At 46.9% G+C, this 57,671-nt stretch carries 50 protein-coding genes and 1 tRNA gene (1 of these 51 running past the window's edge); 15 read left to right on the top strand and 36 right to left on the bottom strand.

Going from position 1 to position 57,671, the window contains the following annotated elements; genetic code table 11:
• Nucleotides 1–142: 142 nt before the first annotated feature.
• The 7 genes from AC4BAP_RS05555 to AC4BAP_RS05585 form a co-directional block, all read right to left on the bottom strand.
• On the bottom strand, nucleotides 143–940 hold the full coding sequence (locus AC4BAP_RS05555; protein ID WP_490581628.1) for a S1/P1 nuclease: 798 nt from the start codon (nucleotides 938–940) through the stop codon (nucleotides 143–145).
• Nucleotides 941–1,920: 980 nt separating this feature from the next.
• Entirely contained in the window at nucleotides 1,921–3,534 is a 1,614-nt protein-coding gene (locus AC4BAP_RS05560; protein ID WP_490581629.1) for a M1 family metallopeptidase, read from the bottom strand.
• A gap of 50 nt (nucleotides 3,535–3,584) precedes the next feature.
• Nucleotides 3,585–4,049: a hypothetical protein gene (locus AC4BAP_RS05565; RefSeq protein WP_490581630.1), complete on the bottom strand. Its 465-nt coding sequence runs from the start codon at nucleotides 4,047–4,049 to the stop codon at nucleotides 3,585–3,587.
• Nucleotides 4,050–4,103: 54 nt separating this feature from the next.
• Nucleotides 4,104–4,547 (bottom strand): hypothetical protein, encoded by a 444-nt coding sequence (locus AC4BAP_RS05570; RefSeq protein WP_490581631.1) that lies wholly within the window; start codon nucleotides 4,545–4,547, stop codon nucleotides 4,104–4,106.
• 490 nt (nucleotides 4,548–5,037) lie between these two features.
• Nucleotides 5,038–5,475 (bottom strand): hypothetical protein, encoded by a 438-nt coding sequence (locus AC4BAP_RS05575; protein ID WP_490581632.1) that lies wholly within the window; start codon nucleotides 5,473–5,475, stop codon nucleotides 5,038–5,040.
• A gap of 128 nt (nucleotides 5,476–5,603) precedes the next feature.
• A complete protein-coding gene (locus AC4BAP_RS05580; protein ID WP_490581633.1) occupies nucleotides 5,604–6,926 on the bottom strand; it encodes an amidohydrolase family protein in 1,323 nt (440 codons plus the stop codon).
• Between the two features lie 283 nt (nucleotides 6,927–7,209).
• A complete protein-coding gene (locus tag AC4BAP_RS05585) occupies nucleotides 7,210–8,409 on the bottom strand; it encodes a phosphoglycerate kinase (protein ID WP_490581634.1) in 1,200 nt (399 codons plus the stop codon).
• A gap of 860 nt (nucleotides 8,410–9,269) precedes the next feature.
• Between AC4BAP_RS05585 and AC4BAP_RS05590 the strand changes: the two genes are divergently transcribed.
• The 4 genes from AC4BAP_RS05590 (at nucleotide 9,270) to AC4BAP_RS05605 (ending at nucleotide 15,977) form a co-directional block, all read left to right on the top strand.
• Entirely contained in the window at nucleotides 9,270–11,972 is a 2,703-nt protein-coding gene (locus AC4BAP_RS05590) for a D-alanine--D-alanine ligase family protein (protein WP_490581635.1), read from the top strand.
• Nucleotides 11,973–12,062: 90 nt separating this feature from the next.
• Nucleotides 12,063–12,839 carry a PASTA domain-containing protein gene (locus AC4BAP_RS05595; RefSeq protein WP_490581636.1) on the top strand — a complete coding sequence of 259 codons (777 nt, stop codon included), beginning with the start codon at nucleotides 12,063–12,065 and terminating at the stop codon, nucleotides 12,837–12,839.
• 1,029 nt (nucleotides 12,840–13,868) lie between these two features.
• Entirely contained in the window at nucleotides 13,869–15,668 is a 1,800-nt protein-coding gene (locus AC4BAP_RS05600) for a T9SS type A sorting domain-containing protein (RefSeq protein WP_490581637.1), read from the top strand.
• Between the two features lie 3 nt (nucleotides 15,669–15,671).
• A complete protein-coding gene (locus AC4BAP_RS05605) occupies nucleotides 15,672–15,977 on the top strand; it encodes a rhodanese-like domain-containing protein (protein WP_490581638.1) in 306 nt (101 codons plus the stop codon).
• 121 nt (nucleotides 15,978–16,098) lie between these two features.
• Here the strand turns inward: AC4BAP_RS05605 and AC4BAP_RS05610 are convergent, their stop codons facing one another.
• Together AC4BAP_RS05610 and AC4BAP_RS05615 are read right to left on the bottom strand one after the other, a co-directional pair.
• The gene (locus tag AC4BAP_RS05610; RefSeq protein ID WP_490581639.1) at nucleotides 16,099–17,391 is read right to left on the bottom strand and encodes a site-2 protease family protein; all 1,293 of its coding nucleotides are present in this window, start codon (nucleotides 17,389–17,391) and stop codon (nucleotides 16,099–16,101) included.
• On the bottom strand, nucleotides 17,378–18,013 hold the full coding sequence (locus AC4BAP_RS05615; RefSeq protein ID WP_490581640.1) for an HAD family hydrolase: 636 nt from the start codon (nucleotides 18,011–18,013) through the stop codon (nucleotides 17,378–17,380). Before AC4BAP_RS05615 ends, AC4BAP_RS05610 begins: the two co-directional genes overlap by 14 nt.
• Before the next feature lie 105 nt (nucleotides 18,014–18,118).
• Between AC4BAP_RS05615 and AC4BAP_RS05620 the strand changes: the two genes are divergently transcribed.
• Nucleotides 18,119–18,192: transfer RNA gene (locus AC4BAP_RS05620), tRNA-Ile, on the top strand.
• 231 nt (nucleotides 18,193–18,423) lie between these two features.
• Here AC4BAP_RS05620 and AC4BAP_RS05625 read toward each other — a convergent pair.
• Nucleotides 18,424–18,822, bottom strand: a complete 399-nt coding sequence (locus tag AC4BAP_RS05625) for a DUF7793 family protein (protein WP_490581641.1) — start codon at nucleotides 18,820–18,822, stop codon at nucleotides 18,424–18,426.
• A gap of 63 nt (nucleotides 18,823–18,885) precedes the next feature.
• On the opposite strand from AC4BAP_RS05625, the gene AC4BAP_RS05630 reads away from it, so the two are divergent.
• Together AC4BAP_RS05630 and AC4BAP_RS05635 are read left to right on the top strand one after the other, a co-directional pair.
• A complete protein-coding gene (locus tag AC4BAP_RS05630) occupies nucleotides 18,886–21,321 on the top strand; it encodes an aminotransferase class I/II-fold pyridoxal phosphate-dependent enzyme (protein WP_490581642.1) in 2,436 nt (811 codons plus the stop codon).
• A 25-nt stretch (nucleotides 21,322–21,346) separates the two neighbouring features.
• Nucleotides 21,347–23,041, top strand: coding sequence for a response regulator (locus AC4BAP_RS05635; RefSeq protein ID WP_490581643.1), 1,695 nt, complete (start codon nucleotides 21,347–21,349; stop codon nucleotides 23,039–23,041).
• Nucleotides 23,042–23,492: 451 nt separating this feature from the next.
• Here the strand turns inward: AC4BAP_RS05635 and AC4BAP_RS05640 are convergent, their stop codons facing one another.
• Both AC4BAP_RS05640 and AC4BAP_RS05645 read right to left on the bottom strand, forming a co-directional pair.
• Entirely contained in the window at nucleotides 23,493–26,048 is a 2,556-nt protein-coding gene (locus AC4BAP_RS05640; protein WP_490581644.1) for a TonB-dependent receptor, read from the bottom strand.
• A 495-nt stretch (nucleotides 26,049–26,543) separates the two neighbouring features.
• Nucleotides 26,544–27,263 (bottom strand): hypothetical protein, encoded by a 720-nt coding sequence (locus tag AC4BAP_RS05645; protein WP_490581645.1) that lies wholly within the window; start codon nucleotides 27,261–27,263, stop codon nucleotides 26,544–26,546.
• A 203-nt stretch (nucleotides 27,264–27,466) separates the two neighbouring features.
• On the opposite strand from AC4BAP_RS05645, the gene hpf reads away from it, so the two are divergent.
• Complete coding sequence (hpf, locus tag AC4BAP_RS05650) at nucleotides 27,467–27,775, top strand: ribosome hibernation-promoting factor, HPF/YfiA family (protein ID WP_490581646.1); 309 nt, start codon at nucleotides 27,467–27,469, stop codon at nucleotides 27,773–27,775.
• A gap of 276 nt (nucleotides 27,776–28,051) precedes the next feature.
• Here hpf and AC4BAP_RS05655 read toward each other — a convergent pair whose 3' ends face one another.
• The 6 genes from AC4BAP_RS05655 to AC4BAP_RS05680 form a co-directional block, all read right to left on the bottom strand.
• Entirely contained in the window at nucleotides 28,052–28,657 is a 606-nt protein-coding gene (locus AC4BAP_RS05655; RefSeq protein WP_490581647.1) for a DoxX family protein, read from the bottom strand.
• A 242-nt stretch (nucleotides 28,658–28,899) separates the two neighbouring features.
• Nucleotides 28,900–29,190, bottom strand: a complete 291-nt coding sequence (locus AC4BAP_RS05660) for a hypothetical protein (protein ID WP_490581648.1) — start codon at nucleotides 29,188–29,190, stop codon at nucleotides 28,900–28,902.
• An 82-nt stretch (nucleotides 29,191–29,272) separates the two neighbouring features.
• Nucleotides 29,273–30,517, bottom strand: a complete 1,245-nt coding sequence (locus AC4BAP_RS05665) for a hypothetical protein (RefSeq protein ID WP_490581649.1) — start codon at nucleotides 30,515–30,517, stop codon at nucleotides 29,273–29,275.
• A gap of 48 nt (nucleotides 30,518–30,565) precedes the next feature.
• Nucleotides 30,566–30,895, bottom strand: a complete 330-nt coding sequence (locus AC4BAP_RS05670; protein ID WP_490581650.1) for a potassium transporter KefB — start codon at nucleotides 30,893–30,895, stop codon at nucleotides 30,566–30,568.
• A gap of 72 nt (nucleotides 30,896–30,967) precedes the next feature.
• Nucleotides 30,968–31,276, bottom strand: coding sequence for a winged helix-turn-helix domain-containing protein (locus tag AC4BAP_RS05675; protein WP_490581651.1), 309 nt, complete (start codon nucleotides 31,274–31,276; stop codon nucleotides 30,968–30,970).
• A gap of 7 nt (nucleotides 31,277–31,283) precedes the next feature.
• Nucleotides 31,284–31,907 carry a hypothetical protein gene (locus AC4BAP_RS05680; protein ID WP_490581652.1) on the bottom strand — a complete coding sequence of 208 codons (624 nt, stop codon included), beginning with the start codon at nucleotides 31,905–31,907 and terminating at the stop codon, nucleotides 31,284–31,286.
• An 850-nt stretch (nucleotides 31,908–32,757) separates the two neighbouring features.
• Here AC4BAP_RS05680 and AC4BAP_RS05685 point away from each other — a divergent pair.
• Nucleotides 32,758–33,540 (top strand): SDR family NAD(P)-dependent oxidoreductase, encoded by a 783-nt coding sequence (locus AC4BAP_RS05685; RefSeq protein WP_490581653.1) that lies wholly within the window; start codon nucleotides 32,758–32,760, stop codon nucleotides 33,538–33,540.
• A 115-nt stretch (nucleotides 33,541–33,655) separates the two neighbouring features.
• On the opposite strand, the gene AC4BAP_RS05690 is transcribed toward AC4BAP_RS05685, so the two are convergent.
• The 6 genes from AC4BAP_RS05690 to AC4BAP_RS05715 form a co-directional block, all read right to left on the bottom strand.
• Nucleotides 33,656–33,838: a hypothetical protein gene (locus tag AC4BAP_RS05690; protein ID WP_490581654.1), complete on the bottom strand. Its 183-nt coding sequence runs from the start codon at nucleotides 33,836–33,838 to the stop codon at nucleotides 33,656–33,658.
• Nucleotides 33,839–33,904: 66 nt separating this feature from the next.
• Nucleotides 33,905–34,636, bottom strand: a complete 732-nt coding sequence (gene kdsB, locus AC4BAP_RS05695) for a 3-deoxy-manno-octulosonate cytidylyltransferase (RefSeq protein WP_490581655.1) — start codon at nucleotides 34,634–34,636, stop codon at nucleotides 33,905–33,907.
• 54 nt (nucleotides 34,637–34,690) lie between these two features.
• The gene (locus AC4BAP_RS05700) at nucleotides 34,691–35,398 is read right to left on the bottom strand and encodes a DNA alkylation repair protein (RefSeq protein ID WP_490581656.1); all 708 of its coding nucleotides are present in this window, start codon (nucleotides 35,396–35,398) and stop codon (nucleotides 34,691–34,693) included.
• Between the two features lie 72 nt (nucleotides 35,399–35,470).
• Nucleotides 35,471–35,812: a hypothetical protein gene (locus tag AC4BAP_RS05705; RefSeq protein WP_490581657.1), complete on the bottom strand. Its 342-nt coding sequence runs from the start codon at nucleotides 35,810–35,812 to the stop codon at nucleotides 35,471–35,473.
• A gap of 67 nt (nucleotides 35,813–35,879) precedes the next feature.
• On the bottom strand, nucleotides 35,880–36,221 hold the full coding sequence (locus tag AC4BAP_RS05710; protein ID WP_490581658.1) for a hypothetical protein: 342 nt from the start codon (nucleotides 36,219–36,221) through the stop codon (nucleotides 35,880–35,882).
• A 239-nt stretch (nucleotides 36,222–36,460) separates the two neighbouring features.
• Nucleotides 36,461–37,810, bottom strand: coding sequence for an NfeD family protein (locus AC4BAP_RS05715; RefSeq protein ID WP_490581659.1), 1,350 nt, complete (start codon nucleotides 37,808–37,810; stop codon nucleotides 36,461–36,463).
• 98 nt (nucleotides 37,811–37,908) lie between these two features.
• On the opposite strand from AC4BAP_RS05715, the gene AC4BAP_RS05720 reads away from it, so the two are divergent.
• From AC4BAP_RS05720 to AC4BAP_RS05735, 4 genes are all read left to right on the top strand, one after another.
• Nucleotides 37,909–38,679: a DUF4905 domain-containing protein gene (locus AC4BAP_RS05720; RefSeq protein ID WP_490581660.1), complete on the top strand. Its 771-nt coding sequence runs from the start codon at nucleotides 37,909–37,911 to the stop codon at nucleotides 38,677–38,679.
• A 19-nt stretch (nucleotides 38,680–38,698) separates the two neighbouring features.
• Nucleotides 38,699–39,673: a DPBB and LysM peptidoglycan-binding domain-containing protein gene (locus AC4BAP_RS05725; protein WP_490581661.1), complete on the top strand. Its 975-nt coding sequence runs from the start codon at nucleotides 38,699–38,701 to the stop codon at nucleotides 39,671–39,673.
• Nucleotides 39,674–39,940: 267 nt separating this feature from the next.
• Nucleotides 39,941–40,717, top strand: a complete 777-nt coding sequence (locus AC4BAP_RS05730) for a TIGR02757 family protein (RefSeq protein ID WP_490581662.1) — start codon at nucleotides 39,941–39,943, stop codon at nucleotides 40,715–40,717.
• A gap of 75 nt (nucleotides 40,718–40,792) precedes the next feature.
• Complete coding sequence (locus AC4BAP_RS05735) at nucleotides 40,793–41,842, top strand: serine hydrolase domain-containing protein (protein WP_490581663.1); 1,050 nt, start codon at nucleotides 40,793–40,795, stop codon at nucleotides 41,840–41,842.
• Between the two features lie 41 nt (nucleotides 41,843–41,883).
• Here AC4BAP_RS05735 and AC4BAP_RS05740 read toward each other — a convergent pair whose 3' ends face one another.
• From AC4BAP_RS05740 to AC4BAP_RS05760, 5 genes are all read right to left on the bottom strand, one after another.
• Complete coding sequence (locus AC4BAP_RS05740; RefSeq protein ID WP_490581664.1) at nucleotides 41,884–42,921, bottom strand: hypothetical protein; 1,038 nt, start codon at nucleotides 42,919–42,921, stop codon at nucleotides 41,884–41,886.
• A 330-nt stretch (nucleotides 42,922–43,251) separates the two neighbouring features.
• The gene (locus AC4BAP_RS05745) at nucleotides 43,252–43,557 is read right to left on the bottom strand and encodes a type II toxin-antitoxin system RelE/ParE family toxin (RefSeq protein WP_490581665.1); all 306 of its coding nucleotides are present in this window, start codon (nucleotides 43,555–43,557) and stop codon (nucleotides 43,252–43,254) included.
• Complete coding sequence (locus AC4BAP_RS05750) at nucleotides 43,539–43,775, bottom strand: hypothetical protein (RefSeq protein ID WP_490581666.1); 237 nt, start codon at nucleotides 43,773–43,775, stop codon at nucleotides 43,539–43,541. The genes AC4BAP_RS05745 and AC4BAP_RS05750 overlap by 19 nt, the downstream gene beginning before the upstream one ends.
• Nucleotides 43,776–43,925: 150 nt before the next feature.
• Nucleotides 43,926–44,444 (bottom strand): hypothetical protein, encoded by a 519-nt coding sequence (locus AC4BAP_RS05755; RefSeq protein WP_490581667.1) that lies wholly within the window; start codon nucleotides 44,442–44,444, stop codon nucleotides 43,926–43,928.
• A gap of 86 nt (nucleotides 44,445–44,530) precedes the next feature.
• Nucleotides 44,531–44,989 carry a NanQ anomerase/TabA/YiaL family protein gene (locus AC4BAP_RS05760; RefSeq protein ID WP_490581668.1) on the bottom strand — a complete coding sequence of 153 codons (459 nt, stop codon included), beginning with the start codon at nucleotides 44,987–44,989 and terminating at the stop codon, nucleotides 44,531–44,533.
• A 206-nt stretch (nucleotides 44,990–45,195) separates the two neighbouring features.
• Between AC4BAP_RS05760 and AC4BAP_RS05765 the strand changes: the two genes are divergently transcribed.
• On the top strand, nucleotides 45,196–47,592 hold the full coding sequence (locus tag AC4BAP_RS05765; protein ID WP_490581669.1) for an endonuclease MutS2: 2,397 nt from the start codon (nucleotides 45,196–45,198) through the stop codon (nucleotides 47,590–47,592).
• Between the two features lie 57 nt (nucleotides 47,593–47,649).
• Here the strand turns inward: AC4BAP_RS05765 and AC4BAP_RS05770 are convergent, their stop codons facing one another.
• The 7 genes from AC4BAP_RS05770 to AC4BAP_RS05800 all read right to left on the bottom strand — a co-directional run bounded on the left by AC4BAP_RS05770 (nucleotide 47,650) and on the right by AC4BAP_RS05800 (nucleotide 56,652).
• Nucleotides 47,650–48,081: a lipocalin family protein gene (locus AC4BAP_RS05770; protein WP_490581670.1), complete on the bottom strand. Its 432-nt coding sequence runs from the start codon at nucleotides 48,079–48,081 to the stop codon at nucleotides 47,650–47,652.
• Between the two features lie 32 nt (nucleotides 48,082–48,113).
• The gene (locus tag AC4BAP_RS05775) at nucleotides 48,114–48,551 is read right to left on the bottom strand and encodes a lipocalin family protein (protein WP_490581671.1); all 438 of its coding nucleotides are present in this window, start codon (nucleotides 48,549–48,551) and stop codon (nucleotides 48,114–48,116) included.
• 87 nt (nucleotides 48,552–48,638) lie between these two features.
• Nucleotides 48,639–49,655 (bottom strand): UDP-N-acetylmuramate dehydrogenase, encoded by a 1,017-nt coding sequence (murB, locus tag AC4BAP_RS05780; protein ID WP_490581672.1) that lies wholly within the window; start codon nucleotides 49,653–49,655, stop codon nucleotides 48,639–48,641.
• Nucleotides 49,656–49,885: 230 nt separating this feature from the next.
• Nucleotides 49,886–51,646 carry a sodium:solute symporter family protein gene (locus AC4BAP_RS05785; RefSeq protein WP_490581673.1) on the bottom strand — a complete coding sequence of 587 codons (1,761 nt, stop codon included), beginning with the start codon at nucleotides 51,644–51,646 and terminating at the stop codon, nucleotides 49,886–49,888.
• A 660-nt stretch (nucleotides 51,647–52,306) separates the two neighbouring features.
• Nucleotides 52,307–54,181 carry an LTA synthase family protein gene (locus AC4BAP_RS05790; RefSeq protein WP_490581674.1) on the bottom strand — a complete coding sequence of 625 codons (1,875 nt, stop codon included), beginning with the start codon at nucleotides 54,179–54,181 and terminating at the stop codon, nucleotides 52,307–52,309.
• 334 nt (nucleotides 54,182–54,515) lie between these two features.
• Nucleotides 54,516–55,628 (bottom strand): alanine dehydrogenase, encoded by a 1,113-nt coding sequence (gene ald / locus AC4BAP_RS05795; RefSeq protein ID WP_490581675.1) that lies wholly within the window; start codon nucleotides 55,626–55,628, stop codon nucleotides 54,516–54,518.
• Nucleotides 55,629–55,869: 241 nt separating this feature from the next.
• Nucleotides 55,870–56,652 (bottom strand): DUF1573 domain-containing protein, encoded by a 783-nt coding sequence (locus tag AC4BAP_RS05800; protein ID WP_490581676.1) that lies wholly within the window; start codon nucleotides 56,650–56,652, stop codon nucleotides 55,870–55,872.
• 193 nt (nucleotides 56,653–56,845) lie between these two features.
• On the opposite strand from AC4BAP_RS05800, the gene AC4BAP_RS05805 reads away from it, so the two are divergent.
• Nucleotides 56,846–57,671, top strand: the beginning of a protein-coding gene (locus AC4BAP_RS05805; RefSeq protein ID WP_490581677.1) for an alpha-ketoacid dehydrogenase subunit alpha/beta. The gene runs 1,583 nt beyond the window's last position; only the first 826 of its 2,409 coding nucleotides appear in the window; the start codon lies at nucleotides 56,846–56,848; the stop codon falls past the right edge of the window.

The raw sequence follows: 57,671 nt of genomic DNA on the forward strand, positions 1-57,671 counted from the left end.
AACAGGAAAGCGGTGCAGGAACACTCCCACGCCGCTTTACCGCATCCGATTGGCACTGGCCAACCTCTTCGACGAACTTAGCTATTACTCTAGGTTAAAAAGTTCGGGATGATTCATGTTTTCTTGTAGATCAGGTATATTCTTATCCAAAAATTTCATTCAGCAAACCAGCCAGGCGAATGCCGCCCATCAGCAGCCTTTCGTTCATTGTATCCACGTGGTCGAAATTGTAGCGGTAGCCAAGCTTATCTTCCGGCTTTACGCCAGCATACAGTTTCTCAGCGATCTGGTACGACTCGTAGATCCAGTTGCTAACCGGGGCCTGCTGCCAGGCGCGGCGCTGCGATTTGTTTGTAAAGTTAAGTGCAGTGGCGTACTCGGTGTAGCTTAGGTTTTGGTACTCGATCAGCTGCTCATCCCAAACTCTGTGCAAATTGGTTGGCGTATTAAACCAGGTAAGCCTTACACGGTTACCGCCTAAATCCTCTGGTCTGCCGGCATGCATGGGCTGGTGAATATCGCCTACCATATGGATGATCAGGCGCAGGTACATTTGCTTTTTGGCCATAGGCAGGCTCTTATTGTTTTTCAACTCAGCTGCCATCATGTTCAGCTTGGTATGCACGTTAGTAGAAGTATCCTGCATGATGCTGGCAGTAAACTCATCCAGTGTCAGGCCTTCCTTAAAGTTAATGTAGTGCCACGGCCCAAGGTAGTCGTAAGCTGGGTCAGATTTGATGAAGTCGGCCCAGTTGCTGGCGATGGCCAACGACTCGTTGCCAAGTATTTTCTTTATGTTTTTCTTTGCCTTGCAGCTAAGGTTGCGCTCCGCGATCTCGCCAACAACGCGGTGACCCAGCATGCCCCAGGCCATTGCCTGCGATGGCAAGTATAAAATGCACCCGATCAGGAAAATTCTCTTCAGGAAGTTTAAAGCCATTTTGATTTGTGTTTCTTGGTTAGTTGCCGCAAAGGTCGGGATTTTTTTATGGCTTTGAAATAGTTTGTTTTGTTGAGGAAGTATAGTTGATTGTATGTGCGGAAAAGGTTTTTGACTATAGAAGGTATTATTTCCGCCTTTCTATCTAGCTGGTTGCATTCCTCAGTTTTACTTACCTACAGTTTTATCTTGGGCTTTGGTGCCCTCAAGGCCGGGCGGCCTCGCCTTCGGGCATCGCGCTGCTTTCGCTTCCTTTGCTCCTAACGTCGCAATGCCTCGCTGAAGCTCGTCACCGGAACCTCTCGAGGCGCTCAACCCAAAGGCTGGGATTGACACTTCTTGGTAAACGTCTGTCGCAACTAGCTACCAAGTATAAATTCTGATTTGTAGGGACAGGTCGCGACCTGTCCGAGGAATACCGATAGCTATGAAACTCGCAACTCAAATATGCGACTGCAGAAACTCCCCGCCTTGGACAATCGAGAACGAGAGTTCGAAGATTGCGAGCGTAGCTCTGAGGGCAGGGATGGTATGACCCGGTAACAGCAGAGATTCCCCTCTTGAGAGGGGTGAAGGGGTGTGTTTTTTACGCTTATACATAGTAAGAGCGCTACCCATGTGCACAGCGACAATTTTTTGTCTGAGCGTTCAGCGAGTGGGGGTAGGGGCCCTCGACAAACAAAATTGTCTTGACTTTTTTGCCTACTTTTTTTGTCAAGAAAAAAAGTAGGGCCCAGCCGGCGAGGTGAAAGTCTGCTTAGAGTGAGTAGCTTTATCAAAAAAACTACCTGTTATATCAATTGATAAACTTGCCTTTACTCCCCAAGACTTTTCATAATTTAAAATAAAGATATAAACTACTATGTTCACAGGTGAATAGAGGTGCATTTTGACATTTGAAAAATGAGATTTCGGAGTCAGCGAGTATAGCTTCAAGGGCATTGGCAACTAGCCCCACTTTTAAACCCAAATCACACCTCCTAACTACTCCGCTTCTCAACCTTAACCTTTTTCAAATACCAACCCTTTTCATCTACCATAGGTGCTGTTTTAGATGTTACCGTAACTGGCTCTGCAGACAGTTCCATGCGCTGTGTGCCAGTGTCGGTTTTTACATCCATAGGCAGTGTAAAGCTGATGTTCGGGATCTGGATGGTATGCGTTTGATCTCCGGTTTGCTTCACGACAACTTCTAGTATTTCCGTGGTGCGCAGGTACATGTCAAAGACTGGCGTGATGTTGTAATCCGAGTTGGTATTAATGTAGTTCTGCAAATCAAATGTCTTTACCTGATTGGCATAAGTATATGCCGGGTCGTTAATAAAGCCTTTAATCGCCTTAAAGAAAACATCATCGCCTAAAATATACCGTACCGTGTGCATCAAGTAGGCACCTTTGGTATAGATTTCACCATGGTAAGCCTCATCCGAAGTAGCAAACTCTTTCACAATAATGGGTTGCTGGTTTCGGATGCCTCTGCCAATCTGTTGTACATGCTTCAGATAAGCCTCATGGCCACCGTGTTCTTCAATAAACAGCCAGTCGCCGTAGGTGCAAAGCCCTTCCTGGATCCAGAAATCGGCCCAATCCCGCACGCTTACTTTGTTGCCCCACCACTCGTGACCCAGCTCGTGGTGCAGCAGCCAGTCGTGGGTAGCGTCGCCTACTTTGGTAAACTTATAGTTGTTGCCATAGGCATTTATGGTCTGGTGTTCCATGCCCAGGTATGGCGTTTCTACAATTCCAATCTTGTCTTTCGGGAAAGGGTACTCGCCAAAGTATTTTTCCTGCGTTTTCACGCTGTTCTCCAGCACAGCCATCAGCTCGGGCAGCCTGGCTTCGTTCTGGCGGAGCAGGTAAATTACCATGGGTACCGTATTGCCATTAACGGTAATATAGTTTTGCCGGGCCTGCACAAAATCGCCTAGCGTAAAGTTGATGTTATAGTTGTTGATGGTATAATCGGTTTTCCAGTGGTAGGTAACCTGGTTCTTAGCTTTTTTCTCAGAAACCAACACACCATTCGCAGCTACTTTGTAGGGTACTGGAACAGAGATGAACTGGTCTACACCTTCGTCGGGCTCGTCGGATGGATGGTCTTTGCAGGGCATAAAGATTTTAGCGCCCTCGTTCTGCGACGATAGACCCACCCAATGCTTGCCATTGGCATCTTTGGCAAAAGTAAAACCACCCTGCCACGGCGGACGAACAGCCTCCGGCGTAACGCCAGCGTAACTAACCTTTACCTTTACCCGCTGCCCCGGCTCATACCTTTTCTTCAACTCTACATCCAGTCCGTCTTTGCTGCGGGTATACTTAGCTTTCTTGCCATCTACCCATACTTCGCTAACCTTATACCTGTCTATCAGGTCCAGTTTGATGTGATCTATAGGCGATACGATGGCAACCGTAGCCTCAGCCCAGCCGGCAATGGATCTGTTGTCGGGGTCAATGGCCAGGTTCAAAGTATAATGCTTTACATCGTAAGCAGCCTGTGCCGGGTCTATAGGGCCACCCCAGGTCCAGTTGTCATCCTGGGCGTTGGCGGAGAGGCTACCAATGGCCAGAAGTATAGCAAAGAGGTGTCTTTTCATAGGTAAAGTAGTTAGGTAGAATTACTGTAAAATCAATCCTGTTCGGGAGCTTAGTACTTCAGTTCAAAGTCGAGTTGCCTTCCCTCGGCCGCTGCCTTTTTATCCATACCTGCACCAACAGCCATGCCAACCGACATGCCTATCGGCAAACCAATAGAAAGAAAGGCCATGTTACTCAGGCTTGCCCCAAAGGCTACCCCCAACGGCAACCCGAAAACCGACATCCCAAGCGCCATCCATAAATTACGGTAATGGTGTTTAGGCACAATCCGGAGGTCTTTCTCGAGCATCTTAAGTATACTTTTCTGAGTGCTTTTTACCAATTTCTGTAAGGCATGGTCAGGTCCGGAAAACGAGTTCACCTGTTCGATATTTTCATTAACATGGCTTATTGCATCCGGAGTAAGTGGCCATTTCTTTAACTCATGCACCAACTTATCGAGTTCAAGCAGTCGCTTCCTAAATTTAAAGTGCCGTTCAGTGTCTGGTTTTATACATAGGTCTGTGATTTCCATGGGAACAGGTTAGGTTTTTGGGTATAAGTTTTGGCTGGTATGTTCAGCTATACTTTAAGCTGCCAGCTTTCTGTTTGCGGCTTTACCTTGTATGCTGAGGGCTAGCTTAGCTGCCAGCCAGGCCATCGGAATGTAGGCCCCGATCAGATCAACAAAAGTATACCATACCGGAGAAGGTAACATGAAAACACTGGCGATGCCCCCGGCCAGGAAAAATAGTCCTATGCCAAGCGCATACTTCATTTTATGGTTGGCAGCGATCAGGGCAGCTACAAGGGCACCCGCAAAGGTACCCAGCGCATGCGCCAGAAACGGGAAAATAAAATGCTTTGGCTCGAAGAGGTGCATGGTTGCCTTTAATCCTTCTGATGTGGTTACGTCGGCTCCGTTGGGTGGTGGTATAATGGAACCGCTAACCATAATTATTGCCATGTTAACGGCACTGCCGATCACAAGACCAGCTATAATTGCCAAAATACCTTTAAGAACAGGATTCATATGTGTTGATTTTTAAGGCGATCTATTGTCATTACTTACCTAGGGCACTGTTTGAAGTATAGTAAGTTAAGTAAATTTCCCGTTTTCAGGTAATAAATACCAGCCTATGCTTGCACGATTATGGTACTAAGAACTCATGTACGATTGACCCACCCTTGACCCCTCCCAAGAGTAGGGCCGTTTCATTCTATTTTTTGCTGGCGCGGATCTGTGATCCGTGACTTATTATACCGTTGGATTTGCAATCCAACTGGGCCAGAGGCCCAGCCATAGTCCGACACGAGCGAGGACGCACGCGCCATTACCGTGTAATTTACTAGAATGAAACGGCCCTACTCTTGGGAGGTGCCAAGGGTGGGTTTATACCTGCCTGGTTTATAGTAAATCGCAACCTGAGTTAAATATACAAATTATCTCGCGCTGTTTTTAATCTCGAAGCCGTTTGACGTTTTTTACTGAATCCTTTACAAATACCTCTTAAGGTGCAGTTTTATACTTCACGGGCTATAGTTTCCTGGCTTAAGCGGCTTTTCCGGAATATAGCGTTATAAACCACATAACTTACAAGGCCTGTTAGTATGGTTGCGGCAATATCCCAGATGTCTATTGGTTTGCCCAATAAGGGGTGTGCAAGTTCGAATAGCACCACGCTAAATGTACCCAGTTTTATTAGGTAATTGCCTTTAGCAGTACCCTTAGACAGCAATGCAGTTAAAAAGAACAGGGTTGCCAAGGTGCCCAGCGTGTTGCCCAAGGTATCGGCTACATGGAAATCGTTTATGTTGTGTTGGTAGATATAAAGGCGGTAGATGGGCCGGCCAAAAAACTCGTAAATAAGCAACGCAGACAATCCAATTGCAAAATTTATGGCTTTATACCTGGTAAACTTCCAGTTCTCCAGTTCCGCTTTAAAGTCATGTAGGTTCATGAGATAGTGAATGTATGAATTAAGGAAGTATAGAATAGTTACATCTTCTAATTAGTGGGCTAAACAAGTTACTCTCCCGAACACCCAGTATAGCCAGTTAAACATCCGACTATCAGGTTAAAATGAGCTTACTTTTTACTAACCGTACCATGTGATGGCTGGGTTTTATTAATCATGATTTCGCCATGCTTCACAACAAAGTCTGCTTTATTAAAAATGCTGTTAAAATCTTTTTCAAGGTCTCCTTTAAAGGCAACAATGTCTGCTAATGCATTCGGTTTTATAACTCCCAACTTATCTTTAACCCCTATAAACTCGGCAGCATTTACTGTCGCATACTGCAATATTTTCTCCGGAGAAATGTCTGCATCCAGGTAGGCTTTAAATACATTTTTTGAGGCATCTCCACGTGGTATTTCAAAATCAATGTAAATATCAGAGCCAAACACAACTTTTACATTATGCTTTTCAGCTGATTTTAGTCTGTTATTTAAAGTAGCTTTGAACTGGTTTGTCTGCTCATCTGTCCAACCGCCCTTTTTATGGTATTCAACACCGATGGGGGCCACATGGTAATCTGTCGGAACAAGGTACACATTGTGTTTTGCCATCAGTGCCAGCGTAGCATCGTCTATTCTGTAGCCATGCTCTATGCCGTCAACTCCAGCCAGTACAGCATTTGTGATGGATGCAGGGCTGTTTGCGTGTGCCGTTACCTTCTTGCCAAATCCATGAGCCATCTCCACAATAGCCTGCATCTCTTCACGGGTTAACGCGGTATTGTTAGGCGAATTGTCAGCACAGATTTTTATCAGATCGGCACCATAGTTAATGTGCTCCCTAACAGCAAAACGGGCATCGTCTGGGCTCTTTATAATCCGGTATTCAGTTGCTGCCAAATGGCCATACTCATGCGATAAGCCGGGAAACTGACCTCCCACAGAACTAAGTATGGGGCCGGAAGCAAACATTCTGGGTCCTTTCACAAAACCTTTGTCGATAGCTTTTCTTAAAGAGATATCCAGAAACATTCCGGAGTTACCCAAGTCTTTTACAAAGGTGAACCCAGCAGCTAAGTATGACTCCAGGAACTGAACGCTTCTGAGGGAACGATAGGCGCCATCCTGGGTTGTAATATACTCTACAGTGCCTCCAATGGTGTTGTTGTCCTGGGCCAGGTCTGTAAGTAAGTGGGTATGAGAATCAATCAGCCCGGGGATTACTGTGTAATCCGTCAGGTCAATTATTTTGACTGTACTATTCGTTTTAATGTTTTTGCCAACCTCCTTTATTGCGTTTCCTTCTACCAGGATATCCTGCGACTTCACAAATACTCCTTTCTCAGAGTCGAATAATTTGCCTGCTTTTATGAGGTAAGTCTGCGGATTCTGGGCGTTAAGTAGTAATGGAGCGATAAAGAAGATAAATAGGGGTAAAAGAAGTTTTGACATCGTGTATCAGGTTTTTGGCAAGTATGATTGAATAAAAAATAGCCTGACTTGTATAGTATAGCTTACAAATAGATTGCTTTATAGGAATAGGGAAAGCCGTTTGGCCTTAGTGTCAGAAGCTAATATACAAATTTTATGTGGACTTTTGGCATCAGTCATACCTTAAAAGCATACTTGTGAAGCTGAAGAATATTTGGAAAAGGCTTCAGGTTGGTAAAAACAAAACTCCCCTGCCACTTTGCAGCAGCAGGGGAGTTTGTTATATAATCTAAAGTATAAATTCTTAGTAATCGTCACGCTCCAGGGCAGCTACACCTGGTAAGGTGCGTCCTTCCATGTACTCCAGCAGCGCACCGCCACCCGTAGATACATACGATACACGGTCAGCGTAGCCCAACTGGTTAACGGCTGCTGCTGAGTCGCCGCCGCCAATAAGTGAGTAAGCGCCACGGCGTGTTGCCTCTACAACTGCCTCGGCCACAGCCTCGGTGCCTACCGAGAAGTTAGACATCTCGAACACACCCATCGGGCCATTCCAAAGTATGGTTTTAGAGTTCTTGATTACCTCGGCGTACTGGTCGCGAGCCTCCGGGCCAATGTCCAGACCCATCCACATTGGTTTAATGTGGTGACTCAGGCAAGTGTCTACATTGGCATCGTTGCTGAAGTCATCGGCTACCACAGAATCAACCGGGATCATCAACCTAACGCCTTTTTCGCGGGCCATTTTCATAAGGCGGGCAGCCAAGTCAAGCTTGTCCATCTCCACTAGCGACGAGCCAATATCGCCACCGTCGGCTTTAATAAAAGTATAAGACATGCCGCCACCGATTATCAGGTTGTCCACGCGGTCCATCAGCTGCTCGATGATCATGATCTTGTCCGAGATCTTGGCACCACCCATAATAGCCGTGAAAGGTCTTTCGGCATTGTCCAGCACACGGCTGGCATTATCAAGTTCAGCCTGCATTACGTAGCCCATCACTTTATCCTTCGGGAAGTAGCGCGCAATTACAGCTGTAGAGGCATGCTCGCGGTGTGCTGTACCGAAGGCATCGTTCACGTACACATCGCCAAGTTTAGCCAGTTCCTCTGCAAAGGCAGGGTCACCTTTTTCTTCTGCCTTATGGAAACGCAGGTTCTCCAGCAATAGTATTTCTCTTGGCTTCAGTTCAGCGGCCAGTTGCTGGGCTTCGGCACCAATGGCATCGTCGGCAAAGCGCACAACGGTGTCAAACTCATCGGCCAGTCTGTCGGCCAGGTGGCGCAGCGAATACTTTTCCTCAGGTCCGTTTTTAGGGCGGCCCAGGTGCGACATCAGGATAACTGCGCCGCCATCGTTCATGATCTTTCGGATAGTTGGCACAGCCGCACGGATGCGCGTATCGTCGGTGATGTTGTGTTTTTCGTCAAGAGGCACGTTAAAATCGACACGCACCAATGCCTTTTTGCCGGCAAAGTTATATTGGTCTACGGTTTTCATGAGGTGATTTGGGTTATGTTACTCGTTGTTCGTTGTTCCGACAGATTTTGTTGCCTTAAATCTTCGGAGAAACAAATATAGTGAAATGTTAATTCTTGATTGTTGATTGTTGGTTGATGATTGTTTTTCTGCTATACCGGGTCAAATCAAACCGTCCATGCCCCTCCTTGTCTAAGCAGGTAAGAGCTCCCCTCCTTGGACAAGGAGGGGCAGGGGTGGTTGGACCCGGTACTACTGAATTGTAAAAATGCACGGGGTTTTGGACAGTCTTTAACATGGGGTTTTCTACATGCGATTAAGTTTGCAGGTGTAAACACACCCCTGCACCCCTCTCAAGAGGGGAATCTTCACTGTTGCTTATTTGAGATGCAAGTTTCATTGCTTCAGCTGTTCCTCGGACAGGTCGCGACCTGTCCCTACGAATCAAATTTATACTTTGCTTGCCTGTTGCAACGTTCGTTGCCGAAGAAGTGTCAATCCCAGCCTTTGCGTTGAGCGCCTCGAGAGGTTCCGGTGACGAGCGCGAGCGAGGCATTGCGACGTTAGGAGCAAAGGAAGCGAAAGCAGCGCGATGCGAAAAGGCGAGGCCACGCGGCCTTGAGCGCACCAAAGCCAGAAGTGAAACTATAGGCAAGTAAGACTGAGGAAGAACGGTGCTAGATATTAAGGCGAGTAATGGACAGCATGGCTCATGGCAATTACTCCTGCTCGTTAGTCAGACAAAACAACCTGATCTAAACCACAATCCATACTATAAACTATAAATCCCCGCTATACTTTGATAAAACCTAAAATTGAACTAGAATAGCAGCTTAGAACTTTATAGGTAAAAAGCCCCTCTAATTATTACCTTTGCATTAATGAAAGTAGGAATAATCTTCGGCGGACCATCTCGTGAGCGTGAAATCTCCTTTGCAGGTGGCCGTACGGTATACGATAATCTGGATAAGGCCCTGTTCGAGCCTGTACCCGTGTTTGTTGACAGCCTGGGCAACTTTATACTTCTAGACTGGCAATTTATTTACAAAGGCACCATCCGCGACTTTTACCCACCGGTAGAGGCTTTGCCAGAAAGCGAGCATGGCTTGCAGATCTACCTGGAGTCTTTGGGTGAGCTGAGCATCAAGGAGCAGGACAAGATCATTGCCAAGGCTGGTAAGCGCTTGCAGCCGAACGAGTTTAAAGAACATTTTGAGTTTGCTTTCCTGGCCCTGCACGGGCCCTACGGCGAAGATGGCTCTATTCAGGGATTGCTGGAGTGGTACCACATTCCTTACTCTGGCTCAGGTATACTTCCGTCGGCCATTGGTATCGACAAGGCTGCACAGAAAGAACTGCTGAAGCAGAACGGCTTTGCCACACCAGACTACCGCACTATACAGTATGCCGACTGGGCGAAACAGGAGCAGCGCGAGCAGATATTCCATACTTTGGTGGAGGCGCTTGGATTGCCGTTGGTGTTAAAAGCACCGCATCAGGGTTCGTCCATTGGTGTATCCATCATTAAGGAAAATAATTTTGAGACTTTTGAGGCAGCCGTAGAGCGCAGTTTCTTCACCAAAACCATTTACAAGAGCCAGTGGCTGGCGATGGGGCAGGAGAAGCAGCTCGTGAGCATGAAGCAACTGGTAGACATACGAGAGGGTATCGGTATGCCGGTAATGCTTGAGGATGGCACCATTGTGTACCACCCGGAAGAACTGCTGAACAAGATCAACCATACTTTCAATACAACAGCCACCGACAGCTTAACGCTTACCAACATTGAGCACGAGCAGCAGGTGTTGGTAGAGGCCTTTATACAGGGTAAGGAGTTCTCTTGTATTGTAGTACAGGACGAAGCCGGCAACCCGATTGCCTTGCCGCCAACCGAGATCGTGAAGGGCAGCGAGGTGTTCGATTACCGTTCCAAGTACCTTCCGGGCCTGAGCCGTAAAATCACACCGATAAACCTGCCGACTGAGCAGATTCAGCAGATACGCAAGGCTACGAGCAAGCTGTTCAAAGATTTCGGCTTTAACGTATATGCCCGTCTGGATGGTTTTATCACCGACAGTGGCGAGATTTTCCTGAATGACCCGAACACAACATCAGGCATGTTGCCGTCGTCATTTTTCTTCCACCAGGCAGCTGAAATTGGCCTTAACCCGTCGCAGTTCCTGACCTATATCATCCGCACCTCCATTGCAGAGCGTCTGAAAACCGGAAAAGACACCGTGAAGCTGACGCGATTGCTGAACCAGCTGGACAAGGCTATACGTGAAGAACAGGCGCACCGCGCCGAGAAGATTCGTGTGGGTGTGATCATGGGTGGTTACTCTTCAGAGCGCCATATTTCGGTGGAGAGTGGCCGTAATATTTACGAAAAGCTTTCATCATCTACCAAGTATGAGCCACTGCCAATCTTCCTGACAGGCAGCAACGAGGAGCATCGTTTGTACACTATCCCGATCAACATCATGCTGAAGGATAACGCAGACGACATCAAAGAGAAAGTACACTACTTTGAGCAAGGCGGCAAGCCGCACCCGGTACTGGCCGAGATTGCCAAAGAAGCAGAAAGTATAACGAAAAAGTATACAGGCCGCAGCCTGCAGGAGCCGCAGCGCATTTCGTACAGCCAGCTTAAAAACCTGGTAGATGCCGTGTTCATTGCCCTGCACGGCAGACCCGGCGAGGACGGTGCCCTGCAAACCGAACTGGAGAAACTGCACATCCCATACAACGGCTCGGGTATACGCTCGTCGCGCATTACCATTAACAAGTATGAGACGAACGAGATTCTGGCCCAGCATGGGGTACCGGTGGCCAAGCATGCCATGGCCTTTAAGCAGGACTGGCTGAACGACCCGGAGGCTTTCTTCCAGGGTATAGAGCGTGAGTTTTCGTACCCGTTCATTGCCAAACCAGCCGACGATGGTTGCAGCTCTGCCGTGAAAAAGATCAAGAACCGCCAGGAACTGGAGGCCTTTACCAAGCTTATCTTCCGTGAGATGGAGGAGCTGGACATGGAATGCGCCCAGACGCTTTCGTTAGGGTTTAAAGAGGAGTTCCCGAACAAGCTGGGCTTCCTGGTAGAAACGCTTATCACGAAAAACGGCGCTAAGCACTTCCTGGAGATCACGGGCGGTTTGCTTACCAAGTATGCCCCGGATGGCACGGTAGACTACGAGGTGTTTGAGGCATCGGAAGCACTGGCAGAAGGGGAGGTGCTATCGCTTGAAGAAAAATTCCTGGCTGGAGAAGGACAAAATATCACGCCTGCGCGTTATGCTACTGATGCTGAGCGTCGCCAGAAAATCTCTGACAAAGTGAAGGAAGACCTGAAGCATGTAGCCCAGATTCTGAACATTGAGGGCTATGCCCGAATTGATGCATTTGTGCGTGTGCTGGAAAACGACGAGGTAGAAACAGTCATCATCGAGGTGAATTCGCTTCCGGGCATGACACCTGCCACCTGTATTTTCCACCAGACGGCTATAAACGGTTACAAACCATACGACTTCATTGATCGCATTCTGCAGTATGGCATGGAACGCACTAAAATGAAAGCAGAAGCCTAATTGAATTAGAGAGTTATAAAGTTAAAAAGTTAGAGATAGAACAGAGCAAAGTCTTATGTCTGTTGTCTAACGTCTATTGTCTAAAGAAAAATGTTCAAAACGAATTCATTTGTAGATGTTCTGAAACATCTGGCCGTGATGGCAGTCATTGTATTGGTGCTGGTGATTGGCTTCTTTTATGTTTACCTGCCTTCCACTACCAACCACGGCGAGAGCATTTCGGTGCCTAAAATAGAAGGGATGCAGTTGGCCGATGCTGAGGAGTTGCTGGAAGACCAGGACCTGCTTTACTACATCAACGACTCTACTTACAAGCCCGACCTGAAGCCTTTCCAGATCCTGACGCAGGACCCTGCGCCGGGTGCCAAGGTAAAAGAGGGCCGTAAGATCTACATCTCCATTAACATGAAGAACCCACCGATGATCAAGATGCCTAAGCTGATCGACGGTTCGGTGAAGAATGCGGAGCTTATACTTAAAAGCTACGACCTTAAAAAAGGAAAGCTTACTTATGTTCCGGACCTGCAGCAGGGCGCTATCCTGAAGCAGTTTGTAAATGGAAAAGAGGTTAAGCCAGGAGAACTTATACCAAAAGGCTCTGTTGTTGATCTGCATGTTGGCGATGGCCTTGGCAATGCTGAATTTGAAATGCCTTCTGTGGTAGGTATGCCTGTAGATGAGGCAACGGTACTGTTGGTAGGCCAGGGGCTTCAGATCGGAAATATCATCTACGTTCAGGGTAGCGACAAACCAGACGGCACAGTTTTAAAGCAGCGTCCGTTTGCCGAAGTAGGTGCTAAAATACGCGTTGGCGAACTGGTGGACCTCTGGGTAGCCGGCAGAGAGCCGATCGAGGGAATAGAGTAAGGAAGTATTAAGGTATGATAAGCGCCTGAGCAGGAATGTTCAGGCGTTTTTGTTTTATGAGCTCTGAGCGTAGAATGACCTCGCAGCGTTCCCGAAATACTCCGGGACAGGTCTCCGCTTCTGCGAGCGTCTAAAGAGTTAGAAAGTTAAAGAGTTTAGAATGGTATGCACCCAACGCTATTAATTTAAAGCAAAAGCTCTTTCGGATTTGCAATCCGAAAGCAGGCTACTATCAGGATTTGTAATCCGCTTCCATTCATCTTACCTTGTTATAGCGATACGGATTACAAGTCGGATAACAAATCCCGAAGAGCAAAGCCAATGCCCTCAACTTAACAATCATATAAAGCTGATCCGTACATCCTTGTCCGGGTCTTAAGTTGCTACGGACATCCTAGTCCGCGCATTACAGTAACACGGGGATTAGGAAATCCCCGTCAGAAAGCTTCCGGACTGAGAAGTCCGAAAGAGCTTTCCCTTTAAATTGACGGCATTGGGTCGCGACCTGTCCCTACGAAGGTGTAAACACACCCCTGAGAGCTACGCTCGCTAGCTCAAAACTCTCGTTTTGGCTAGTCTGCAAGAGGGGAATTTCTGCAGTACCGGGTCAAACCGCCCCTAGCCCCTCAGAGCTACGCTCGCAATCTTCGAACTCTCGTTCTCGATTGTCCAAGGCGGGGAATTTTTGCACTACTATTTATACTTTGTTTCCAGTTGCGACAGACGTTTGCAAAGAAGTGTCAATCCCCACCTTGAGCGCACTAAACAAAGGTGTAACTTTAGGCTAGTAAGACTAAGTATGAAAATCAGCTTGAAAGTATATGCTATAATTACCCTTAGAAGAGGCAGTGGCACTTTGGCTCGGTACTATACTTTTAAACTTATCGTTATACAAAAGCCCATAACCTAAAATGCTTCTATAGGCCGAACAAAGTATAACTAAGTAGAGTAAAGTGTCCGAAAGTCCGGGGCTTTGCTTATTTTAAGGTTTTGAAACGCGACACCACGGAACTGAACATATCCTGATTTATGAAAAAAGCGCTGGTCATCATCTTCTTTATACTGGCAGGTACTATAGTAGCTTCGGCACAGGCATTGCTTAGCCCCTTGCAGGAAGAGCAGCCCTTGCCGCAAAGTATAAATAAAGCCCTGCGCCAAACTGCGGCCCCGCAGCCCTTACCTTTTTTCGATGACTTCGCCACAGTTTCGGTGGCACCGGACCCAAACCGCTGGATAAACGGAGGAGTGTATATCAATAACCGCTATGCACAGGACCCGATAACCATTAACGTAGCCTCATTTGATGGCCTTAACGCTAACGGGCTGGCTTATGCACCGGGTTCTATCGGAACAGGTAGTTCCGACACCCTTACCACACAGCCTATACTTTTGGGTGGCCTAACTCCAGCCGATTCCGTTTACCTGAGCTTTTACTGGCAGTCTGGCGGTTTGGGGGATATACCGGACCGGGTAAATGATGTTTACCTGTTGCTGGAATTCAAAGATAACACCGGACAATGGCAGGAAGTATGGCGGCAAACCGGTTTAGGCGAGATCACTCCGTTTACACAGGTTTTTGTGGGAGTAAATAACACGCGCTATTTTCATAATAATTTCCAGTTCAGGTTCAGGAGTGTAGGGCAGCGCAACGGCCTGGCCGATGTCTGGAACGTGGACTACATTGTGCTGGATAAAAACAGGAGGAAAGGGCAGAATGCCACCCGTGATATTGCCATTAGCCAAAGCGTGAGCAAACTGCTGAAAAACTACACAGCCATGCCTGCCGTGCAGTTTCTTAAGAATAAGCAGGATGCACTGGCCCAGGAAGTAAAAACCACTGCAAACAACCTGGGTGGACTGCCGGGGGCCATTAGCTGGCGTGGCTTTGTGCGAAAAATAAATGAAACGGCAGCCGACACTTTCCTGCGCGGACAGGCGCTGATACCGGGTAATGCCAGGCAGTTTGTGATTACCGGTACGCCCAGGGTAGAAAACCTCGACCTGGATAAGAATGGCTTTGTGCTGGTGCATGGCGTGAGGTTAAACACCAATGAGGCCGACCCTTTGCAGCGTGCCAACGACAGTACCTTCCGGAAAACTGTTTTTGCCAACTACTACGCCTACGACGACGGTACTGCAGAGGCCGGTTTTAGCCTTCCGGGGTCCAGCAGCACACAGGTGGCCCAGCGTTTCGACCTGAACCAGCCCGACCAGGTGACAGCCTTCAGGGTATACTTTCCGAGAGTGCGCACAAGCCTTGCCGGCACTACGCTGACGTTTAAAGTATGGGCAGATAATAACGGCGTTCCGGGGGAGGTGCTGCACCAGCAAAACTTTCAGATACAATATAGCAACCGCCTGAATGAGTTTTATGAGGTGCAGCTTAGCAAGGCAGTGCCAGTGAGCGGTTCGTTTTACATTGGCTGGCAGCAACCCGGCAACCTGTTCGTGAACATTGGCTTCGACAGAAATGAAGATGCCACTGGCCGCAGGTTCCTGTTTACCGGCCTTACCCAGTGGAACGTTGACAACCAGTTGCAGGGAGCCATTATGATGCGGCCTGTTTTGCTAGGGGAGGCGCTTGGCTTAGCCGAGGAAATGGAAGCAGCCAGGATCAAAGTATTTCCAAATCCATCAAACGGCCGCGTTCACATCGACGGGGAGTATGTGCAGTTGCGTATATACTCTGTAACGGGGCAGGAAGTATACCACCACAAGTATAAATCTGGCAGAGAAACGCTGTTTTTAGAGCATCTTGCCCCAGGATTTTATACTTTGCGTATCGAAACAAGAAAAGCGATTATTTCGAAGAAAATCATACTGAACTAAGCCATGATCACATCATCAGACATCACTGTTGACGAATTAAAAGAACGCCTTGCAAAAGGTGAGACCCCTGTAATTATAGACGTGCGTGAAGACTGGGAGCACCAGGAAACCAACATTGCCGGGGCAAAGAATATTCCGCTGGGCACTTTGCCTCAGCAACTCGAAGACCTTGAAGACCTGAAAGACCAGGAAGTGATCGTACACTGCAAGTCAGGAGCAAGATCGGCTACCGCCAAGGCATTTATGCAGCAGCAAGGCTTCAGCAATGTGCGCAACCTGCTTGGAGGCATTATGGCTTATAAAAGCTAATTTTCTGTTACTGATTTATGGCAAAAGGGTAGTGTGATATTCATTACGCTGCCCTTTTGCTATTATATTCTGCAGTCCTCTGATTACGGCCCAGTTTTTTATTGGGGCATCGTAGAAAAAATTAATCGCTGATGATAAACGGTGAAGGGCTGAAGCAAAGTATAAACACCACAAAGGCAAGTATACCCAGCACTTTTCTGGCCAGCGTTATGGGCTCCTCTATCACACTTGAAGGGTGGAAGAGGCCCATTACCCTTGAGAGCAGCAAGCCAAACAATAACCAGCCACTGTAGCCATCTGCCTCTGGGTAAAAACTTACTATCAGGACTTGGGCTGCAAGTATGATACCTGCCAGGTATAAAGTATACTTTATGTGTGGTGTGGCAGGCTGCAGCACAAACACGAGGTACAGCAGGTAAAACGGCCACATCCAGATATATGCTTCACAAGCCGGAAATAAACCCGAAAGGCTATACTGCACCAGAAACATACCCATGGTAGCAGCCAGGGCATACCGGCGGTTGTCCAGCAGTTTCCAGTAGGCCCAGTAGGCAAACGGCATAAAAAGTATAAGCAGGTCATCTTCCCAGAGCGGCTCACGGTGCGGCGATATCACCCCAAGCCCGGCATAAAGTATAAACAGGGCAAAAAAGATAGGGGAGATACGGTTAAACTGCTTATAACCTATAAGTCCGTAAAGTATGTGCCCGCCGTCCAATTGGCCAATGGGCAAGAGGTTAAGCGCTGTAAAGAACAGGGCCAGGTAACCGGCAAAGAGTAACGGGTAATGCATCATCTCGTACTGGTTTGGCACCAGTGCGGGGTCTGCCACAAACTTCTCTAAAAGTATAAAAAGCAGGTTCTTGCCCAAAGCCAGGTTGCCCAGGCCATCCTGATACACATGCTGCGCGTAATCCAGCCCAAACTGCCTGTATTCCGGATGTATGGTAAACACATATTCGGGTTCCGGGAGGTGCGTAAAGGCATAGAGCAGCAAGGGTATGGCCACCACAAATCCCGCCAATGGCCCGGCAATGCCGATATCGAAAAACTGCTGCCTTGAAATGATGCGGCTCTTGATCCGGATAAAGGCCCCCATTGTGCCGATGGAAGAGGTTACGCCAAACCACAGCGGAATGTAAAAGGGCAGGGTAACTTTGGTGCGGTAATACTTAGCCGTGAAATAGTGGCCGAACTCATGCACGGTAAGCACCCCCAGAAAGGGCAGCGAAAAGTATAGACCAGCCAGAAACTCCTCCCAGGTTATACTTCCTGTCCAGGTAAAACCTTCTCTGCCAAAAAAGTACAACTTGCCAAAGGTCCACTCGGTGCCGGCAAGGGTGGTTGTTACAAGCGTAATGCAGAAAAGTAGCAGGTGCAGCCCGTATGTCTGCCACTTGCTAAACTGCCGCATTCGCAAAGAACTCGTTTATGGTAAGCGGTGGCTGCAGGTGCTGTGTTTGTATGCCAACGGCCTTCGCGCTTTCTATGTGCTGTATGCTGTCGTCGATGAATAGGGTTTCGTCCTTGTCCAGGCCGTGCTCGTTCAGGATCAGTTCAAAAATGGCCGCATCGGGTTTGCGCTTGCCCACCAGGTGCGAATAATAAGCCTCCTCAAAAAGCGAGTCGAGGTTAGGGATTGAGAAACTTTCCTCAACAATTTTATTGAATGCCTCCAGGTGTATGGCGTTTGTGTTGCTCAGCAGGAAAATTCTATACTTTTTACCCAGCTCTTTCAGTAGGGCGATGCGCTCCTGTGGTATGTCGAGTAGCATGGCGTTCCAAGCCTCGTCTATCTGTTCATCGGTGGCACCGTGCATGTGGTAGGTTTCGCGCAGGTCCCTTCTGAACTCTTCCGGAGAACTGTTGCCAGTCTCAAAGAGATCGAACAAATGAGACTGCTCTTTCTGGCTGAACTGCACGTTGCATTCGCCATCGCACAGTTTCTGAAGCTCTTGTATACTTTTATGGTAATCGATGTTGATGATGACTCCGCCCAGGTCGAAGATGATATTTTTAACTTTGTTGAATTCCACGAAAAAAATAATTGATTAGTATTTGAAATATTGAATGCAAATATGTAAAATTGCACTCCCAAATCAAAGGAAGCGCTTTTAAAGCGTACTACTTAAAAAGGGAACGGGCCTATAGCTCAGTTGGTTAGAGCACCTGACTCATAATCAGGTGGTCCCTGGTTCGAGCCCAGGTGGGCCCACTGGAAAAAAGAAAGCACTTATATCAGACCGATGTAAGTGCTTTTTTATTTTGCCGTATTTCTAGAAAAATACTGGTAGGCATGGAGAACCAATCAAGACTTGAAGTGACAAACCGCCTGACAGTATAGATAGGCGACTATGATAACACCAGGTAAAAGAAGCCTGTAAGCATAGGTAAGATAGGTGGGTCTCGGGCAGGCCCAATTGAAAAGTATAAGTTTAGAGGAGATTTACTTATACTGGCTTAACCATTCAAGAGCACTTGCTTTATCAGTAAACATGCGGGTGGGGTTCTTTGGCTTGTTTACCATAATGTAAAAGTTCGCCATCATTTTAAAAGCCGTAGAGTTAACTAAAATGGCGTTGGCTGTAATTCCTTCATTGCCTTCAACAGCAAAATAATCGCGGGCCTCTTTTGTAGAGCTTTTTAGCATCACAACGTCCACAAGGCAAGGATAGGACTTATACTTTGTAAACTCTTTGCGGTCCTTTACACAGGTTTTCGCCATTTCGAGATCCATGTTCTCGATCTCTTTGTAATAGAAATGCAAGATACCGTCCTGGATAAACATCTTATAATAAGCTGTCTCCTTGGTATGCAATGCACTATTTTTTTCAGATTCTCCCATTCCGGTGAATGTAAAGGCCTATAGTTTTGTTACCCGCTCAAGTTTACAATAATAGTAAATATATTGGCAAAAATTCGACACAACAACATATTAGATACAGTAAATTCTATATTATCTGTTTCTAAGAAGAAAGGGATCATTCATCTTCATGCTGAAGATGAGGTGCTTAGTCCGGGAAACCTGACCCTAAAGGGGCAGCAGGTTCTGCATTTCGGCACCTGTGGTTACCTTGGCCTGGAGCACCACGCCGCTGTTAAACGCGGCGCCATAGAAGCCATTGAGCGTTACGGCACGCAGTTTCCGATGTCGCGCACCTATGTTTCCAGTCCGCTGTATCGCGAGCTGGAGGAACTGGTGCAACAGATCTACCAGGCACCTGCCGTGATCTCTAAGAACTGCACACTGGCGCACCTTACAACGATTCCGGGCATAGTAGGGCTCAATGATATGGTGGTGCTGGACCACCAGGCGCATGCCAGCATACAGGATGCCGTAAAAAAACTGCTGGTTCAGGGTGTTGCCGTTGAAATGATACGCCACAGCAACCTCGAAATGCTTGAAGCCCTCATTAAAAAGCACGGCAACAAGTATGACAAGATATGGTACATGGCAGACGGGGTGTACTCCATGTATGGCGATTTTGCTCCTATAAAAGAAATGGTGGCGCTTGCCGAAAAGTATGAGCAGCTGTACCTGTACGTAGACGATGCACATGGCACCAGCTGGGCAGGAAAGCATGGCAGCGGATATGTAATGAGCCAGCTGGAAGACGGCAGGCTTTACTGTAAAATGGTGCTCACAGCCAACCTGGGCAAGGCTTTCGGGGCATGTGGTGGCCTGTCGCTTTTCCCTAACGAGGCATGGTACCATAAAGTAAACAACTTTGGCGGCCCGCTTACTTTTTCGGTGCAGCTAGAGCCTGCCACGCTGGGAGCCGCCATCGCATCAGCCAGAATCCATCTTAGCGAGGAAATTTATACTTATCAGCAGGAGCTTCAGAAAAGGATAGCATACTTTAAGGAGTTGCTCCGGAAAACAGACCTGCCGCTGGTGCACGAAAGCAATAGCCCGATCTTCTTTATCGGTACGGGCACCATGGACACCGGCAACCACCTGGTGCAGGCTTTGCTGCACGATGGTATTTATGTTAACCTGGCTACTTTTCCGGCAGTGCCTGCCAAGAACATCGGAATCCGCATTACCATCTCGCTTAACAACAGCTTTGAGGACATTGCGCAGTTGGTAAGCAAGCTGGTAGCAAACTTCGAAATTGCCCTGCAGTCCACAGAGCAGACCCATGAGAAGATCAGGAAAGCCTTTAAGCTGCCGCCCTGCGTACCACGGCCGGAGCCGGCACCTGTAGAAAAGCTGCTTAAAGCCAGCAGTTACCATACAATCCAATGTATAGATGAGGCGCTCTGGAATAAGTATCTCGGGCACACAGCTATGTTCGACTGGGAGGGTATGCGGCTGCTGGAGCGGTCTTTTAGTGGCAATGTACAGCCGGAAAACAACTGGAAGTTCAGGTATTATACTATAACAGACCCGCAAGGAAAGCTGGTGCTGATGACCTTTGCCGTAATTGCGCTGCAAAAAGAAGACATGTTTGCCCAGGTGTCTGTGTCGAGGGCCATTGAGGCTGAACGGGAAGCCAACCCATACTATCTCACTTCGAAAGGGATTATACTTGGCAGCCTGTTTACCGAGGGCAAGCACCTTTACCTGGACCGTAACAGCCCCTATTGGCAGCAGGCCGTGAAGGAGCTTTTGCAGCAACTCTCAGGAGAGCAGGAGCAGGAACAGGCCTTCAGCATCCTGTTGCGGGATTTTGATGCGGATGACCAGCAAATGCACGACCTGATGGCAGAACTGGGCTTTGTAAAGATGCTAATGCCCGAGACCTGCGTGGTAGAAAAGCTGCAAGGGCAATCCGAAGAGGAGTATGTGCGTGCTCTGTCGCAGAAGGGCAGAAGGCACTTTGTACAAAAAATTAAGCGAAAGCAGCATTTTTTTGAGCCGGTAGTTAAAATTAGATTATCCCCAGACGAACTTGATTATGCCATAAAGCTGTTTAAGAATGTAAAGAATCATAACTTTGCAATTAATTCATTCCTCTTCCCTGAAAAGTTGTTTCAGGAAATCAATGAAAGTGAGCATTGGGAGTTCCAGATTTTGTATATTAGAGAGGAGTATAGTATAAACAGGCGGCCTGTGGCGGTTTGCTTTAATCATATTAATGCAAACCGGGTGTATAGCCCCATGCTCATCGGGATGGATTATGATTACCTGTTGGAGTATGGCGTCTACAGGCAGTCGTTGTTTGAAGTTATCCGGCGTGCCCTGGCATTAGGTTGCCGGCAAATAAACTTTGGCATTTCCGCTACCATCGAAAAGAAACGAATAGGGGCGGCTGTTTACCAGAGGGTTGGATATTATCAGGCAAAAGATAACTTTACAATGGAAATGATGGGAGCCACTTTTGCTGTTGATAGTGAGTAGCCGGCTTGTTAAAGAATTTGAACCCGTGGAAATCCTAAAAGAGAGAATAGAAGAGATCATGACGTTTATAGCCGAGGTAGCCAATGGTAACTTCGACTATAAGCTGGATGTATCGGATACAGGGAGTGAGATGGATGCCATCATTGCCGGCGTAAGTATGCTGGGGCAGGAGTTAAAGAACTCAACCGTGTCCAGGGACTTTATGCAGAGCATTTACCAGGGCGTGGTAGACATGCTGCTGGTGCTCAACAACGACCTCAGCATCCGGAACACGAACGAGGCATTTGAGGAGGTCACCGGCTACAGCGACTCTGACCTTGCCGGTTTGCAGCTGACCGATGTGTTTAAGCCTGAGAACAATAAAAAACTGCAGGCCCACCTGGATATGCTGCAGGATAAAGGCAAATGCCTGGGCATTGAGCTGCTTTTAAATACCAGTGCAGGCGATCTGATACCTACCTCTTGTTCTTTTTCTTTTTTGATGAACAGCAACAAGGAAAGAGACGGCATCCTGATCGTTGCCAAGGATATTACCGAGCTGAAGAAAAAAGAGCAGGAACTGAAAGAGGCGAAGGAAAAAGCAGAAGCAGCAAACGAAGCCAAAAGCCATTTCCTCTCAAGTATGAGCCATGAGATCCGGACACCGCTGAACGGTATACTCGGCTTTACGCACCTGCTTCAGGAAACACCGCTTAACGAAACACAGGCGCAGTATGTAAACCTGATCAAAACATCCGGCACCGCCTTATCCAAGCTGCTGAAAGATATACTTGACCTGCACCGCATAGAGCAGGACAAGATAGCCATTGAGTCTATTCCGTTTAACATCCGCGAAAACATTGCCTCGCACCTGGAGCCTTACCGCTACCTGGCCGAGGACCGTGGTGTAACTTTTTCCTATGCTGTTGATGCCGCTGTGCCTAAGGTAGTGGTAGGTGACCCAACGCGACTGAACCAGGTGCTTGTTAACCTCGTGAGCAACGCCATCAAGTTTACAGAGTCAGGAAGCATTACCGTAAAAGGTGCTTTGGAGTCTTTGGATGAGGAGGAAGGGACCGCTACGCTTAAATTTGAGGTCACGGACACAGGTATTGGCATACCTAAAGAGAAACAGGACATCATTTTCGATTCCTTTACGCAATCAGACCAGACCACATCGCGCAAGTATGGTGGTTTTGGACTGGGGCTGGCCATCTCGAAAAGGCTCGTAAACCTGATGCATGGCGAAATGGGAATCATTAGTCCGCCGGCCGGGCAGCAGAAGGGGGCCACGTTCTGGTTTAAGATAAAAATGAAATACGTACCAGACTGCATGGACGTAAAGCCTGAAGAAGAGCAATACGAACCTGACTTTAAACTAGCCGATGATACGCAGATACTGGTTGTGGATGATAATCCGATAAACGTGCTGCTGATGCAGGATGTGCTGGAGAACCTTGGTGCCACCGTTACCACAGCTCAGAACGGGGAAGAAGCTGTAAAGATAGCCACCTCCAAGCCATTCGACCTGATATTTATGGATATACAGATGCCGGGCATGGATGGCATTGAGGCCACCGGCAGGTTGCGAAAGTATAAATTGGAGAGCCCGATCGTGGCCTTCTCGGCCAACGCTTACCAGGAAGACATTGCCAAAAGTATAAATGCCGGCATGAACGACCACTTGTGCAAGCCCTTTACCAATAAAGAATTGATATCGGTGCTTAAAAAGTGGGTATAGTATACTTGTTTAGGTTAATATTACACCCGATATCCGACATGAAAAAAGCCCCTGCCAAAAGCAGGGGCTTTTCTTCACCTTTAATTCAAACACCATCAATTACAGGCCCCGAAGGGCATCATCGTTACTGATGGATCTCTTTTGGCCTTGCCTGCATTTTGCTTTACTCAACGCTGAGCACTGTACAGTACGGCCTTACATATTTTTGACCTGCTTTCAGAAAGCCAGGCTGTGTTTTGTTTTCAGGGTATATCAGGGGAGGGGGCGTACTCGGCTAAAAGGATGCTGGGTGGCTGCTATTGCCATACTTTGCCGCGCTGCAACCTGTACTTATAGATGTAAAGTGTATGAAAAGGTTGCTTCTGGGTGAAAGTTTTTGTGCTTTAAAAAAGCCCCTCCGGTTAAGGAGGGGCTAAGTAATAGATAGAAGATAGGTAGTAGTGTAATGTTATTAACCGATTCCGTTACCTTCGCCTTGCTTGGCATCGTCGTTACGGATAGACTTTTTGCGGCGTGGCGGCTTTTGCTGCTCCATTTTACCAAAGTTGTAGTTGAAGCTTAAGCGAACCCCACGGTTAAAGTTGTTGATGCGAACATGTTGCTCGTAAGCTCTTGGGTTGCTAGGAGTTTTAGGAGCGTTCACATCGTTTTTCATGCGCATGTTCTCACGGAATGGGTTGTCCAGGCCTAAGCTAATACCACCTTTCTTATCGAACAGTTCTTTCTTGATTCCTAAACTGTGGTAAGAGAATGCTGCAAAACGACCTAGTAACTGAATTCGCTGGGAGTTAAATCCACCATTGAACTGAGCACTTATACCTTTACCAAAATTGTAAGAAGTATTGGCATTGATATTATACTGCCAGCCGCTGTTGCTGATGTAAGCGCTGTTTAAGTTAACGTAGTAGATGTTAGCATTGCCTCCGATTGTCCAGTTATTTGTAGGCTTCGTGTTTCCGAACAAGCTCATGCCGTATGTCTTGTTTTTGGCGATGTTTTGGAAAGTTAGCAATGTAGCCTCTCTCGTAGAACCATCCTCTTCAGTAACCGTGATTATAGTTGCAAACGGCTCTATCGCATTGTCAGTCTGGCGCATGTAACCGGTCAGGTTGATAGAAGTTGTTTTGAAGAAGGTGCTGTAACCAAGTTCATACAGGTCAGTAAGCTCTGCATCCAGTTTAGGGTTACCCTCTAAATAGGTGTTTGACGTCTGTGCCTGGCGGTAAGGGTTCAGGAAGAACATCGAAGGACGCTGGATACGCTGTGTAAAGTTGGCCTTGAATGTGTGCTTGTTCTTTAAGCTGTAAGATAAAGCTATACTTGGTACAAAGTTGTCGTAGTCGGTTGTATAGTCCTGTACGGTTCCTTTCAGGTCGGCATCAATATCCGTAAACTCATACCGGCCACCAAGTTTTACATTTAACTTCTTCTTAAGCATAAAACCGTATGTCATATAAGCGGCATACACATCCTGCTGATAAAAGAAATCATTAGTGCTAACACTTTCAGGTAGGCTACGAAGCGAGGTACGGTAAATTGCATCACTGATCACGTCCCTGAAAATAGATTTGGCCCCGATTTCAAGCATTGTTTTATTTTTAAACGGATGCGTGTAGTCAGCCTGGAAAGTCAACTCTTTGTTTGCGCCGTCGTTGAAGTTGCGTGTATTCGAAAAAGGAGCCTCACCATCGTTATAGAAGTTCTGAGTGATCTTATTTTCTGTATTTGTTACAGAGTATAATGACAATAAAGCTAACTCCTGGCCCTGGTTTTTGAAATAATGCGTAAAATCCAGGTTAAAGTCTGTACCAATGCGTTTGTTGCGCATGGTTATATCGTTGTTGAAATCCTGGGTTACAATCTCTGCAGTTGTTGCTGTTGCGTAAACCTCCTGGTTGTTAGTAAGGTTAAAGGCACCTCCATTTGTGCGAATACCTCCAGATAAGAAGTTTTGCTTATTAAGATCGTATTCAAAGCCAAGCTGGCCGTTCATAAAAGCACCTCTAGGTCGTGTCTGGCCAACCTGGAAGCTATAAGATGACTCGTCTTTGTTGGCAGTAGTAGGATCATCATAAGTGATGATCGTGTTGGTCATGTTACCTTTGTTATAGAACATGTTACCCCCAAACGTGCCATTTACGCCGAGCTTGCCACGGCGAACGTTTAAACTGGCATTGGCGTTACTTCCACGGTTACCGGCTGCTAATGTTATGCCGCCTGTAACACCTTGTAAACCACCATCGCGTTTTGTAATAATGTTAATGATACCGGCAGTACCTTCAGCATCATACTTTGCCGACGGGCTGGTGATCACTTCTACCGACTTGATCTGGTCGGCTGGTATCTGTTTCAGGGCGTCGGCTACATTGCCTGCCATTATCGCAGATGGCTTATTGTTGATCAGTACACGCACGTTAGAGCTGCCACGCAACTGTACGTTGCCATCGTTATCCAATGTAAGTGAAGGAACTTTCTGTAATACATCAGCGGCATTACCACCGGCATTGGTAACATCTTTCTCTGCGTTGTATACCGTACGGTCAATTTTTTCCTCAACCAGCGGCTTCTCACCTGTAATAACCACTTCGCTTAGTTTCTTTGTGTCAGAGGCAAGAGATACACTGCCAACATTCACATCTGAATTATCGGATGCTACATTTACATTATCGATTGTCTGTAGCTGATAGCCAAGGAAAGAAACATTAAGTCTATAATTACCGGCACCTACCTTGTTTATTGAGAACCTGCCTTTTTCATCGGCCATGGTGCCGTCTATCGGCTTGCCCGTTGCCACACTGATAAGGGCCACTGTAGCGAACTCGATGGGCTGCCTGGTGTCTGCATCTAAAATTACACCACTTATTTTGGCATTGCCCTTAGGAGCCGTAGTGCCAGGTATTGGAGCACTTTGCTGCTGTGCCGGCCGTGCCTGCTGACCAGCAGGTGACTGTGCAAATGCGGGTACTGTGCTCAGGCCGAGCAACAGTAGTAATGCATGCTTCTTCATAGTCTTACTAGGAAAAGATGATCTGTAGATAGTGTATAGATTTTTACTCATATTAAATAGATTAGGGGCTTTTCACCACCTTACCATACAAAGTAAAACCGCTTTTGTGAGATGCTAAAACAGAATATACCAAAGCAAAGCATTTCTATATAGAAAGGCATAACTAACCGATAAGCGGTTAATAGGTAAATACAGGTATTTTATCGGGTTTAATTAACCATTCAAGGCAAACTGGGTTAAAGCCTGGTTTAATTTAGCGCGCGGTGCAACTATGCAGTGTTATGGTGTGTCTTTACTGGATTTTTTGGCTGGGTGTATACAGATTTGCAATGCCACACAGCCTGGCTTAAGCAGGTAATGAATTTCAAATCTGGATGATTGGCTACTTAAAACAAGCCTGTACACAGAGTTGTAAATTGGGTCTGTGCACAGGCAAAAGTATAATGTGATGGTGGCTATTCTTTCTTTGACTGGAAATTCGGCATTAGCCCAGTTCTAAGCGGCCAGTTTAGCGACATACTTTACCAACGACCGCTTGGCAATTGGCAGCAGCGAGTGCTCCAGTGGTACGGGTATTTTGGATACGATCACGAATGTAGCCGGATTGGGCAGGTCCTGGTTCTGACGTACGAGCTGCGCCTTCAGGTTTTCGTGGGTTTGTGCCAGGCCACGGCGCACGGTTTGCAGGTGCTGCGTGTTTATGCCACGGTACTTCTCATAAGTATTCTCAAAAACCGTGATGCGGTAAACATACACCTGCGTTTCTTTGCCCGGGTAAACGTCCAGGAACAGGTAGCCCTCGTTATGGTAGATCGGGGTAATGCCCACAGGGCTTATCTCGAGGTGCCGTTCCACAAAGTCATAGAGTTCTTTTCCGGACTCCACGGCCTCTCCAAACAAAGGCGAAGCGTATTGTACGATATCCTCGATCTGCTGCATGGTTTCATCGTCTTCCACGATCTTTTCATACACCAGCTCCAGCTTTTCAAAATCGGCCCGGCTGATGCGTTTCGGGAATGACTCATACACCAGTTTCTTGTGCTCTTTTACCTGTACCAAGTTGCGGTAATGCATGATCAGGTCGGAGAAGACCGGGTATAGGCGTTGTTGCCCAAACTCTCGCTTAGCCTGCTGCAGGTATGCCAGCAGCAGGTATTTTTTGTATTCAAAATCTATCAGACCTTCGGTTAGCCAGTTGATGGGAAGGGTGTTCATAAGCCTCCAACTTTAAGGTTAACATATGTGCTTATAACGAAAATACAAGCGGCTCAGGTTTATTATCTTCCTTCAATTCTAATTGGCTATACTTTGAACATTGCGGATACCGGTTTAACCAAAACAACCACATTTCGTTAATATGGCTTACAATTTTAAGGTGTGCAGGTGCACCTTTTATTCAGATACTCAAACTAAGCTATATGAACTATACAGAAAACTACGAAGGCATTCGCCTGGATGTACAGGCAGTGGATATTTCGATATCGGATGATATTCAGCAGCATGTGCGCAACACCATAGACAAACTACGGCGCTATTCTAAAAAGATAGACTCCGTGGATGTATACTTTAAAGAAGAAGCCAACCAGTCTACGAATTCAAAGAAGGTAAGTATGCGCGTGGGGATACCTGGCAACGATGTTTTTGCCGAAGACCAGGGCGGCAACTGGTACGAACAGCTAAAGCACGTGGAAGATAAACTGGTAAAGCAGTTGCAGAAGCATAAATAACATCAAAGTACTAAACAAAACAAGCGCTGCCATTAGGTAGCGCTTGTTTTGTTTAAAGTATGGTCAACAAAATTTATACATTAAAAGAATAGTCCCGGAGCAGACAAAGCATATATCCAGATCTTTCGCCTCCGGATTTACACCAGGTTTTTTCAAAGTATAAACCCAGAAGCGGAGTTACCCTGAGACCCTCGTTTGCGACTTTCATACTTCAATAGTACACCCGGCTTTGAATAGCTAATGGTATCCGGAAATCGCCAAGTTTTACCTTAAATTTTAAGGAGCTTTTTTTACCGCATTGTAATAGGAGTCCAGGCTTTTGTCGAGCGGTTGGCCTGCTACATGTATCGCATCGCAAAACTCGTAGCAAGCCTGCGGATTATCGCTGTCTGCGCACTGCGATTGACACTCTGATAATGTGTTGCGCGGCAAAAGTTCGTACCCTTGTGTTACGGCCGTTACTACAAGTATAAAAGTTAAGGATACTGCACTAAAGAATTTAAACGGGAAGTCGTTTTTAAGGTCTTTGCGCTTTGGCAAGGTTTGGTACTCCTCGGCATGGTAAAAAGGAAGTATAAATTTCCATTTGTGAAAGTACCAGCATAGCAGATACAAATTAGCCAACACCATTAGCGGCGAAGTAAAAAGCGAGCCATCAAACCGGACAGCCAGGGACAAGATACAGATGTTTAGAATTATCGGGAAATAAATTAGGGCACCCAGAATGGCAGTACGCGGGATTAACAGTAGAATTGCCGCCGTTACCTGCAATACACCAATTACAGTATAGTAGTAACCGGTATGGTAAATGGCTTCTAAATAATTGCCCATGGGGTGACTCACAGCCAAAGATGTGAACCGTTCTCCCAAAATCTTTACCATACCCGAAGGAATAAAACCGGCAGCCAATGCAACCCGACAGAATATCGCAAAATACCAAAGCCATTTGTTGCTTCTAGCCTGAAGATGAAGGTTGTCTAATCTGGAGGCTATGCTCATATGCTTACACTCTTAAAATGAATTTTTGAAAAACCTACATAGGGCTGATGCAGCGCTGGTGCTCAGATCAAATCGCCTGATCATCAGAAAGGTACTGCAGCTATGCGCCGCATCAGGAATTAGACCTAACTCCCAGCAAAAAGACTTCCGAATACGCCCACTGCCAGCTCTGCCCAGATGATAAGGAATATAACCAGTATAGCCAGAATAAAGGCGACACGGTAATCCATTTTGTGTACTTTACGCAGTACAAGCTCAACCAACAGGCCTGTGCCGAGCAGTAATGTGCCCATTATTATAAAATCGGAGGGGCTCCAGTCTACTTCATCTGTAAAAAGGGTTCCGAAAAATGGTATGAGCAACAACATCGGAACGGCAAGTATAATAAGTGTCAGTCTTTTGTTTTGTGTGATCATGGTAATGGGTTTTTAAAGTTTTATATAATCTGATAAAATATTTTGTGTTGTACTACAAGGCCTGCCTTAACAGTGATTAAGCTTACCTGAAGCCGAAAAGAAGCGGAAATAGAAACAGAACCACCGCGGCCCAGATGCCATACAAGGGTAAGTATGCGGCTATGCGTTGCCCAACTTTGTCTGTGCCGGAGGTGCCGGTAACACACTTGTAAAGCTCTATAGTTACAATAAGTAAATTGATTAGGATCAGGATGTTACCGCCCATTACGGCCAGTCGGTTAGGGGTGATGCCCCATTCTGAGATGCGGAACAGGATAGCGGATAAGGCAATGCCGTTAACAAGCACTGTTACAGTGGCCAGCAAAAGCAGGATCCAGTTGCGGGACGTGATCTTAGGGCCTCTGGAAGCCTCTGCCACAGAGAAAAATACAATGGCCATCACCCCGATCAGTAGCAGGTTAAACAGTATCAGAAAATCCCTGTCGGTGTAAGGGTCTTTGGCCGAAAATACAGTTGCGATAAGGTAAACAACCAGGGTTACCAAAACCAACGGACTGAAAATGCGCGCAATAACCGGCGATACCTTATTTACCAGTTGCGGGTTGGTTTGGTTAAGAAAAGTGCCCACAACCGGTGCTGCCGCAAGGCCGAAAACCACAATGTTCTCCAGGTAAAACGTTTCGATACGCAGGCCTATCAGCGAGAAAAGCGCAACGGTAACACCGGAAAGTATAGCCCCCGAGATAAGAATAAGGGTCGTGATTACCACAAGCTCACCGTTATACTTCAGGTAATCCAGGCGCTTGTTGTGGTTTTGCCATTGCTGGCCGGTAAAGGCAGCTCCAAGTACAATCCAGAGCAGCAAGGGCAGGTGTATACAGGCCAGTATCAGGGTATCACTGTTGTTGTCTGCTGGCAAAAGATTTATGTAAAACAGGCAAATGCCCATAACCACCAGAAGCAGTGCCAGCTGGTAAACCGGTAATTTATACTTCCAGGCAAAGTAGGAGAGAAGCGCCGGAAACACGATGAAACTGATGTTGCGTGAGTAAAAGAACTCTTCGCTGATAGGGAAGAAGCCCGGTAGTTTGGCAATGAACCCGGCTACCAAAGACACAATTATCACGAAAAGCAGTTCTTTGTTGGTGCCCCACGAAATTTCGTCGGTTTCGTAAGTCAGTCTTTCGTGCCAGAAATCAGCAAGTATACTGCCGCTTAGTTCCGGGTAAATACCGCTGAACTCCTGTTTAAAGCCAGCTTTATTTTCCCGGTACAGCTTCTCTAGCTGCCTGGGGTTCTGCATGTTCGAAAGTATGAGATCTCTCATGGTTTTATACTTTGAGTCGTTTGTATGATTTATACTTGCATGTGCCGTTTAATCCCACAAGGTACCATCCAGGCCCAACACGAAGCCCAACCATAGCCCAACCAAGTACACCACTATGCTCAGGATAACTGCCAGTGTCCTGTTAAAACCGCGGTTACTCTGATATTCCATGAATGCATAGAAGGCGCCACCCGCAGCACCGGCTAAAGGCGTGATGATCAAGGGTCTTACCATCCAGAACTTTCCCCATTCCGGACGAGGCGCATCTACCCCGAAAACAAAGAATGAGATCGCAAACAACGCGATGCAGGCGCCTGCCAGCATCGGTTTAATCAAGGAAACTGTGTGGTGATCTTGGATTTCGTTTTCCTGTGCCATTGTTTAGATTTTTGAATTTTAAAGTGATTTTGGTTAAAGTACTTTGAGTTTCAAAGTATAAAGTCAAAAAAATTATGCGTCTTTTCTGTTGTTCAAAATTAACTGCTCCAGCGCGTCCAGGTGCTCCTGGAAAGCTGTTTTGCCTGCCTCAGTGGCGTGGTAGGTAGTATTTGGCTTGCGGCCTACAAACTGCTTCTCCACGCGCAGGTATTCGGCTTCCTCCAGTGCCCGTAAATGGCTGGCCAGGTTGCCGTCGGTTAATTGCAAGGTTTCTTTAAGGGTATTAAAATCTACTTTGTCTTCCACCATCAGCACCGACATAATGCCCAGTCTGGCCCTGCTTTCGAAAGCCTTGTTTATATGTTCCAGGTATTCTTTCACGGAGTGCCTAGCGTTCGTATTTAAAGTACATGATGGTGCCATACACTATGTGCAGCACACCGAAACCTATAGTCCAGGACAGCAGGCCGTAGCCGATAAAGAAGCAGGACAACAGGCCAAGCGCCACCTCACTGATGCCCAGGTAACGAATATCGCCTAAGGTATACTTGCTGCCGTTTATCAGCGACAGACCATAAAACACCAGCATAGCCGGAGCAACCAGGTAAATTAGCCCATGGTACAGAAGCGCGGCACAAAATATCCCGCCAGTCGCCAGGGGTATAGCCATGTTCAGCACCAGGCGTTTTGATTGCTTGTCCCAGATGCGGAGGTTGTTTTTGCGTGCCCTGCGCATGGTAAAGTGTAAGGCCACACCCACAGCAAGTATCAGCACCATAGCGGCTACAGCCAGCATAAAAAGTATGGAGTCTCCGGAGAGTCCCAGGCTGTAATCATTGCGGTAGGATACGCCCTGCTGCACCAGGTACCATTTGGTAACAGCCGCACCAGCCAGTGCTACCACACCCGCCGCAATGCCCGAAAGCCCGCTAAGCGAAATAAACCTGGAAGAGCGGTCCATGATGTTCCGGATCTCGTGCAGGGTTGCCAGTTGTTCTTGCTGTTGGTTCATAGATAAAGTACTTTGAGTTTCAAAGTTAATTATGCTTTACGGAAAGTCAAGTACTTAGGTAAATTATTTTTCAGATTTTTTGTAGAGTAACCTGCCGGAAATAAACCTTTAACTTGATGAACAGTAACCTAAGTTGCGAGTTAGGAATGGTTGGGAATTACAAATCCTTAGCCCCTCCACGGAGGTGGGGCAGTTAAGTTCTAAATATTTGCACCTTGGCTTTTAATATAGCAAGGTATCAATTCTCCCCTTGAGGACAAGTGAAAACGTGAGTTTGAAACTTGCGACCATAGGTCACAGAGGGGTGTTAGTTTTTTACGAAAGGCCCTTTCAACTTGCTATACACCCCTGTAGAGCATTGCTCGCAACTCTAAAGCTCACGCTTTAGGTTGTCCTCAAGGGGACAATTATTCTTAGAATGAAACGACCCTGCCCCTCAGGGGAGGTAAACTTGTAGGTAAAAGCAATTAGTTATTTTCTTTGATTGAATACCGCAAGTTTGAACGTAGTGGTAACTTGTGGTTTAACATGATGCCAGTTTGCAACTGGCTTTCTTCGAAAGCATAAAAATACAGTTATTAGAAATTCCACTCTCAGGAGGGCAGGATCGTTAAGTTCTAATAAAGAAGTGAAAAAACGTCTGTCATTCTGATAAGTTTTAATCCCGAACTTGACTCTGGGAAACTTGTGAAAGGGAGAGTGACACTACTTCCGGAGGTTAAGCTTCTTCTCCCAGACACGAAGATCCTTACAGGTTGAAATAAAAAATAGAATAAAACAACCTGACTTTGAAAGTGGGATTAAGTAATCGCAGTTAAGTAAGGTATATAACTTTTAATTACAGCATAACATGCAAAATCTATACTATAAAGACAAGGTAATACTGATAACAGGCGGCGCTCAAGGCATTGGACTGGGCATGGCGCAGGCATTTGCAAAGGCAGGGGCCAGGGTGGTGATAACCGATGCTGATGATGAAGCCGGCAGAGAGGCAGTGCAGCGGTTAAAAGAGGAGAAACAACAGGTAGACTTTATACGCTGCGACATCAGTGAAGAGCATGAGGTTGTTGCCCTGATGGATGAGGTGGGGGAGAAGTGTAGCAAACTGGATGCGCTGATTAACAATGCAGGTATCGCTGACCCTTTTATGGGAAGTCTGGAGGAAATGCTTATGTCTGCTTTCGACAGGATAATGGCAGTGAACCTGCGGGGTGCGGTATTGAGTGCTAAGTATGGTTTGCCTCTTTTACTCAAAGCCGAGCATCCGGCCATACTTAATATCAGTAGTACACGTGCTTTTATGTCAGAGCCGAATACCTTTGCCTACTCAGCTTCTAAAGGGGCTCTGGAGGCGCTCACCCACTCACTGGCTATTAGCCTGACCGATGTCAGGATACGTGTGAATGCCATTGCACCGGGCTGGATCGAAACAGGAGAGTGGCAGAAAAAGAGCCAGCACTACAAACCGCAGCACAGCAAAGAAGATAAAGAACAGCACCCAGTCGGCAGAGTTGGCACCCCCGAAGACATTGCCGAGGCAGCCCTGTTCCTGTGCTCCGACAAAGCCGGTTTCATCACAGGCCAAAGTATAACCATAGACGGCGGCATGACCGTGAAGATGATCTATAAGTAGTTGCTTGAATTACTGATTGTTGATTGTTGATTGTTAATTGTTGAACGGTTTGATTGTTATGCTCATACCGCAAGTTTAGCGAAGCGTAACTTGTGGTTAATAATGACAGCAGTTTTCAACTGCTCTGCTTTGAAAAAGCAGGAGCTACAATGGCTTGCGCTATACTTAATGGTTTGTCGATGTAGATGAAGTATAAACCTGCAAAGTATAAATTCTTACCAGGTATTTTTTCTGCTCTCGCAGAAAGCCAGTTGCAAACTGGCGTCATGTTAAACCACAAGTTGAAAACTTGCGGCATGTTCCAAACAATTTAACAATTAAACCATTCAGCAATCAGCAATCAACAATTCACTCACCCACTCATTCAAAATTGCCTTACTCTCTCCAGATCCTCAGGCGTATCAATGCCGATGGTTTCGAATTCGGTGATGGCGGTGGCTATTTTGAAGCCGTGCTCCAGCCAGCGCAACTGCTCCAGCGATTCGGCTAGTTCAAGGTTTGAAGGCGGAAGTTGTGTGATCTGCTCTAGGATGTCGGTGCGGTAGCCGTAGATGCCGATGTGCTTGTAGTAAGTATGCTGGCGGTGCCAGATGTCGTTGGGTACGTTGCGGCAATAAGGTATTGGCTGGCGGCTGAAGTATAAAGCCTCGCCACTTTTATTGATCACCACCTTTGGGGAGTTCACGTTGAACAGTTCCTCCGGCGATTCGATCTTTTTGATGAGTGTTGCTAATTGCGTTTGCGGGTTCTGGAAACAAGATGCTACCAGGTTGATCTGCTCCGGTTTGATGAAAGGCTCGTCGCCCTGTATGTTGATGATGTACTCGAAGGGCTGATTATACTGCTGGTACGCCTCAAAGCAACGGTCTGTACCGCTCTGGTGGTGTTCACCTGTCATCACAGCCTTTCCCCCAAAACCCTGCACGTGCTCAAAAATGCGTTGGTCGTCGGTGGCTACCAAAACCTCGGACAGGTCAGAACTTTTAGCCTGCTCGTATACCCGCTGTATCATGGTTTTGCCGTTGATATCGGTTAAGGGTTTGCCCGGGAAACGGGTGCTGGCATAGCGTGCAGGTATGATTCCGAGTACTTTCATAGTTTGGTGTTGTGATGATTTTATACTTGCCAAAGGTACGTAAGTGCCGGCATTTTAGCAGCGGCAGGTTTTCTTTTTCTTACCCAGCCTGCCCATACTCTCTATTTTTTTGATGTAGGGCAGCGCCTCCGGTGTTTTGCAGGAAGTGCCTCCCATGTATACTTCAACCTTGCCAATGGCATCAGCTACTTCTTTAGCTTTTGCCGTGAGGGAGGGCACAAAGCCGCCCATGGCAATCACAAAGCCGTTCATAGTATGGCGCACCCTATTAGGGCTGCTGTGGATGTTTTCTTTTACAAAGTCAAGTTGCTGGCTCAGGTAGTCAAGGTCCAGTTCTTCGTCTTGTTTTATACTTCCGAGGTTCGATAAAGTAGCCCAGCCGGCTGTTGCGATCCGTTCATTATCAGATTTGATCCACTCTTTGGCAAGCTCAAAGCCACACTTGCTTTCGGCTGCAATCCAGGCCACGGTGTACTCGCTCAGCATGTACCAATACGCCTGCTCGGCCCAGCGCTGCAAATCTTCTTTAGTCATTGCCTTTTCGTCGGCGATAAGCCCGGCCAGGTACATGGCATCCGAGTTACCTGTATCGAAAAGCTCCAGGGCTAATGCATGGTTCTTCTTTATCTTTTTCTGGATGGGTTTCAGGTCGCCAACTTTTACGCCAAAAAAGGGCTCTTGCGCGCCATGTTTCATCAAGACCTTTTTGGTGTTCTCGTTGCCAAGGCTGGCAAGCTGCTGCATTATCTCGGGTGTGGTCATAGGTATAAAAAAGCGGGCCGAAGTATTGTCCCAATATACTTCGGCCCTGCTGTTTAAGCAAGTAAACAGGTGTTACCTTTTACGTATTTCCAGAATTTTGGCGGCATTTGTTTGGTAAGGTAATTGGCAACCGGCCGAAATCTGCTTCTGATAATTTAAGATCCTGGCTTCTACCTGTGTGCCTTCCCAACCTCCTGCCTTATAAGTGTCTGGAATGGCTGTTTCGTTTGTTGGCTTAAATTCTTTTTCCCCGACCATTAAAAAGTAGCCGCAGCCGTCAACGGCATAGTCTCCGGACCACTTGATAATACCATCAACGGTTTCTGTGGTGTAGCAATCTTCATCTTGTGTTTCGCAGCTGCTCAGGCTACCTGCAATTAACAGCAACATGCATCCTTTCAGGAGTCTTCCCATAACATTGTCCTCTTTACTGTTAAGAGCCTTGGGAGCTGGGTGGGGTTGCATGGCACTGCAACTATATTTATAAGGCTGTTACCGCAATAACCTTTACGGCATCCATTACCCTTGGCTCCGGAATCATGCCGCAACGGCGGTCAATCTGATTCTCCAGGGGCAGGTAGGTCAGTTTTACCTCAGAGCTTTCAGCGTCTTTAAACTGCGCAGGTATGGCTTCTTCATTTTCAGGGAGATATTTTTTCCCGTCAATCTCAATTTCAAAGCCACAGCCATCAGCCGCAATCTCACCAGACCATAAAAGGGTGGCCTCCGTGGTTATAGCTCCGTTCTCTGATTCCGATGTGGTTTGGCAGGCTGTCATGGTAAAGGCAGTTAAGATGGTAAGGGCTAAGGGTGCTAGTTTCATTTTTATGAATTATGAATTATGAATTATGAATTATGAATTATGAATTATGAATTATGAATTTGATTCTGGTATTCAACAGCTAAAACTAACCTCCAAATTATATTTACCCGCCATTGTTGGTGTTATCACCAACAATCCATAGGCAGTGTCTATGAAGGCTTCTCAAGTAAAAAAAGCTGATAAGTATAAAAGGCGATGTCCAACTTCCAGTAACCAACAACTAATAACCAACCTCCAAATCACACTTTTTTCACTCTAAGCGAGAAAGTACTCTGATCAATTACCTGCACTGGGTCGCCTTTTTCGATAAAGCCGTCACGGGCCTGTGCGTCGTACAGCATGTCATCAATCATTACACGTCCGTTGGGCATCATGCGGGTGTGGGCGACACCGGTTTTGCCTATCAGGTGCTCGGCAGCGTTGGCAGAGCGGTAACCCTCGTTGCTCTGGAACGTGTTATGCAGCACCAACCGATTCATGGCGCGGCTGCTAACCAGCCTGTTCCAGGAGAGGGCAATAAACACAGCGGCACCTACCATACCAATCACCACTGAGATCAGGCTTTGCATCAGGTGGTCGGATGGCACGAAGGTGAAATCAAAGTTCTGGTTATTGACCATGATCAGAATCAGTGACCCGATCGCCAGTATAATGCCGCTGATGCCGGCCACGCCGAATCCGGGTATCACGAAAACCTCCAGCAGAATAAGTATAATGCCCACTCCAAATAGCAGGATCTCCCAGTTCTCTGCCAGTCCGTTCAGGTAATAAGGCACCAGGTAAAGCACGCCAGCCACAACTGCCGCCGCTAACGGAAAACCAACCCCCGGTGTCTGCAGCTCAAAGTATAAACCGCCTATAATAATGAGCAAAAGTATGCCGCTGATAAAGGGGTTCAGGAAAAAGGAAATGATCCTGTTGGATGTGCTAAGCTGAAAGTACACCAGTTCTGCATTCGAAAGGTTTAGCTCTTCCAACACGCCTTCTACATTGGTGGCAATCCCATCGCAGAAGCCATACTTTACCGCTTCCGTTGCTGTCAGGGTCAATACCTGCCCTGCTGATAGAGTGCTGTCTACACTGGCCTCTACCATAGCCTCGGCCATGCGCGGGTTACGGCCATTTGCCTCGGCAGTGGAACGCATGATGGAGCGCATGTAGCTTTGGTATTTGCCGGGAGCAGCCTCGCCGTCGGCACCTACTACGGTGGCGGCACCTATGTTGGCGCCAGGTGCCATGTAAATGCTGTCGCAGGCCAATGAAATAAGCGCACCAGCCGAAGCGGCATCTTTGTTAATGAAAACATATACCGGCTTAGGGTACTCTAAAATGCGGGTACGGATCTCGTCGGCATCCTGTAATGCGCCGCCAAAAGTGTCAAGTATAAGCAGCACATGATCGGCGCCGATCTCCGTGGCTTCGTCTAAGGCCAGTTCGGTATAGCGGTTTGTGCGAGGGTCAATCTCTGACTTTATCTCCATCACAAACACCTTTGGCTTGGCTTTTTGGGCAAAAAGCAGGTTAGGGCTCAGTAACAGACAGAGCAGGCAAACAACTGTGGTATACCAATGCTTTGGATAGGTTTTCATAATTTAGGGGGCCGGTTGAGGTACAATCTGGCAATAAGATAACAAAAAAACACAAGGATATACTTCCCTTACTCTTTTCATACGATTTTCAGGCGCCTGTGTGGCGTATCCGCATCGATACGGCGTGTAAGCAGCTGGCAGTAGAGGTGCGGGACGCTGACCTGCTGCTGGCTCATTTTTATACTTTGGCTACAGAGGCGTTCACCCTCCGCAAACTTGACCTGAATCCATCGAAAGCCTGGTGGCAGGGGCTGGAGGATGCGCAACAGGGCATGCTGTACCTGCACGGCTACGGCGACCGCAAAACAGGGCAGCACAAAGGCATAAGCGCAATACATGCCAGTTCCGGTGAGCAAAGCTGGGAGACGGAGGCGCTGGCTTTCTACGGTTTGGCGGAAGGGGGCCTGCTGGCCTATACTGCCGACAGCCCGGAAGAAGCACTGATGCTGCTAGATCCTGAAACTGGCAACTTGCTGCGTACCGGCATAGCACAACAAGAGGCTGCTAAGCTGGTGGCAGACTTTAACCCGGCGCGTTATGCCGATGCCATATTTCCAGTGTTATACTTAGAGGGTGAGCCATACTTTAACGATGTAAGCCAATTTATCAGGGCGCAGGCAGGGCAGGAGCCGGTTAAAGGGATAGAATATGCTGAAACTGACCAATATATCATTGTTAGTTATTATACCCCAACAGCTGCCGGCCACTTGGATAATTTTGTGGAAGTATATGACTTGGAGGGTAATTTGCAGCTGAAAGTTAAACTTGGCAGCGGTTTAAGTGGCATTGGTTCAGATACTTTTTTTATCTTTAACCTCCGGTTATACCTGCTGCTGGATAAGCAGGTTTTGCAGGTATACGGATTTTAGCTTAGTACAATTTTTAGCCATGGTTCGATCTTTAATAGTTACACTTGTTGTAGCTCCTTTGCTTTCTCTTTCGGCGAGTGCCCTTGGGGTTACCGCTGTTCGTGATTCGGTTGGTGTAGAGCGCAAAAACGGAAAGCTGTTTGTGCAGCATAAAGTTGAGCCAAAAGAAACACTGTATGCTTTGTCGAGGAAGTATAATATACCGGTAGCCCAGATCGTGGAGGCCAATCCGCATGTGCAGTCTGCTATTAAGATAGGAGAGATTGTGTTGATCCCGCGCCGCTACAGTGCCTCCTCAACAGCAGTAGTGGCATCTGCTGCTAAAACTACTCCTGCTGCCCCAGCCGCCAGTAACCGCACCTACACAGTAAACAACTCAGGTAACAAACTGCATACCGTAGAGCCAAAGCAGACCCTATACTCTATCTCGCGCCAGCACAATGTAAGTGTTGAGGATATTAAACAATGGAACAGCCTGAAAGATAATAATATCAGCGTTGGTACCGAGCTGATCGTAGGCAAGGGAATGGCAACACCTACCAAGAAGCCTGTGTATACGCCGGAGCCAGACGATGAAATAACGACAAAGGCCAAGCCAATAGAAACGGCCTCATCATCTGGCACAACTACTGCCTCTACTGTAACCAGTACACCAACCGCCCCAGTGGCAGCCAATGAGCGTGCAGAGGAAGCTGCTGAAAGTGAAAATGCTGCATCCGGGGTAAAGAAAATGGTGGAGAGCGGCATGGCCGAGATGATCGACCCGAAGGCTGACACAAACAAATACCTGGCGCTGCACAAGTCGGCCCCGGTTGGCACCATTATGCAGGTTAAAAATGCCATGAACGGGCAGGTAGTATATGTGCGTGTAATTGGTAAGCTGCCAGACACTGGTGCCAATGAGAAAGTGATCGTGCGAATCTCTAAGAAAGCATATCAGAAGCTTGGGGCCGTGGATCAGAAATTTAGAGTAGAGGTTTCTTATATGCCGTAAGGTTTGGGAAAGAAGTATAAGTAAGGCGCCTGCTGGATGTTCTATCTGGCAGGCGCTTTTTTTTACCTCCCCCTGCCCCCTCCTAAAAACAGGAGGGGGTACTTTTATTAAGTGCAATAAGGTATAACTATATATTCTAACTTAAAGACATGGCAATCAAGAATTGATCTACATAAGGTAGACCTTAACAATTTGAATTACCCCCTCCTGTTTTTAGGAGGGGGCAGGGGGAGGTAAACAATTCCAAAAACCTCCGTACTTTACCACATGAAACAAGACTTTGCAGCTATAAAAGCCTTACTGGACGACAGGGTGGAGAAGTATAACCAGCCCAACTTTATACCAAACGACCCGGTTTCTATACCTCACCGTTTCACTAAAAAGCAGGACATAGAGATCAGCGGCTTTTTTGCTTCTATACTTGCCTGGGGGCAGCGCAAAACCATCATCAACAACTGCATAAAGCTGATGAACCTGATGGACAACGCTCCGCACGATTTTATACTAAACCACCAGGAACAGGACCTGACACGCTTTCTGGGCTTTAAACACCGTACTTTTAACGACACTGACCTACTTTACCTGATCCACTTTTTTAGATGGTACTACAGCCAGCACGAAAGCCTGGAGACTGCTTTTACCGGCGTGCATAACGAGATCAGGTACCAGAAAGACAGGCTGGAATATTTCCATGATCTGGTATTTAGCCTGGAAGATGCACCACACCGTACTAAAAAGCACATCTCTACACCGGCACGTAAATCGGCCTGCAAACGCATGAACATGTACCTGCGCTGGATGGTGCGCCAGGATAATAATGGGGTAGATTTTGGCATTTGGGAGAAAATGAAACCTGCAGACCTGGTTTGCCCCTGCGATGTGCACGTGGAGCGCGTGGCGCGAAAACTAGGTCTGATAACCCGCAAAGGTATGGACTGGCAAACCGCGGAAGAACTAACCGACCACCTTAGAACCTTCGACCCGACTGATCCGGTAAAGTATGATTATGCGCTGTTTGGGCTGGGAGTAGAGGAGAAGTTTTGAGTTGTTTTATTATGTTAAGTATTGGGCCTGGCTTATACTTTGTGTCTACTTGTCTGATGCTCACAAACGAGTTTTATGAATTTAGCTAAAGCCCTGGATGCACATTTAAGAGAGTGTTATGCCGATGATAAGGCAGGTGCGGTCTTGCTGGTGGCTAAAGGCGGAGAGGTGCTATATGAAGGCTATACGGGTATGGCCGTAATAGGGCAGGGCCAAAGTATGAACGGCAACACAAACTTTAGACTGGCCTCTGTTTCGAAGCAATTTACCGCCATGGGAGTGCAGCTACTGCAACAGGAAGGCAAGCTGCAGTACAGCGATCTGCTTTATCACTTCTTCCCTAAGTTGCATGCACTTTGTCCGGAGGTTACACTGCAACACCTTATTACCCATACTTCCGGGTTGCCTGATTACGAAGCGTTTGTGTCTGGCAACCGGAAGGAACAGGTAACTGACAAGGAGGTTCTGGAAATTACTTCGGAACAGCGTAGTCTTCTATTCAGGCCTGGAGCACAGTTTCGGTACAGCAACACCGGCTATGTGCTGCTTGCTTTGGTAATAGAGCAGGTAACGGGAATGGCTTACGCTGATTTTCTGGATGAATACATTTTTGCACAGATCGGTATGCACCATACCATACTTTATGAAAAAGGTAAGCCAATACCAAACCGCGCCATGGGATACGCAGCTCATGAGAGTGACCAATTTATACTTTCCGACCAAAGTGTATGCAGCGCCACCAAAGGGGATGGCTGTATTTATACTTCTGTATGGGATTACCTGAAATGGCATCTGGCGCTGGCACACCAGGATAAGTATGATCTACGGGACTCACTACAAAGTATAAGCGCCCCTGTTTGTAACAACGCACATTTGCGTTATGGCATGGGTTGGTTCTTCGATACCAGCAGCAAGGGTATCCCGGAGATGTTCCATACGGGTAATACCTGCGGCTTTAGTAACCTGGTCGTTCGTATTCCGGAGCGGCAGGTGTTGGTGGCTTGCTTTACAAACTTTGCCGACAACCCATACCTGACTGGCGCATTAGTGGATATATTGCAGCAGTTCCCGGAAACAAGACTGGAGTCAGGGCTTATAAAAAAGCTGCCGGAGCTGACAAGGTGAAAGCAGTTGTTGATTGATCTGAAAAACCTCTTAGGAGGAGTCTACTGTTTCAGGCGATACTCATCAACCGTATGGATGCCTAGGCGATAAGATACTCCCGCCTCCAGCATAATACCTGTAGCCTCCTTCAGGTTAAAGACCACGGGTCGCACAGCGCCGTGTATGTTTATGTAATTGCTAAAGATAGAAGGAGTACCATAGGCATAAGCAGCCTTGTCTTTTCCGAGCTTGACAAGATAGTTGATGACCAGACCCGGGCTGAAACCTTGCAGCTGTACCCAATCCTCGTCATTATAATCTAACTTGGGGGTGATATTTTGTACAGCATAGCACAATTCCAGCTGCGCCATCAGTTCATGCCTGTCCTTTACCTTTAAAAACTTGCTAATGCCTGCACCAAGCAAAAAAGTAGGTGGTGCGCTGTTGTGCTCCCTGCCAGAGTTGATCGGATACTTTTGCTTTAGTTCATTGCCGTAAATGCCCATGATCATGCCGCCACCATAATTTTTGCTTCCAGTATACAGCAGGTCCAGTTTCATGCCGCCACCCGGGAAAAGATAATCTCCAGGCTTTCCGATAAAGCCATTCCCCACAATCCCGATCAGCATGTCCAGGCGTTGGCCGGACTTATGGATGTATTCAAAATCATCAAGGCCAGCCTTTGTAAAACTGTTCGGGAAGTATAGCTGTTGCCTGCTCAGGCTTTGCTGGGTACCATAAGCTGGTAACTGAAACTTTAGAAAGAACAACGAGCTTTCTCTTGTGCCGTTGGTCACTCTTGGGTTAAAGGCGGGCACCTTGGTTGCGGCAACATGTATACTATCAAGTATGGCCTGATCCGTAACACCCTGTACATCCTCCAGTGTTGCCATACCCTGCTCGTCCACAGCAAAGATCAGTTCAATCTCCTGCTGCCCGAGTATGGCTCTTTGCTCAGGGCTAAACCTGATCTTGTAAAACGGCAGCACCACTTTACTGGCACCTCCAATTGGCTCCGGACCTGTGCTAACGTTTGTAGTCTGACTAAAGCCTTGAAAAGTGGCAAGTATAAAAAGAAATGGGAGTAGATGTTTAAGCACTTGGGAGGTAATTAATTGAAGTATAAACCAGAAGCAAATTTAGTGGATATCAGGTTAAGTATACTGTGATGTGGGGTACTTTTGTTTGATGATCTATCCCCTTGTGCTTTAATCGTACAATGCCTGGGCATAATTCTCAGTTGTTACCCTATAGGGAGGTATGCTTAAAGTTACTAACCATCGAATAAATGGCTGGAGACATGTGCCCACATTTAGTAATTAAGCCAAATTAGGCTCTTGGGTTGGTTGGTGCGGATTTGTGGGGGGATTGTATAACGGATTTGTACAGGCTACGAATGAGGCGTAGCCGAGGATGGAGTCTGTGTAGGGTTAGGGGAGGTACTTTTTCAGCTCATCAGGATTCCTTCTGGAGTCCCAGATTATTAATACTAGTATTTCTTCTTCTTTCAGTTCGTAGAAGATGGAGAAAGTGCCTTTGATTAGAACACGCGCTTCTGAGTCAGAAGTCTTGATACCTAAGAAGTTATTGGATTGAAGCTTTTCAATTATATTAAAAATCTGGTCAGCCAGTTTTCGACTATAAGTATTGCTGCCATTTCTTTCATTGTAGAATTCTAATGTTGCTTTAAAGTCAAGCCGAGCTTCTTTAGACCAAACTATGCGCTTTTTAGCCATGAATCAATATCTCGCTTTACTTCTTCCTGTGAATAGGCCTCTCCGTTAGCGTATTGGCGCCTTGCCTTAGTTATTTTCTCTTTCTCGAATTGGCTAAGACTATATTGGTCAATTTCAACTTTAGCGTCTGTGAGTACTTTGAGAGCATTTAAAAAAGCTTCATCGTTTATTGATTGGATACGCTGAATGAGTATATTCTTTAATTTATTAGCTTCCATAAGGTATAAGATTGCTTGCTTGAATTTACTTAATATAAGTTTAAGAAGTTCAAGATTTTTTCAATCAATTTGTATGTGCCATAACGGTTAGTACAGGATATGGGTGAGGCCTCTGCCGAACCTAAAGCCTGTGCAGGGTTAGGGCTTGTTTTATTTTTCCTTTTTAAAATTTACAGCTTTTTCAGTTCCCTTTGCTATATTATGCTCTAACCACTTTCCACACATTTTACTCTCTGCCCAGTCAAGCGAAATTCTGTAGCCATTACCGAAGTCCCTTAAAACCTTTCGATTACGATAGTCATAGATAGAGCCGCTTGTTCTTCTAAACTGGCTTATTACAGTTTCTCCTTCAGCGTTAGTGTATACTGCAACATCTTCCCACATGGGGTAGTAGCTTGATATCACAAAAAGAGAAGTATATAATCCGATGAGAAAATAAGGTAATGCAACTATACTTATTACAACTATTGCTATTCTTCTTGTAGCCTTTCTCCTTAACTTCATTGCCACTCTATACAAGTAGACAAAAAGGGTCAGAACTAAAACGCTAGCAATAATGGTGATGATTCTGTGAGGTATTGGGTTTAATACTTCTAAAGGAGAACCAATAAGAAGTCCGGCAATTAGTAAAGCTATAATAGAAAGTATAATTGCTAAGTCTTTTTTCATGATTCAAATACGCCCTAATATTTAAACGTAATAAACAAACGGTTATCTGTCAAAATCAACAGATAACCCTAACCGTCAGAGTGGGTTTATTTACACTCCACCGCAATCTTCAGCACCACCTTTCTTACCACATTTTCACCGGTAACCATGGCGGCGTGTGCATCGTCGGGGTAGAAGATCGTAAACGAGCCGGCGGGCACGTAAAACCAGCTGTTGGTTTTATCGGGGAAGAAAGCTGCGTCACGGTCTTCGTTATAAGGGTCATTGGGGGCGTCGCATTGTGCCAGGTCTTTCCAGCCCATGCGGTCCGTGCCCGAGATCACATACTGTATGTCGATGTACTTGCGGTGCACCTCCAGTTTATACTCCTGCTCACTTACGCCGGCACCCTCTGATACAATAGCAAAAAGCTTTTTACCCTCAATTTCATGCACACCGGTAGGCTCAGTAGCCAGGTCTGTATCGCGCAGGTAGGCAAAGGCCTTTTCGAAGAGCGGGTGCAACGTGATGTAGCGCTGTGCGTTAGCGAGTTTATCGAGAACCATGGGAGTTAGAGAGTTAAAAAGTTAGAAAGTTAGAGAGTTAAATGTGCTGCTGAGTTCTTTTGTCTTCAAGTCCATTGTCAAGTATAAAAAATCGTGCTACTTGATACGTGCTACGTGATTCGTAAAATACGCTATTCAAAACGAACAAAACACCTGCTTATACTTGTTATTAAATGCTAAATTTGCCTTAAATTAAAAGATTAACCTTGATCTATCCAGATAATTTTGAAATAAAAATAGGGTTTGCGCAGGTTCGTGAAATGCTGTCCGAATTGTGCCTGAGTCCGCTGGGGCGCCAGTTCGTAAACCGCATGCAATTTATTAACCGCCACGACCTGGTGGACCGCCTACTGCAACAAACCGACGAATTTAAACAACTGCTGGAGTCTGACGCTGAAATTCCGCTGCAGCACTACTTCGACGTAAACGCTTACCTCGACAGAGCTACCCTGGAAGGTGCTTATTTAGACGTGGTGCATTTCTTCGAGATAAAGATGTCGCTGCGTACCATCCGCGACTCGTTGCGCTTTATTTCAGGTGCCGAAGAGGGGAAGTATGAAGGCCTGAAAGCACTGGGTGCCAACGTAACCGTGGAGCGTTCGCTGATAGCTGCCCTGGATAAAGTAGTAGACGATGCTGGTGCCGTGCGCGACGATGCCACTCCAGAATTGCAGCGCCTGAAACGCGACCTTATCTCGCAACAATCCATACTTCGCAAGCAGATACAGTCCATCATTAAACACGCTAAAAACGAAGGCTGGACACCCTCTGACGTAGAGCCAACCATTCGAGGCGGCCGTTTGGTTATACCCGTAATCGCTGAGCACAAGCGGCGCATCAAGGGTTTGATCCACGATGAGTCGGCCACAGGGCAGACGGTATACATTGAGCCTGAATCTATCTTCGAACTCAACAACGATATCAAAGACCTGGAGAACGCTTACCACCGTGAGCTGATCCGCATACTTATCGGCCTTACCAATACGCTGCGCCACCACATTCCGGAACTGCGCAAAGCCTACCAGTACCTGGGCCTGCTGGACTTTATCCGGGCCAAGGCTGCCTTTGCACGACGTGTAGAGGCTACAAGGCCAACATTACAAAAGTATCCGCACATTAACTGGAAACAGGCTACGCACCCGTTATTGTTTCTGGCGCACAGGCAATTGGGCAAGCCAACCGTACCTATGGACCTTGAACTGAACCGCGACCAGCGCATTTTGCTTATCTCGGGGCCAAACGCCGGTGGTAAATCGGTTAGCTTGAAAACGGTAGGCCTGTTGCAATACATGGTGCAGTGCGGTATGCTGATCCCGGTAGAGGATGGCTCGGAGGCTGGCATTTTCCACGATATCTTTATTGACATTGGCGACGAGCAGTCTATCGAGAACGACCTGAGTACGTATAGCTCACACCTCACCAACATGAAGAAGTTTGTGACCGTGGCCGACCATAAAAGCCTTGTGCTGATAGATGAGTTTGGTACCGGTACAGAGCCGGTGCTGGGTGGTGCTATTGCCGAGGCGGTGTTGCAGACGCTTAACAACAGCAAAGTATACGGCGTGATCACGACGCACTATACCAACCTGAAAAACTTTGCCGAGAAAACACCGGGCATTATTAACGGTGCCATGCGCTACGACCATAAAAACCTGCAGCCGCTGTACCAGCTTGAGATCGGTAAGCCAGGTTCGTCGTTTGCCATCGAGATTGCCCGTAAAATTGGCCTACCAAAAGCTATCGTAGACAAAGCCAGCAGCCTGGTAGGTAAAGACAAGATCCGCTACGACAGATTGCTGGAGGAGCTCGAAACTGAGAAGCAGGAGCTGGAGAAGAAGGTGATGGAGGCCACCAAACTGGAGCAGAAGCTGAAGCGCAACGTGAAAGAGTATAACGACCTAAAGAACTTCCTGGAGGAGAGCAAGCAGGACATTATGCGCGAGGCCAAAGGCAAAGCGAAGCTGTTGCTAAAAGATGCCAATCAGAAAATTGAGGCTACCATACAGCAGATAAAGCAGAGCCAGGCCGAGAAGGAGCAGACCAAAGAAGCCCGTCGCGAACTCGAGACTTTTGCCAATGAGCAGGTTCGCAAAGAAGAGCCAAGGCCGGCGCATAAGCGCCTGGCCAACGCAAGTATAAAAGAAGGCGACAACGTGTCTTTGGTTGGTCAGGACTCTGTAGGCCAGGTGGTAAGTATAAAAGGTAAAACTGCCGAAGTTCTTTTTGGTGGCCTTAAGACGATTGTAAAGGTTAACAACCTGGAGAAGATTGAAGGTCAGGTTGCCAAACAAAAGAAAGCTGCTGCCAAAGCAGAAGAAGGCTATACCCGTGGTATGAACATTACGCAGCGCATGGCCGACTTTGGCTCAACACTGGATATTAGAGGGGAATATGCCGAAGATGCCCTGAACAAAGTAATGAACTTCATGGACGAGGCCCTGATGCTGGGAATTCCTGAGATCAAGATCATTCATGGCCGCGGCAACGGTGTACTGCGGCAGGTAGTCCGGGATTACCTGTACTCGCTGCCAGAGGTGGCCAGCGTAGCCAACGAAGCCGAGGAACGTGGAGGCAATGGCGCTACCCTGGCTGTTCTCAAATAAAAGTATAAACTCCATAAAACGAAAGAAGGCTCCTGCATCAGGAGCCTTCTTTCATTTTTAGTTTAGCTTAAATCTTTCTTCCAGTACATATTCAATGCCGTCGTCTTCTATGGTATATTCTATGTACAAGCTCTCAGCATCAAGTTTTTTAACAGTCAGGTCAAACTCGTTTGGAGTTCCTTTATCTATGATAATGGTCTTTTCGCCATTACTGAACTCCCATTTGCCTGTTTCGCTATTACCATCATAGGTGCTTGTGAAATTACCTGATTTGTCAAACTTCATACTATACTTTCTGATGTCGTAACCGATCTCGGCAAATTCGGTAGTGAGGTTTTGCCCTGCATAGTAAATCCCTTGCCCGTTCCAGGTACCGGCAGTTAAGAAGTCAGTCTGTGTGGGAGCCGGAGCTTCGTCGTCTTTACCGCAACCAGAGAGCACGATGGTAAAGAGCAGGAGAAATAACGGAAGTAGTTTGAACTTATGCATAGGCTATGTATTTAAAATTTGTAAAATCAGGTTTACTTCACAAACATAACCTCAGCATTAAACACAACACCCTGAAAGGGGATCTTAGCAGTTAAGTCCAGGTTATTCTCTGTCAGCGTTTTAATGTCGGTCTCACCATAAAGTTCGAATGTCAGTTTGGTCTCGTCCTCGTTAAAGCTCCAGTTGCCGTTTTGTGTTTGTGGGCCCATGGCAGTCGTAAACACGGCTGTGTAGGTGCCATCGCGGTTAAACTTAAGGCGCACGGTTTTTATCTGCCCGATCTGGCCGGTAACTTCAGGCCTGTTAGAAACATCAATGCCGTTTACCTGCACCTGGTCGCCTCTCCACTCGTTAGCAACTAGCAGGTCTGTCTTGGTTGTAGGGCTCGGATCGCCATCCTTGCCACAACCGGAGAAAATAAATAGAAAAAGTAAGGGAATTAGGAATGTGTATATGTTTCTTTTGATCATAGCTACAGTTTATAAATATCCTTATATATCGTAGCTATTGAAATAAAGTTGAGGCTATATACTTAAAAAATGATGCTCTGTACTATTTTACAGGATATTTACTTCAGGGTGTAGCCTGATACCAAACTTCTGCTCAACGGAGTCTATGATATCGAATGCCAGTTGCCTTACCTGGTCGCCTTTTGCGCCGCCATAGTTAACTAGCACAAGCGCCTGGTTTTTATGCACGCCATAGTTTTCGATCACTTTGCCTTTCCACCCACACTGCTCTATCAGCCAGCCTGCTGGTACTTTTACCGTTGTTTCTGAAACCGGGTACGAAGGGATATCCGGGAACTGCGCTTTCAGGTTTTCAAATTGGTCGAGGGGGATCTCCGGGTTTTTAAAAAAGCTGCCAGCATTGCCTATTTCTTTGGGGTTTGGCAATTTGGTGCTGCGGATATGGCAGACCGCCGCGCTTACATCCTGTATGGTTGGCTGCTCCACCTGCATCTCCTGTAAGGTAGATTGAATGGCGCCGTAGCTGGTATTAACCCGATGTTTCTTGTTAAGCCTGAATGTAACCGATGTAACAATGTACTGGCCCTTTAACCTGTTCTTAAACACGCTTTCGCGGTATCCAAACTGGCATGTGGCGTTATCAAAAGTATGCACTTGTCCGGTGGTAAGCTCCACTGCCTCCAGCTCGTAAAACACATCTTTCAGCTCCACGCCATAGGCACCGATGTTCTGCAAAGGGGCAGCCCCCACAGAGCCGGGTATCAGGGAGAGGTTTTCCAGTCCGCCCCAGTTATGCTCCAAAGTATAAAGTACAAAGTCGTGCCATACTTCGCCGCTGCCTACTTTAGTATACACATGCTCTTCATCCTGGCGCAATACTTCTATCCCTTTGATCTCGTTACGCAGCACCACACCATCAAAATCTTTCGTGAACAGCACATTGCTGCCGCCGCCCAATACCAGTTTCTCTTCCTGCTTTAGCTCCGGCATCTGCAACAACTCCTGCAACTCCTGCACAGTACTGAACTGCGCAAAAAGTTTTGCCTTTGCATCAATGCCAAAGGTATTGTAAGCCTTAAGAGAGTAATCGGACCGGATCTTCATAAGCAAGCGAAAGTTTTAACAAAGATAGTTATCGCAGTTAAGAGTTAAGAGTCAGACCACAGATTAATGGGGATTTAATTGATTTAAATGATTTCTGGACAGAAACAAATTTCATAAAATCCATTCGGAATGGATGGATATAATTATACTTTACCCACTGTCTACATACTTTCAGCAGAATCAAAAAATCTCTCCAATCAATCAAATCCCCATTAATCTGTGGTTTAAAATCAGTCCTGGAAGAAGTTGATGCGCTTGGAAGTATAAACCATGATGAAACCGGAAACAACCGCAAAGGCAAGCCACATGGCAAAGCGGGTATAATTCTGGAAGATCAGGTCGCCGATCAGGAACAGGGTAGAGTATACCATGATGGCTGCCGTAATCCAGCCGATCAGTAAATGGAATACCTTTGTTCTAGGCTGAGGAAGGCCAAGCGATTTACGAACTGGTGCCCAGGCTCCGTCTGGCTGAATCTTTTCATAGAACGCCTGCAGTTTCGCCATCGGTGTTGGGCGTGTCAGGAAAGTAGCTGCGAGCCAGGCCACCGTGGTAAAGGCCACCGTCAGGAAGAAGCTGTCAGGGAACTCCCAGCCCAGCACATACTTAGAAATGCCGAAGGCCGCAAATGGTGCAATGGTAGCCACGATCTCACTCCAGGCATTAATGCGCCACCAGTACCAGCGAAGTATAAGCACAAGGCCCAGGCCTGCGCCAGCCTCCATAATAAAGGCCCACACCGCAGAAATGGAAGTGATTTGCGTTGTTACCGCCAGCGAAATGATCATAAGTATAACCGTAGTGACACGCGAAGCTGTAACCAGCTGCTTTTGGTTTGCCTCTTTGTTTATAAAGCGGCCGTAAAAGTCGTTGATGATGTAGCTGGCTCCCCAGTTAAGCTGTGTAGAGATGGTACTCATGTAAGCGGCAAAGAAGGCAACCAGCAAAAGTCCTTTCAATCCGGCTGGAAGGAAGTCTTTCATCGCCATTACATAACCCAGTTTTTTATCAGCCGCAGACAGGTCAGGGTAAAGCACCACAGCACAAAGCGCCACAATTATCCATGGCCACGGACGGATGCAGTAATGACCGATCTGGAAGAACAAGGTAGCGTAAAGGGCGTGTTTCTCGTTTTTCGTACTCATCATACGCTGTGCTATGTAGCCGCCGCCGCCAGGCTCATTGCCCGGGTACCAGCTGGCCCACCACTGCACTGTTGTAAACGCCAGGAAAGCCCCCAGCGAAAGCGTCAGGGATTTGGCGATTCCGGTGGCCGTTGCGCCCCCGCTTCCAACAGTAGGGAAGTAATCCAGGGACCAACTAGGCAGTTGTGCTTTAAGGCCGGCAATGCCGCCAATCTGCTCGGAGTTTACTACAAGTATGGCAAGTATGATACAGCCTGTCATGGCGATCACAAACTGCACCACGTCGGTTATGGCAACACCCAATAAACCAGACAAGGAGGAGTAGGTAACCACTACCAGCATGGCAATTGCCACATAAATAAGCTGCTCCGATTTAGGAACTTCAAAAAACACCTCGATAATGGACATCAGGGCCACATTCACCCAGCCAATGATCAAGCTGTTCATGAAGATGCCCAAATAAATAGCCCGGAAACCACGCAGGAAAGAGGCCGGTTTGCCGGAGTATCGCATTTCGATAAACTCCAGGTCGGTGATAATGCCGGCCCGGCGCCATAGTTTGGCAAAGAAAAAAGTTGTCAGCAAACCACCCAACAACATGTTCCACCACAGCCAGTTACCCGAAATGCCGCTCTGGGCTACAAGTTCAGTAACAGCCAAAGGCGTGTCGGCGGCAAAGGTGGTGGCTACCATCGAGGTACCAGCTACCCACCAGGTCAGGTTGCGGCCACCCAGAAAGTAGTTGGCCAAACTGCCGCTTGCTTTCCCGGTATAGCTTATACCTATGCCTAAAATCAGGATACCGAAAACGGCCATTACGATCCAATCGATCAAATCGAGGTGCATGTTGTATGTTTTAAGGGTGTAAGATGCCAGACTTTGCAGGTTTCAGTCATTAAGCCTGCAATAAGAAGCGTAAATTAAGAAAAGGAAATATAAATTACGAATTACGAATTACGTTTCCTTGAACAACTAATCTCAAGTTGTGATCCATGAAAGAGGTAACAAGTGTTAACCCACCCTTGGCCCCAATACCTTCGACTTAAAAATAATACAAAACTTAACAAAGCTGATCCGGACATCCTTGTCCGGGTCTTGAGCTACTGCGGACATCATTGTCCGCATTCCAGAATACGGGGACAAGGATGTCCCCTGGCAGTTTTGCTTTCGGACAAAGAAATCCGAAAGAGATTTTGGCTTATATTGACGGCATTGCCCCTGGGCCTTCCCAAGAGTGTATTCTCAAATAGTGTAAGAAAATTCCCCTCCTTGGAGGGGCCAGGGCCGTTTCATTCTAATAATTCTCTATTTCGGCTGTAAATTATCTTGCACTCATACCGCATTTTTGGCTCTCCGAGCCAGTTGAGTCGGAGACTCAACCTTACTTGTTAGTCACGAATCTGGAGATTCGCGCCAGCAAAAAATAGAATGAAACGGCCCTGCCTTGGAGGGGTTAGGGTTTGGTCAATTGCAACTCGAGTTGATAGAAATAATGTAACACGAAGGCTACCGGTTGCTAAAGTATAGGCTGTTGTTTACCATGCCGCTTCTGAAGTACTGTATGAAAGCCTTTAGTTTCTGCTCGGAACCTGGAACAGGGGAGGTAGCCGGCGTAAAATCAGGGAAAGTATAAACTCGTACCTGATCGTCCAGGGTAAGTTCGGTTACTGCCTCAGACTGCACCAGGTAATGAGAGTTGCCATTGAAAAGTATGGCATTACTGGTGGAGGTACTATCCAGTAATGATCTGCCAAAAGGCAGAACCTTATCGGTATTGATGTTCAGGTAATCCACTACAGTTGGGAAAATATCGGTGTGCTGGGCCACCTGGTCCGGGTTTATACTTTCGAACCTCTTTTGTGGGTGGAAGAGCAGTAACGGTACCCGGTGATATCCAAGCTCGTTCTGATAAGCTGGGTCTATACTTTTCTGGGTGTGATCTGCGGTAAGTATAAAAAGGGTATTTTTATACCAGGGTTGCTTCGAGGCAGTTTTAAAGAACTGGCGCAAGGCATGGTCGGCATAGCCAATCGACTCATGTATCTCCAGTTCGCCTTTCGGGAAGCGGCCTTTATACTTTGCCGGTATGGTGTAAGGCTGGTGTGAACTTAAAGTAAACAGCGTGGCGAAAAATGGCTTATCGTAAGTATTCAGCTGTTTTGCCACGTATTGCAGGTAGGGCTCATCAAAAATACCCCAAAGTCCGTCAAAATCCTCTGCACGCTTCTCTGATGGGTATTCGTCCAGGCCATAATATTCCTGCACGCCAGCTTGTTTAGCAAAATTGTTAAAGCCCATGGTGCCGTTTGCTGCGCCATGGTAAAATGCGGTTTGGTAACCTGCTTCCTGTAGCACAGTGCCTAAGCCGTATACTTTGTTAGCCTGGTAAGCAGAGGTAATGTATGGCTCTGGCATAAGCGATGGGATGCCGGCCAGAACCGATGGCAAAGCCTCTATAGACTTCCGGCCATTGGCAAAGGCATTGTTAAAAAGCACGCCCTGTGTTGCCAGCGAATCCAGGAACGGAGTATAGCCTTTACCTTTGTTTAGCGCACCTACATACTCGGCGGCAAAACTTTCCAGAATAATGATCACCACATTCTCCTTTACTTGTTCGCCTTGCTGATTGCTATACTTAGTAGGGTCAAAGCCCATGGCCTTGTTCAGGCTTTCCTGATCAGCGTAATAGTTTTTTTGCTCCAGTTGTGGCTTTCCGATGCCTTTTATGAATGTAAACGGACTATTTAACGACAAATGCCCAAGCGAGGCAGGCTCAAGTATAAACGCATGGCTAACACGCAGTGGCTTTAACTGCCAACCGCCACGTATGGCCAGCACTGCAAGCGCAGCCACAAATAACAGCCGCATAGCACGTAACAGGATATTCTTCTGGAAAGTATAAGGTTGCTTTAAAGCAGGGTACGCTTTTGCCAACAAGTATACCACCAGAATAAAGCCCAGCACAATAAACCAGTAGTTCTGCATCAGCTGTCCCAATTGGTCTGCAATATCTGCCGTAATGGTGGCCACCTCGTTGCTGGAGCGTTTGCCGATAAACTTAAAGAACTCCACATCTACCAGCGCCAGGGCAATAAAAGGGGCATTGGTAAGTATAAACCATACTTTAAGAACACGTTGATAGGTTGTGTGAAGAACATTTCCTACCGGAAAAAGCGATAAAAGTATAAACGGTGCATTGATAATGGTGATAGCTGCAAAATCGAAGCGCAGGCCATACAGGAAGGCCAATAACGTTTCCGTTGCAGAGGCCTCGGCAAAGGTGCTGTAATTAAAAGTATAAAACAGTAGCCGAAGCAGCATATAAATAGCCAGGAGTAAACCAAGCCGTCGCAGCATCAACTTTAAGGTACTATCGAACATTAATGTATAAGTTAACAGCTTTATCTGCTTTTATGGTGTGGTAATTCGTGTACTGTGCTTAACCAACCCCTAACTCCTCCGAGGAGGGGAATTATATTAATAATTATAGCTAAGGCGCGAGCGTCCTCGCTCGTGACTGGTTATAATTTGGGCCTCTGGCCCAGTCGGATTACAAATCCAACCTCATAATTAAGACACGGGTTACAAACCCGCGCCAGCACAAATGAATGTGTCCCACAACCTAACCACAAAGATACAACCAAAATTCCGCATAAAAGAAAAGCGCCTTCCCGACCAATGTCAGAAAGGCGCTCTTTATACTTAAAGCTTAAGCTTACAGTACATTCTCTACTGGCGTGTAATCCAGGTTGAATGCCTCTGCAACACCTTTGTACACAACTTTTCCTTTAACAACGTTCAAGCCCAGTTTCAGCTCGTTGCTATCTGCGCAAGCCTGCTTCCAGCCTTTGTTCGCTAACTGTATAGCGTAAGGCAGGGTAGCGTTTGTAAGGGCAAGCGTTGAAGTATAAGGTACGGCACCTGGCATGTTAGCCACGCAGTAATGCACCACATCGTCAATAATGTAAGTCGGGTTCTCGTGCGTAGTTGGCGTACAAGTCTCAATACAGCCACCCTGGTCAACGGCAACGTCAACCACAACCGTGCCCGGACGCATTTCCTTCAGCATGTCTCTAGTGATCAGGTGAGGAGCCTTGGCACCCGGGATAAGCACTGCACCCACGATCAGGTCGTGCGTAGAAAGTAGCTCACGGATATTGTATTCATTCGACATGAACGTGTTCACGTTAGCTGGCATTACATCGTCAAGGTAACGAAGTCTGGCCAGGTTCGTGTCAAGGATGGTAACATCGGCACCCATACCGGCAGCCATCTTGGCAGCGTTAGTACCCACAACACCACCACCCAGGATCATAACCTTAGCAGGGCGCACACCTGGTACACCACCTAACAGGATACCACGGCCTTTAAGCGGCTTCTCCAGGTACTTGGCACCTTCCTGTATTGACATACGGCCGGCAACCTCAGACATAGGGATAAGCAAAGGAAGGCTTCTGTCGGCACGCTCCACAGTCTCGTAAGCAAGGCAAACTGCTTTCTGCTTGATCATAGCGTGCGTAAGCGGCTCGTAAGATGCAAAGTGGAAGTAAGTGAACAACAACTGGTCTTCCTTGATCAGGCTGTACTCAGACTCAATCGGCTCTTTCACCTTGATGATCATTTCAGCGATGCCGTATACTTCTTCAATGCTTGGAAGAATGGTGGCACCAGCCGCAGTATACATTTCATCTGTGAATCCGCTACCCTCACCGGCAGTAGCCTGCACGTAAACAGTATGGCCGTGGCGAACCAGTTCTACCACACCAGCAGGAGTAACACCTACACGGTTCTCATTATTCTTGATTTCCTTAGGAACACCAATAATCATGTCGTTCTTAATTTATAGTAAAAATGTGTTGGTTTTTGTTAAAGTTGCGCAAATATACCACAAGTTAATGGAAATAAAAGGCTTATTCCGGATAGCTTGTTAAGTGATTGATTGTTAAGGGAAAATTGCTGAAAAATAGTGCAATTTGATTTAGGTGGGAGTGTGGCCGCAAAGCCCCATAAATGAAAAAAGGCAGCGATAAAATCACTGCCATTAGTACAAAATAAAACTATGAAAAAAACTATCTGAAAGGTACCGGCTGATTGCCCTCCCTTAACATATTTTTTGAAGCCAGGCTCTCTACTACATTTGCCTTAAGCGTTAGCTTGAGATCTGGCATTACTATATCATTCGAAATAATGGTCACTTCCTCATTTTGCTCCTTTAACACCATCGGAACGTAAGTGAGTTCCAAAGTTGCCGTTTGTCCGGGCTTAATTGATGGCTGTGAAACCTGGTAGCTTACACAATTGCAAGCAGCCTTTATACCTTGTATAACAAGCGGTTGGCGTCCAGTGTTTTTAACAGTGAATTTAGCAACTGCTTTTTGGCCTTTTTCAAGTTTTCCAAAGTTGTAATTGGTGCTTCCAACTGCCAAACGCGGCGATGCTGCTTTTTGTTCCGGGGTGTAGCTAGTTTTCAAATCTTTTGGTCCAACATCACCTTTTATGTACAAAACCTGCATCGGGGTTGCCGCATTCGAGGTAACCGTGATCGACTTATGAAACGGGCCCGGCCGGCCTGTGCTGTTATACATTGCCTTTATCGTGCCAGTCTTACCCGGCAGGATCGGCTCTTTGGTCCAGTCTGGCGTGGTGCAACCACAAGATGGCTGAACCGCTGAAATTATTACAGGCTGGTTGCCTACATTCTTTACTTTAAACTCGTAAGCAGCCTGTGTGCCTTCTGCAATGGTGCCAAAGTCGTGAGTCTCTTTCTCGAACTTTAACTCACCTTGTGCATTAGCTGTGCCCACTACAAATATAAAGCAGAACAGCAATAATAAGTAAAGATTTCTTTTCATGTGCTTAAATAAAGCAAAATTTTAGTAAAAAATGTACGGATTACTCCACTGTGGACAAATATATAAAATCTTTTCTCAAAAATTATAGTGCCACAATTGTGCCAGATTGCTGCCTTATAGCCCTTTATTTGAATTTAGGCGAATCTTCAGTACTTTTGACTGGAATAAAATCATTTGGTTTAAATCAGAAAACATGCAAACTGCTGAAGCATCTATTACTCAGAGACTAACAGCTGAAGAAATACTAAACGATTACCGCATTGCGTGGGAAAGCCGACAGGCTAGCTTGGCTGGCCGTAAGGAGGTTTTCATGGGCAAAGCCAAATTCGGAATTTTCGGGGATGGTAAAGAGGTAGCGCAACTGGCCATGGCCAAATTTTTCCAGAACGGCGACTTCCGCTCGGGCTATTACCGCGACCAGACCTTCATGTTTGCCATAGGCGAGTTGACCCTGCAGCAGTATTTTGCCCAGCTTTATGCCCATACTGATGTTGATGCAGAGCCATCTACCGCCGGACGTGCCATGAACGGCCACTTCGGTACACGCCTGCTGGATGATGAGGGCAAATGGAAAGACCTTACCAAATCCAAAAACTCCAGCTCTGATATATCGCCTACTGCTTCTCAGATGCCGCGTTTAGTAGGCCTGGCCTACGCCTCCAAGCTTTACCGCCAGAACCCGGCGCTCCACAACATGGAAAACTTTTCCGTAAATGGGAATGAGGTGGCTTTCGGTACTATTGGCAATGCCTCTACATCGGAGGGTATGTTCTTCGAGGCCATAAATGCTGGCGGCGTGTTGCAGGTGCCGATGCTTGTGTCGGTTTGGGACGATGGCTACGGTATTTCTGTGCCAGCTGAGTATCAGACTACGAAAGGAAGTATATCAGAAATTTTAGCCGGTTTCCAGCGCAATGCCGAAGGAGAGCAGGGCTACGAGATATTTAAGGTAAAAGGCTGGGATTACGCTGCCCTTTGCGAAACATACGAGGCTGCAGTGCGCGTTTGCCGCGAGCAGC

The sequence above is a fragment of the Pontibacter sp. GD7 genome (assembly GCF_058216375.1).

Coding starts and splice junctions, on each gene's coding strand:
- AC4BAP_RS05555 (WP_490581628.1), bottom strand. CDS start 940: ATGGCTTTAAACTTCCTGAAGAGAATTTTCCTGATCGGGTGCATTTTA.
- AC4BAP_RS05560 (WP_490581629.1), bottom strand. CDS start 3,534: ATGAAAAGACACCTCTTTGCTATACTTCTGGCCATTGGTAGCCTCTCC.
- AC4BAP_RS05565 (WP_490581630.1), bottom strand. CDS start 4,049: ATGGAAATCACAGACCTATGTATAAAACCAGACACTGAACGGCACTTT.
- AC4BAP_RS05570 (WP_490581631.1), bottom strand. CDS start 4,547: ATGAATCCTGTTCTTAAAGGTATTTTGGCAATTATAGCTGGTCTTGTG.
- AC4BAP_RS05575 (WP_490581632.1), bottom strand. CDS start 5,475: ATGAACCTACATGACTTTAAAGCGGAACTGGAGAACTGGAAGTTTACC.
- AC4BAP_RS05580 (WP_490581633.1), bottom strand. CDS start 6,926: ATGTCAAAACTTCTTTTACCCCTATTTATCTTCTTTATCGCTCCATTA.
- AC4BAP_RS05585 (WP_490581634.1), bottom strand. CDS start 8,409: ATGAAAACCGTAGACCAATATAACTTTGCCGGCAAAAAGGCATTGGTG.
- AC4BAP_RS05590 (WP_490581635.1), top strand. CDS start 9,270: ATGAAAGTAGGAATAATCTTCGGCGGACCATCTCGTGAGCGTGAAATC.
- AC4BAP_RS05595 (WP_490581636.1), top strand. CDS start 12,063: ATGTTCAAAACGAATTCATTTGTAGATGTTCTGAAACATCTGGCCGTG.
- AC4BAP_RS05600 (WP_490581637.1), top strand. CDS start 13,869: ATGAAAAAAGCGCTGGTCATCATCTTCTTTATACTGGCAGGTACTATA.
- AC4BAP_RS05605 (WP_490581638.1), top strand. CDS start 15,672: ATGATCACATCATCAGACATCACTGTTGACGAATTAAAAGAACGCCTT.
- AC4BAP_RS05610 (WP_490581639.1), bottom strand. CDS start 17,391: ATGCGGCAGTTTAGCAAGTGGCAGACATACGGGCTGCACCTGCTACTT.
- AC4BAP_RS05625 (WP_490581641.1), bottom strand. CDS start 18,822: ATGGGAGAATCTGAAAAAAATAGTGCATTGCATACCAAGGAGACAGCT.
- AC4BAP_RS05640 (WP_490581644.1), bottom strand. CDS start 26,048: ATGAAGAAGCATGCATTACTACTGTTGCTCGGCCTGAGCACAGTACCC.
- AC4BAP_RS05645 (WP_490581645.1), bottom strand. CDS start 27,263: ATGAACACCCTTCCCATCAACTGGCTAACCGAAGGTCTGATAGATTTT.
- hpf (WP_490581646.1), top strand. CDS start 27,467: ATGAACTATACAGAAAACTACGAAGGCATTCGCCTGGATGTACAGGCA.
- AC4BAP_RS05655 (WP_490581647.1), bottom strand. CDS start 28,657: ATGGTAAAGATTTTGGGAGAACGGTTCACATCTTTGGCTGTGAGTCAC.
- AC4BAP_RS05660 (WP_490581648.1), bottom strand. CDS start 29,190: ATGATCACACAAAACAAAAGACTGACACTTATTATACTTGCCGTTCCG.
- AC4BAP_RS05665 (WP_490581649.1), bottom strand. CDS start 30,517: ATGAGAGATCTCATACTTTCGAACATGCAGAACCCCAGGCAGCTAGAG.
- AC4BAP_RS05670 (WP_490581650.1), bottom strand. CDS start 30,895: ATGGCACAGGAAAACGAAATCCAAGATCACCACACAGTTTCCTTGATT.
- AC4BAP_RS05680 (WP_490581652.1), bottom strand. CDS start 31,907: ATGAACCAACAGCAAGAACAACTGGCAACCCTGCACGAGATCCGGAAC.
- AC4BAP_RS05685 (WP_490581653.1), top strand. CDS start 32,758: ATGCAAAATCTATACTATAAAGACAAGGTAATACTGATAACAGGCGGC.
- AC4BAP_RS05690 (WP_490581654.1), bottom strand. CDS start 33,838: ATGCCGCAAGTTTTCAACTTGTGGTTTAACATGACGCCAGTTTGCAAC.
- kdsB (WP_490581655.1), bottom strand. CDS start 34,636: ATGAAAGTACTCGGAATCATACCTGCACGCTATGCCAGCACCCGTTTC.
- AC4BAP_RS05700 (WP_490581656.1), bottom strand. CDS start 35,398: ATGACCACACCCGAGATAATGCAGCAGCTTGCCAGCCTTGGCAACGAG.
- AC4BAP_RS05705 (WP_490581657.1), bottom strand. CDS start 35,812: ATGGGAAGACTCCTGAAAGGATGCATGTTGCTGTTAATTGCAGGTAGC.
- AC4BAP_RS05710 (WP_490581658.1), bottom strand. CDS start 36,221: ATGAAACTAGCACCCTTAGCCCTTACCATCTTAACTGCCTTTACCATG.
- AC4BAP_RS05715 (WP_490581659.1), bottom strand. CDS start 37,810: ATGAAAACCTATCCAAAGCATTGGTATACCACAGTTGTTTGCCTGCTC.
- AC4BAP_RS05725 (WP_490581661.1), top strand. CDS start 38,699: ATGGTTCGATCTTTAATAGTTACACTTGTTGTAGCTCCTTTGCTTTCT.
- AC4BAP_RS05730 (WP_490581662.1), top strand. CDS start 39,941: ATGAAACAAGACTTTGCAGCTATAAAAGCCTTACTGGACGACAGGGTG.
- AC4BAP_RS05735 (WP_490581663.1), top strand. CDS start 40,793: ATGAATTTAGCTAAAGCCCTGGATGCACATTTAAGAGAGTGTTATGCC.
- AC4BAP_RS05745 (WP_490581665.1), bottom strand. CDS start 43,557: ATGGCTAAAAAGCGCATAGTTTGGTCTAAAGAAGCTCGGCTTGACTTT.
- AC4BAP_RS05750 (WP_490581666.1), bottom strand. CDS start 43,775: ATGGAAGCTAATAAATTAAAGAATATACTCATTCAGCGTATCCAATCA.
- AC4BAP_RS05755 (WP_490581667.1), bottom strand. CDS start 44,444: ATGAAAAAAGACTTAGCAATTATACTTTCTATTATAGCTTTACTAATT.
- AC4BAP_RS05760 (WP_490581668.1), bottom strand. CDS start 44,989: ATGGTTCTCGATAAACTCGCTAACGCACAGCGCTACATCACGTTGCAC.
- AC4BAP_RS05770 (WP_490581670.1), bottom strand. CDS start 48,081: ATGCATAAGTTCAAACTACTTCCGTTATTTCTCCTGCTCTTTACCATC.
- AC4BAP_RS05775 (WP_490581671.1), bottom strand. CDS start 48,551: ATGATCAAAAGAAACATATACACATTCCTAATTCCCTTACTTTTTCTA.
- murB (WP_490581672.1), bottom strand. CDS start 49,655: ATGAAGATCCGGTCCGATTACTCTCTTAAGGCTTACAATACCTTTGGC.
- AC4BAP_RS05785 (WP_490581673.1), bottom strand. CDS start 51,646: ATGCACCTCGATTTGATCGATTGGATCGTAATGGCCGTTTTCGGTATC.
- AC4BAP_RS05790 (WP_490581674.1), bottom strand. CDS start 54,181: ATGTTCGATAGTACCTTAAAGTTGATGCTGCGACGGCTTGGTTTACTC.
- ald (WP_490581675.1), bottom strand. CDS start 55,628: ATGATTATTGGTGTTCCTAAGGAAATCAAGAATAATGAGAACCGTGTA.
- AC4BAP_RS05800 (WP_490581676.1), bottom strand. CDS start 56,652: ATGAAAAGAAATCTTTACTTATTATTGCTGTTCTGCTTTATATTTGTA.